Origin of the sequence: Pseudonocardia sp. Ae150A_Ps1, from assembly GCF_001932315.1 — a bacterium.
In the GTDB taxonomy this organism is placed as follows: domain Bacteria; phylum Actinomycetota; class Actinomycetes; order Mycobacteriales; family Pseudonocardiaceae; genus Pseudonocardia.
In genome coordinates, this window is sequence record NZ_MCIJ01000002.1 from 1 (window position 1) to 57,671 (window position 57,671).

Annotated in this window: 47 protein-coding genes; 29 read left to right on the forward strand and 18 right to left on the reverse strand. The window is 68.7% G+C overall.

Annotated elements, in window-relative coordinates; all coding sequences use genetic code 11:
* Positions 1 to 52 precede the first annotated feature (52 nt).
* Entirely contained in the window at positions 53 to 394 is a 342-nt protein-coding gene (locus Ae150APs1_RS28890; protein WP_139317227.1) for a hypothetical protein, read from the reverse strand.
* A 969-nt stretch (positions 395 to 1,363) separates the two neighbouring features.
* Between Ae150APs1_RS28890 and Ae150APs1_RS31595 the strand changes: the two genes are divergently transcribed.
* The 4 genes from Ae150APs1_RS31595 (at position 1,364) to Ae150APs1_RS28905 (ending at position 5,822) form a co-directional block, all read left to right on the forward strand.
* Positions 1,364 to 1,810, forward strand: coding sequence for an ImmA/IrrE family metallo-endopeptidase (locus Ae150APs1_RS31595; RefSeq protein WP_139317229.1), 447 nt, complete (start codon positions 1,364 to 1,366; stop codon positions 1,808 to 1,810).
* Positions 1,811 to 1,957: 147 nt separating this feature from the next.
* On the forward strand, positions 1,958 to 2,977 hold the full coding sequence (locus Ae150APs1_RS31600) for a DUF6545 domain-containing protein (protein WP_139317230.1): 1,020 nt from the start codon (positions 1,958 to 1,960) through the stop codon (positions 2,975 to 2,977).
* Positions 2,978 to 3,022: 45 nt separating this feature from the next.
* The gene (locus Ae150APs1_RS28900) at positions 3,023 to 4,210 is read left to right on the forward strand and encodes an amidohydrolase family protein (RefSeq protein WP_139317231.1); all 1,188 of its coding nucleotides are present in this window, start codon (positions 3,023 to 3,025) and stop codon (positions 4,208 to 4,210) included.
* Between the two features lie 394 nt (positions 4,211 to 4,604).
* Positions 4,605 to 5,822 (forward strand): amidohydrolase family protein, encoded by a 1,218-nt coding sequence (locus Ae150APs1_RS28905; protein ID WP_075302791.1) that lies wholly within the window; start codon positions 4,605 to 4,607, stop codon positions 5,820 to 5,822.
* A gap of 697 nt (positions 5,823 to 6,519) precedes the next feature.
* Here Ae150APs1_RS28905 and Ae150APs1_RS31605 read toward each other — a convergent pair.
* Both Ae150APs1_RS31605 and Ae150APs1_RS31610 read right to left on the reverse strand, forming a co-directional pair.
* Positions 6,520 to 7,161, reverse strand: a complete 642-nt coding sequence (locus Ae150APs1_RS31605; RefSeq protein WP_075302793.1) for a hotdog domain-containing protein — start codon at positions 7,159 to 7,161, stop codon at positions 6,520 to 6,522.
* A complete protein-coding gene (locus tag Ae150APs1_RS31610; RefSeq protein WP_139317641.1) occupies positions 7,158 to 7,817 on the reverse strand; it encodes a hypothetical protein in 660 nt (219 codons plus the stop codon). Before Ae150APs1_RS31610 ends, Ae150APs1_RS31605 begins: the two co-directional genes overlap by 4 nt.
* A gap of 686 nt (positions 7,818 to 8,503) precedes the next feature.
* On the opposite strand from Ae150APs1_RS31610, the gene Ae150APs1_RS32345 reads away from it, so the two are divergent.
* The 3 genes from Ae150APs1_RS32345 (at position 8,504) to Ae150APs1_RS28935 (ending at position 12,164) form a co-directional block, all read left to right on the forward strand.
* The gene (locus Ae150APs1_RS32345) at positions 8,504 to 9,229 is read left to right on the forward strand and encodes a glycoside hydrolase family 16 protein (RefSeq protein WP_075302797.1); all 726 of its coding nucleotides are present in this window, start codon (positions 8,504 to 8,506) and stop codon (positions 9,227 to 9,229) included.
* An 861-nt stretch (positions 9,230 to 10,090) separates the two neighbouring features.
* Positions 10,091 to 10,786, forward strand: a complete 696-nt coding sequence (locus Ae150APs1_RS34750; protein ID WP_349289921.1) for a transglycosylase family protein — start codon at positions 10,091 to 10,093, stop codon at positions 10,784 to 10,786.
* A gap of 373 nt (positions 10,787 to 11,159) precedes the next feature.
* Positions 11,160 to 12,164, forward strand: coding sequence for a C40 family peptidase (locus Ae150APs1_RS28935; RefSeq protein WP_170918206.1), 1,005 nt, complete (start codon positions 11,160 to 11,162; stop codon positions 12,162 to 12,164).
* Positions 12,165 to 12,209: 45 nt separating this feature from the next.
* Here the strand turns inward: Ae150APs1_RS28935 and Ae150APs1_RS28940 are convergent, their stop codons facing one another.
* On the reverse strand, positions 12,210 to 12,539 hold the full coding sequence (locus tag Ae150APs1_RS28940) for an antibiotic biosynthesis monooxygenase (RefSeq protein WP_075302801.1): 330 nt from the start codon (positions 12,537 to 12,539) through the stop codon (positions 12,210 to 12,212).
* Here Ae150APs1_RS28940 and Ae150APs1_RS28945 point away from each other — a divergent pair.
* On the forward strand, positions 12,520 to 13,404 hold the full coding sequence (locus Ae150APs1_RS28945) for a ParA family protein (protein WP_170918207.1): 885 nt from the start codon (positions 12,520 to 12,522) through the stop codon (positions 13,402 to 13,404). The two genes, Ae150APs1_RS28940 and Ae150APs1_RS28945, sit on opposite strands and share 20 nt — an antisense overlap.
* A 656-nt stretch (positions 13,405 to 14,060) precedes the next feature.
* A complete protein-coding gene (locus Ae150APs1_RS32355; RefSeq protein ID WP_170918208.1) occupies positions 14,061 to 14,411 on the forward strand; it encodes a hypothetical protein in 351 nt (116 codons plus the stop codon).
* A gap of 8 nt (positions 14,412 to 14,419) precedes the next feature.
* Here the strand turns inward: Ae150APs1_RS32355 and Ae150APs1_RS28960 are convergent, their stop codons facing one another.
* Positions 14,420 to 15,046, reverse strand: coding sequence for a hypothetical protein (locus Ae150APs1_RS28960; protein ID WP_075302805.1), 627 nt, complete (start codon positions 15,044 to 15,046; stop codon positions 14,420 to 14,422).
* A 554-nt stretch (positions 15,047 to 15,600) separates the two neighbouring features.
* Here Ae150APs1_RS28960 and Ae150APs1_RS28965 point away from each other — a divergent pair.
* A complete protein-coding gene (locus Ae150APs1_RS28965) occupies positions 15,601 to 15,873 on the forward strand; it encodes a hypothetical protein (protein ID WP_139317232.1) in 273 nt (90 codons plus the stop codon).
* A gap of 69 nt (positions 15,874 to 15,942) precedes the next feature.
* Positions 15,943 to 16,275 (forward strand): hypothetical protein, encoded by a 333-nt coding sequence (locus tag Ae150APs1_RS28970; RefSeq protein ID WP_083680579.1) that lies wholly within the window; start codon positions 15,943 to 15,945, stop codon positions 16,273 to 16,275.
* Here the strand turns inward: Ae150APs1_RS28970 and Ae150APs1_RS32365 are convergent.
* A complete protein-coding gene (locus tag Ae150APs1_RS32365; RefSeq protein WP_075302809.1) occupies positions 16,272 to 16,739 on the reverse strand; it encodes a hypothetical protein in 468 nt (155 codons plus the stop codon). The two genes, Ae150APs1_RS28970 and Ae150APs1_RS32365, sit on opposite strands and share 4 nt — an antisense overlap.
* A gap of 124 nt (positions 16,740 to 16,863) precedes the next feature.
* Between Ae150APs1_RS32365 and Ae150APs1_RS28980 the strand changes: the two genes are divergently transcribed.
* The 8 genes from Ae150APs1_RS28980 to Ae150APs1_RS29015 all read left to right on the forward strand — a co-directional run bounded on the left by Ae150APs1_RS28980 (position 16,864) and on the right by Ae150APs1_RS29015 (position 28,114).
* Positions 16,864 to 18,198, forward strand: a complete 1,335-nt coding sequence (locus Ae150APs1_RS28980) for a hypothetical protein (protein WP_075302811.1) — start codon at positions 16,864 to 16,866, stop codon at positions 18,196 to 18,198.
* Between the two features lie 6 nt (positions 18,199 to 18,204).
* Positions 18,205 to 19,722 (forward strand): SCO6880 family protein, encoded by a 1,518-nt coding sequence (locus tag Ae150APs1_RS28985; protein WP_075302813.1) that lies wholly within the window; start codon positions 18,205 to 18,207, stop codon positions 19,720 to 19,722.
* Between the two features lie 30 nt (positions 19,723 to 19,752).
* Positions 19,753 to 21,294, forward strand: a complete 1,542-nt coding sequence (locus tag Ae150APs1_RS28990) for a hypothetical protein (protein ID WP_139317235.1) — start codon at positions 19,753 to 19,755, stop codon at positions 21,292 to 21,294.
* A 732-nt stretch (positions 21,295 to 22,026) separates the two neighbouring features.
* A complete protein-coding gene (locus Ae150APs1_RS34460) occupies positions 22,027 to 23,595 on the forward strand; it encodes a type IV secretory system conjugative DNA transfer family protein (protein ID WP_170918210.1) in 1,569 nt (522 codons plus the stop codon).
* Positions 23,596 to 23,669: 74 nt separating this feature from the next.
* Positions 23,670 to 24,317: a DUF4913 domain-containing protein gene (locus Ae150APs1_RS29000; protein ID WP_139317642.1), complete on the forward strand. Its 648-nt coding sequence runs from the start codon at positions 23,670 to 23,672 to the stop codon at positions 24,315 to 24,317.
* Complete coding sequence (locus tag Ae150APs1_RS29005) at positions 24,314 to 26,041, forward strand: hypothetical protein (protein WP_075302821.1); 1,728 nt, start codon at positions 24,314 to 24,316, stop codon at positions 26,039 to 26,041. Before Ae150APs1_RS29000 ends, Ae150APs1_RS29005 begins: the two co-directional genes overlap by 4 nt.
* 427 nt (positions 26,042 to 26,468) lie before the next feature.
* Positions 26,469 to 27,395, forward strand: a complete 927-nt coding sequence (locus tag Ae150APs1_RS29010; RefSeq protein WP_139317238.1) for a hypothetical protein — start codon at positions 26,469 to 26,471, stop codon at positions 27,393 to 27,395.
* A 77-nt stretch (positions 27,396 to 27,472) separates the two neighbouring features.
* Positions 27,473 to 28,114, forward strand: coding sequence for a plasmid pRiA4b ORF-3 family protein (locus Ae150APs1_RS29015; RefSeq protein ID WP_075302825.1), 642 nt, complete (start codon positions 27,473 to 27,475; stop codon positions 28,112 to 28,114).
* Positions 28,115 to 28,151: 37 nt separating this feature from the next.
* Here Ae150APs1_RS29015 and Ae150APs1_RS29020 read toward each other — a convergent pair whose 3' ends face one another.
* Together Ae150APs1_RS29020 and Ae150APs1_RS29025 are read right to left on the reverse strand one after the other, a co-directional pair.
* On the reverse strand, positions 28,152 to 29,762 hold the full coding sequence (locus Ae150APs1_RS29020; RefSeq protein WP_075302827.1) for a hypothetical protein: 1,611 nt from the start codon (positions 29,760 to 29,762) through the stop codon (positions 28,152 to 28,154).
* Positions 29,759 to 30,046 carry a hypothetical protein gene (locus Ae150APs1_RS29025; protein WP_139317239.1) on the reverse strand — a complete coding sequence of 96 codons (288 nt, stop codon included), beginning with the start codon at positions 30,044 to 30,046 and terminating at the stop codon, positions 29,759 to 29,761. The genes Ae150APs1_RS29020 and Ae150APs1_RS29025 overlap by 4 nt, the downstream gene beginning before the upstream one ends.
* A 445-nt stretch (positions 30,047 to 30,491) precedes the next feature.
* On the opposite strand from Ae150APs1_RS29025, the gene Ae150APs1_RS29030 reads away from it, so the two are divergent.
* From Ae150APs1_RS29030 to Ae150APs1_RS29050, 4 genes are all read left to right on the forward strand, one after another.
* Complete coding sequence (locus Ae150APs1_RS29030; protein WP_075302831.1) at positions 30,492 to 31,157, forward strand: META domain-containing protein; 666 nt, start codon at positions 30,492 to 30,494, stop codon at positions 31,155 to 31,157.
* Between the two features lie 501 nt (positions 31,158 to 31,658).
* On the forward strand, positions 31,659 to 32,030 hold the full coding sequence (locus tag Ae150APs1_RS29035; protein WP_075302833.1) for a hypothetical protein: 372 nt from the start codon (positions 31,659 to 31,661) through the stop codon (positions 32,028 to 32,030).
* A 3,226-nt stretch (positions 32,031 to 35,256) separates the two neighbouring features.
* Positions 35,257 to 35,529: a helix-turn-helix domain-containing protein gene (locus tag Ae150APs1_RS34080; protein WP_212611811.1), complete on the forward strand. Its 273-nt coding sequence runs from the start codon at positions 35,257 to 35,259 to the stop codon at positions 35,527 to 35,529.
* Positions 35,493 to 36,383 carry an IS630 family transposase gene (locus Ae150APs1_RS29050; protein ID WP_249266612.1) on the forward strand — a complete coding sequence of 297 codons (891 nt, stop codon included), beginning with the start codon at positions 35,493 to 35,495 and terminating at the stop codon, positions 36,381 to 36,383. Before Ae150APs1_RS34080 ends, Ae150APs1_RS29050 begins: the two co-directional genes overlap by 37 nt.
* Before the next feature lie 398 nt (positions 36,384 to 36,781).
* On the opposite strand, the gene Ae150APs1_RS31630 is transcribed toward Ae150APs1_RS29050, so the two are convergent.
* Complete coding sequence (locus Ae150APs1_RS31630; RefSeq protein ID WP_139317241.1) at positions 36,782 to 37,117, reverse strand: hypothetical protein; 336 nt, start codon at positions 37,115 to 37,117, stop codon at positions 36,782 to 36,784.
* Positions 37,118 to 37,516: 399 nt separating this feature from the next.
* Between Ae150APs1_RS31630 and Ae150APs1_RS29055 the strand changes: the two genes are divergently transcribed.
* On the forward strand, positions 37,517 to 38,323 hold the full coding sequence (locus tag Ae150APs1_RS29055; RefSeq protein WP_075302839.1) for a class I SAM-dependent methyltransferase: 807 nt from the start codon (positions 37,517 to 37,519) through the stop codon (positions 38,321 to 38,323).
* Between the two features lie 191 nt (positions 38,324 to 38,514).
* Here Ae150APs1_RS29055 and Ae150APs1_RS34465 read toward each other — a convergent pair whose 3' ends face one another.
* Complete coding sequence (locus Ae150APs1_RS34465; protein WP_075302841.1) at positions 38,515 to 39,462, reverse strand: hypothetical protein; 948 nt, start codon at positions 39,460 to 39,462, stop codon at positions 38,515 to 38,517.
* A gap of 353 nt (positions 39,463 to 39,815) precedes the next feature.
* On the opposite strand from Ae150APs1_RS34465, the gene Ae150APs1_RS29065 reads away from it, so the two are divergent.
* From Ae150APs1_RS29065 to Ae150APs1_RS29075, 3 genes are all read left to right on the forward strand, one after another.
* Entirely contained in the window at positions 39,816 to 40,289 is a 474-nt protein-coding gene (locus Ae150APs1_RS29065) for a hypothetical protein (protein ID WP_139317242.1), read from the forward strand.
* 395 nt (positions 40,290 to 40,684) lie between these two features.
* Positions 40,685 to 40,864 carry an IS3 family transposase gene (locus Ae150APs1_RS34090; RefSeq protein ID WP_256385617.1) on the forward strand — a complete coding sequence of 60 codons (180 nt, stop codon included), beginning with the start codon at positions 40,685 to 40,687 and terminating at the stop codon, positions 40,862 to 40,864.
* Positions 40,865 to 40,998: 134 nt separating this feature from the next.
* On the forward strand, positions 40,999 to 42,018 hold the full coding sequence (locus Ae150APs1_RS29075; protein ID WP_083680583.1) for a tripartite tricarboxylate transporter substrate-binding protein: 1,020 nt from the start codon (positions 40,999 to 41,001) through the stop codon (positions 42,016 to 42,018).
* Positions 42,019 to 42,559: 541 nt separating this feature from the next.
* Here Ae150APs1_RS29075 and Ae150APs1_RS29085 read toward each other — a convergent pair.
* From Ae150APs1_RS29085 to Ae150APs1_RS29120, 7 genes are all read right to left on the reverse strand, one after another.
* Positions 42,560 to 43,972, reverse strand: a complete 1,413-nt coding sequence (locus Ae150APs1_RS29085; RefSeq protein WP_249266613.1) for an SLC13 family permease — start codon at positions 43,970 to 43,972, stop codon at positions 42,560 to 42,562.
* Positions 43,973 to 44,146: 174 nt separating this feature from the next.
* Positions 44,147 to 46,471: a helix-turn-helix domain-containing protein gene (locus tag Ae150APs1_RS34470; protein ID WP_075302845.1), complete on the reverse strand. Its 2,325-nt coding sequence runs from the start codon at positions 46,469 to 46,471 to the stop codon at positions 44,147 to 44,149.
* 184 nt (positions 46,472 to 46,655) lie between these two features.
* Positions 46,656 to 47,777, reverse strand: a complete 1,122-nt coding sequence (locus Ae150APs1_RS31635) for a hypothetical protein (protein WP_139317244.1) — start codon at positions 47,775 to 47,777, stop codon at positions 46,656 to 46,658.
* A 6-nt stretch (positions 47,778 to 47,783) separates the two neighbouring features.
* Entirely contained in the window at positions 47,784 to 48,230 is a 447-nt protein-coding gene (locus tag Ae150APs1_RS29100) for a hypothetical protein (protein WP_075302849.1), read from the reverse strand.
* Positions 48,227 to 48,550, reverse strand: a complete 324-nt coding sequence (locus tag Ae150APs1_RS29105) for a hypothetical protein (RefSeq protein WP_075302851.1) — start codon at positions 48,548 to 48,550, stop codon at positions 48,227 to 48,229. Before Ae150APs1_RS29105 ends, Ae150APs1_RS29100 begins: the two co-directional genes overlap by 4 nt.
* A gap of 532 nt (positions 48,551 to 49,082) precedes the next feature.
* Positions 49,083 to 49,523 carry a hypothetical protein gene (locus Ae150APs1_RS31640; protein WP_139317245.1) on the reverse strand — a complete coding sequence of 147 codons (441 nt, stop codon included), beginning with the start codon at positions 49,521 to 49,523 and terminating at the stop codon, positions 49,083 to 49,085.
* A gap of 181 nt (positions 49,524 to 49,704) precedes the next feature.
* The gene (locus Ae150APs1_RS29120; protein WP_139317246.1) at positions 49,705 to 50,916 is read right to left on the reverse strand and encodes a hypothetical protein; all 1,212 of its coding nucleotides are present in this window, start codon (positions 50,914 to 50,916) and stop codon (positions 49,705 to 49,707) included.
* Positions 50,917 to 53,084: 2,168 nt separating this feature from the next.
* Here Ae150APs1_RS29120 and Ae150APs1_RS29125 point away from each other — a divergent pair.
* Both Ae150APs1_RS29125 and Ae150APs1_RS29130 read left to right on the forward strand, forming a co-directional pair.
* Positions 53,085 to 53,528 (forward strand): hypothetical protein, encoded by a 444-nt coding sequence (locus Ae150APs1_RS29125; protein WP_075302859.1) that lies wholly within the window; start codon positions 53,085 to 53,087, stop codon positions 53,526 to 53,528.
* 959 nt (positions 53,529 to 54,487) lie between these two features.
* Complete coding sequence (locus Ae150APs1_RS29130) at positions 54,488 to 54,919, forward strand: hypothetical protein (RefSeq protein ID WP_139317247.1); 432 nt, start codon at positions 54,488 to 54,490, stop codon at positions 54,917 to 54,919.
* 340 nt (positions 54,920 to 55,259) lie between these two features.
* Here the strand turns inward: Ae150APs1_RS29130 and Ae150APs1_RS29135 are convergent, their stop codons facing one another.
* A complete protein-coding gene (locus Ae150APs1_RS29135) occupies positions 55,260 to 56,729 on the reverse strand; it encodes a hypothetical protein (protein ID WP_139317645.1) in 1,470 nt (489 codons plus the stop codon).
* Positions 56,730 to 57,671: the final 942 nt, after the last annotated feature.

A 57,671-nucleotide genomic window follows, 5' to 3' on the forward strand; every position in this document is an offset into this window, starting at 1 on the left:
CTCACTGTCTGATCTTGCCAGACCCGGCTACTGGCCCGGTCGGTGGCCGCTCTTACGGGCGTGTCGACCGCTGGGGTGGCCCGCCGGGCCCGTGGCGTCCATCGCGGTCGTCTAGGTCGTCGAGGTGCTCGACGCAGTCATCGAGGATCGCTTGGGTGGTCCGGACATGCCACGCCGCCGGCGCCTGATCCTCCAGCGTCGCCCCGTACGGGTTACGGACCTTCTCCGCCGCACACACCAACTCCCGGGTCGCCGCGAGGATCTTGTCCCGCAACCAGTTCTCCTCCACATCCACCCCACCACGACCCGCCCGCCGGACAGGACGGGTCGGGACGAGCCCCGGCGGCATCCACTGCCGTGCGGGATCCGGATCGGCGGGGGACGGATCGAGCATCGTGACCTCCGGGGAGACGAAGTACCTGCACGCGACGCGCAGCCAACCTCACAGCGCCGGCCAGTCAGCTCCGGCAGTGGTGAGTGATCGCGCCGTCACGGCGCGCGACCGAAAGAGTGGCACCCTCTGACGACGGCGTCAACTCCCTAGTTCAGCAGAGGTGCGTCGGACGACGACGCTGACTGATCCGTCCGTGTGGCGATGCGGGACGCTGCTACGGTTGGCCCTGGCCCTGGCCCTGGCCCTGGCCCTGGCCCTGGCCCTGGCCCTGGCCCTGGCCCTGGAGAGGACGATGCGTTGATGTCAGCTATCGAGGAGGATTGTTCGCTTACGTTTGCGGACAAGATAAATCAAGCCTTCGCGACGATGCATCGCCCGGGGGAGGATCCGCCTACGAATCGGGAGGTGGCTAATTGGTTGGCGGAAAATTCTAAGAACGGTGAGCCAACCCTCAGCGAGAACTATATAGGCCTTCTCAGGCGAGGTTTTCGAACGAATCCGACCTTGCATACTTTGCAGGCCTTGGCCCGATTTTTTGAAGTGCCCGTAGGTTATTTCGCAGAGAGCGGCTCGGCTGCGAAAGTGATTCACGAGGAACTTCAGTTGGTCGCGAGTTTACGTGACGCTAAGGTGCGCGGTATCGCGGCGCGCGCAGCGAGTCTGGACTCTGAGATGCGGTCGTGGCTCCACGATTTTGTGAACACGCTCCCTGGTGGGCGACCGCTGGGTAAGCAGCGGGATCAAGCGCGTCTACGATCTTTTGAGGTACCGGCCGATGAAGACCTTGACGCCTGGTGATTCTGGAGTGGAGCTGGGCTCACCTAACTTGGGTGACAACCTTATCTAGGATGTTGAGTAGGGAGTGAGCAGGCTGTGCTGGGAAAGTTTGGGCCGCGAAGGTTGCCGCTTTTGTGCTGGCCGGGACAGGGAGTGGAAGCACGGGCGAGCGGGCTGGTCCGTGATCTCGGCATGACGTTCCCGCTGGATCTGGATGAGTTCTGTCGGAAGGTCGGGGAGAACCGCAGACGACCCCTACAGGTCGTGGCATTCAATTTTCCCGACCCACGTATATTTGGGCTGTGGGTAGAATGTGATGCCGAAGATTTTATCTTCCACGATGCGAATCTGGCGCCTCGGCAGCGCACCAGGACAATTTTACACGAGATCGGCCACATGACGCTGGGGCATCAGCTGGGAGCCGGTGGCGATGATGATGTGGTGAGGATGGTGGCTCCGCATCTTCCTCCTGGCGTGATGCGGCGCCGCTGTCTTCGCCGAGACTGTTTTGAGTCTCCTCAAGAAAACGATGCCGAGCACTTTGCTGCCATGCTCCAGTACTGGAACTACCGCGCCGTCATGGTCAGCAAGTGCAGTATCTCAGGCGAACCGATAATGGATGCAATCGATATCTTCTGACCTTCCCGATTCGGCGGCCTCACCGTGGGTATCACCGCTATAGCTGTATGGTGCGTGCTTGCAATAGCGTTTTTGTCGCGACTTTTGGTGAATCAGCCCGCGCGGCGTCGCCCCACCGGGAACCTGCTGGTGGCAGCATTGTTTTTGATGGCGTTCACGGAACTCCGTCCCATTGCGTCCATCATCGACTCTCTTGCCTCGGGGCTAGATCGACTTCTGGCCAATATTTTTCTGCTTTTGGTATTCCTTTCGACTACCCTATTTTTCACTGCTTGTCAGGCTTCTCAGCTACTGCTAGCTCGCCCGGCAGCGCAAGCCTCAGTAGCCGTCCTGGCCAGCATCGGCCTCATTGTTTGCTGGGCTGCAAGCCCAGTAGGGATGCCTCGGTACCCGGATTTCCTAGATGGATATGAGGCCAGATTTGCCCCTGTATACCTCTTCTATCTGACAGGGAACTTCCACTTTGCATACTGCTGTGCACTGCTGGCCTGGAGTAGCTACAGAGCTGTAATCCGCCCGGCCACCCCGTTACGCTGGGCCTCCTGCCTAGCCCTGGTCAGCTCGACCGCGATGCTCATCGGCGGCCCCGTCATCCGAATTATAGTGGTGGCGACAGCGTGGGGAACTACTAGTGAAATACTAATTCCCGCGGACCTACTCCGAGCGGAACAGCTACTGCTAAAAGCAGGAATCCTTGGATTTATCGGGAGTCTGTGCGCGTTCGCAATTCAAATTTTTCGAGCGTACCGCCGAGAGCAGCTGCTCGCGCACAGGAAGAGTGGTCGGCTCAAGGCTCTTTGGGAGGAGCTGGCCGCAACAGTTCCGGGGGTTCATTTTAAGAGAAGGGGGGCTACTGGAAGAGTGAGCGATCTCCTGCTCCGCGATACTCAATTCCTGTATGGCAAAATTTTCGCGGAGTGCGAGTACGGTCTGTGGCTGGTCAGCGAATACGTAGTCACACCCTCTGAGCGAATGACTTTGAAGCAGCAAGCGCTGGCAGTGTACGAGGCGCTGGTTAGATTTCATAGAGGAAAAGCGATCGCGGCTGACCCGGTCCCGATCGCGCAAGCCGCCGAAGATGACGATCGACCGCTACTGGTGTTCGCCGCTGAGTTCGCAAAGCTTGTCGAGCGTTACGGCTCGCCCCGGAACAGTACGATCGCCTGAATGCGCTTCCACCGCTGAGCGTGCCGAGAGTATGAAGGAGTGAGAGTGGAGGATCTGTACACAGCCGCGACGGTCCTTCTCGGCCCGGAGGGGGAGTCCGTATCTGACGGCGCGGTCCTTGTTGCCGACGGGGTAATTTCCGCAGTCGGTCGCCGCGACGAGGTGGAAGTAGGTGTCGGTAGAGATGTTGCTGTGCATCAGTTCGGCGACGCGACAATCATTCCGGGGCTAGTCGATGCGCATGTGCATCTCGTATTTCATGGCGGCCCGAACATCCTGGACACCCTGTACGCCGAAGATGACGACACGCGGCTCGCACAAAAGATGACCGAGCGAGCCCAGGAACTCCTTAGGTCCGGTGTGACGACGGCGCAAGACCTCGGCGACAGAAACGGTCTGGCTCGGCAGGTTCGAGACTCAATCTCCGGTGGAGAAGTCCTCGGGCCACGATTGTTGACAGCAGGAGCACCGCTGACGGTGAAGGAAGGGCACTGCTGGTTCCTCGGGGGTGTAGTCGAGGGCGAGCGAGAGATCCGCGACCGGATCCGACTGCTCGCCGCCCAGGGCGTCGACGCGGTAAAAATTATGGCTTCGGGCGGTCAACTGACCCCTGGCCCGTACGCGATGTGGGATCCACAGTTCACCCTCACTGAGCTGCGGGCTGCGGTCGACGAAGCGCACGGCCACGGTCTACGGATCGCCGCCCATGCGCATAGCGCGGCCGCGATCGCACTGGCAGTCGATGCGGGCGTCGACACTGTCGAACACGCCACCTGGCTCGTGGAAGGACCCGACTGGGACCCCCGACCCGAGGTCGCCCAACAGATGGCCGAGCAAGGGACAGTGCTCTGCCATGCCAGTAGCAACGACTGGCGCGGCCTCGCCACAAAGGTCGGCGAGGTCTGGGCGCGGCAGCTGATGGGGCGTGTCGTTTGGTTCGATGAACACGGAGTCACTCAGATTGCTGGCACCGATGCCGGGGTCACCAGCTTCGCCGGAACAGCCGCGGCACTCGCACGGTTCACCGAGTATGGATTCCCTCCTGGAAAAGCGGTAGAGATCGGCACGGTTGCTGGTGCTAAAGCGTTGGGCCTCGACGCCGTCACCGGCTCGCTAGCCCCAGGAATGGCTGCCGACTTGCTTGTTGTCGAGGGGAACGTACTCGCTGATCTGTCAGCAGTAACGAGGCCCCGCCTCGTCATTATCAATGGTCAACATGTCGCTCCGAAATGACCAGATGAAGGACGGAGTAGGGTCATGTCCGGGGTCGGCAGAGTCGAAACAATCAACCGATTGAGTCAGAGGTGGTGGGGTTTAACTTCCGCCGACGTCGAGCTGAGTGTTTCGACGCGATCACCCGCCTGCGACCATACGTAGAAAGCGAGCAGCTACCTGAGGGTCCTGCGTATGTACTTGATTTTATCAAGGTGCTGCGAGAAGTAGCTGATCGCCAGATTCTGTTCGGAGATTTAACTGATCCCGAAATTTTGGGAATATGCGACAATCGATTCGATCGAGAGACCGAAGAGCTTCTGAAGATCTCGCGCGAATTGCGGCTCTGTCGGATATGTCCGCCGATGGGCGATGCTGGGTCGTCTTGAAAGTTGAGGAAAGTGGTGATGAAGCGATGAGCTCTACGGTGCTGGTCGGAAAAACTGTTCTGGTCGGTCCGGTTGGGTGCAGCGTTCAGGACGGAGCGGTTCGTATCCGTGATGGAAGGATCGACGCTGTCGGCCCGGGTCCCGAAGTTCTGGCCAGCTCACCAGAATCGGAGGTGAAACATTTCCCCGGTGCAACGCTCCTGCCGGGATTGATTGATGCGCACACGCACTTGGTGCTCGACGGCGGCCCGGGCGCCTCGCAGCGTTTCGCCGCGCCCGCCCGCGGCGGAAGCGGAGGCGATGATGAGGCGCTCCTCGGGCAGATGCGAATCCGGGCCGCCCACGCCCTGCAGACCGGGGTCACCACGATGAGGGACGTCGGAGATGCGCGTGGACTGGCCCGCCGCCTGCGGGATGAGCCGTCCCTGGACATCCCACTCCCCCGGATCCTTACAGCTGGTTCTGCGCTCACGATCAGAGACGGAGAAGCGGCGTTCCTTGGTGGTGCCGTGGAGCCTCAGGGCGGGCTTCGCGCCGCAGTACGGTCCCGTGTTGCTGAGGGTGCTGACTTCATCTCGATCATGGGATCAGGTGGTCTGCTCGGCCTGGCGGGGCCTGCTGTGTACGAGCCGCAGTTCTCGCTGTCGGAGATTTGTGAAGCTGTCGATGAAGCTCACGCGGCAGGTGTTCGGGTTGTTGTGCACGCGCATGCCGCGGAGGCGATCGCACGCGCTGTGCAAGCCGGTGCCGATGAAGTCGACCACATGACCGGAGTGACCAGAGAGCGCGATATCATTCGTGACGAGGTATCCGCCAGGCAGATGGCTGATCAAGGAATCGCGGCGTGTGTGATTCACAGCGCGAACTGGCGCCGTGTGGTGGCTGGCAGCAGTCACAAGATGTGGGACAAAATGTACGGAAAGTTGCCCTGGCTGGCGAAAGTCGGCGTGCCCCTCATAGCAGGGAGTCGAGCGGGGACTGCGAATGCCCTGTTCAGTAATTTTGTCGATGGGCTCGAAGCCTACACGTGGGCGGGTCTCAGCGCGGAGAGCGTTATCGAATCTGTAACTTCACGCTCGGCGAAGCATCTCGGTCTCGCCGAAGTGACAGGGCGGCTGAAAGTCGGGTTGGCTGGGGATGTGCTGGTCGTCGATGGTGATCCCCGTGAGGATATCGGGGCGCTCCGTAAGGTCCAGTATGTCCTCAGTGCGGGCAGGCCGGTCGGAACTGCCGCGACTTGCTGATGGTGCAGGACGATGGGGTTACGAATTGTGGGAGTTGTGGATTCGCTGACTTCAGCAGAGGCCGCTGTCGCGGTGGCTGTGAAGATTAACACCGTGCGCGTTGTGGATGCGCAGGAATCTGGTCTGGAGGGCAGGTTCGCTGCGTGTCGCGCTGGCATGGGCGGTGTTCCAGGGTTTCGGGGAGTTCAGCTCTTGCGGCCGGTCGATGGTGGTGGCCGGTATTTCGTGCTGTCGTGGTGGGATTCTGACGCCTCGTTTTGTGATTGGCTAGCGCATGGTCGGGAGATGGCGCATGGGGTGTCGTCGGCCGGGTTAGGTGTGGAGTCGGAGTTGTTGGAGTTCGAGGTCGTCGACCTACCCAGCATCGCCGACGTCCTGGGGTAGGTCGGCGGCGGGTTTACGTGGCCGCGCGCTGCGCTGTGGTGGGTATGTGGGCCCTCGGGTCCGGGATGGTCGAGGCATCCGCGGCTGCGGCACTCGCGGTCGGCGGCGTCTGGGTCCCAGAAGCCGGGGGGATCGGGGACGCTGTGGTGGGTGGGCCAGTAGGCGGCGCAGTCGCTGCAGAGGAAGATCTGGATCGGGCCGAGTCGCAGGTTCTGTGGTGGCTGGTCGCAGGTCGGGCACCGGTAGACGCTGTGGGCGTGGTCCCGGCGCAGCGCCGGCGGGCGGGTCTCGTTGGTGGCGGCGATGGCGATGGTCAAGGCGTTGTTCCTGTGTCGGTGGTGGCGTGCTGGGGGCGTACGGCGTGGTGGTGGGTGAAGCCGTGTTCGCTGAGGCGGTGGGCGAGTTCCCCGGTCGTGTACGCCGTGTGGACCGCCGATTCGTTGTCGTCACTCTCGTCGTCAGCGCTGTTTCTGCTGGTGGATGACTTGTTGAGGCGGTTTATGGGGCTGCCCTTTCCCGGTGCGCGTTTGTGGAGCGTCGCGCGGAATGTGGTGGTGTCGACGAGGTGTTGGATGACGCGTCCGTCGGCGACGAGGGCCCCGTGTTGGTCGTGGGCGGTGACGGTGAAGACGAACCGGGTGGTGGTCTCGCTGGCGCAGCGGGCGGTGACTTGGAGTCGGTCACCGGGGACCGAGGGCGCCCGGTGGGTGATCTCGACTTTCGCGCCGATCGGTGTCTGGCCTGGTCTGGCGCGGTGGTGTCGGAGGAAGTCCATGCAGGGCGCTTCGAGGAGACCGACGAGGTACCCGGTCGCGAACACCCGTTCCCCTGCCCGAAATGCCCCGAGGGTGGGGTGCAGGTCGGGGACGAGCTGATCGTCGGGGACGACGTAGAAGATCGACATCTCGTCGCTGGTGCCGCGACCGGTCCTGGTGGGGCGGAGCGCGGTGGTCATGGCCGGCGGGTCTTCGGCGTCGAGGTCGTCGAGCGGTCGTCCTCGACGGTGCCGTTGTCGGTGCCGTTGTCGGTGCCTGTCCCGGCGGCGCCGGCGTCGTTGTGGTGGTCGGCGGTGGTGCTGAGGGCGTGTCGGTGGTGTGGGGGGACCATGCTGGTGATCAGGGCGGAGATGATGTCGCGCTGTCGTTCGGGTAGGAGCGCCCAGTTGTGGAGCAGGTCGGTGCCGGCGGGTTCGCGGAGCAGGATGTGCAGGGTGTGCGCGGGTCCGTCGACGGCTTCGGGGTGGTCGGTGTGGAAGAAGTCGTCGTTGACGTTGTAGTAGCGGGCGAGCCAGCGCAGGTAGGTGGGTGAGGGTTCTTTCCCGCGGGTGCCGTTGAGGATTTTGGTGATGTAGACGTCGCTGACGCTGCCGCCTTGGCTGCGGATCCATCGGACGATGTCGGTGGCGGGGAAGATGGTCCCGTTGGGGCGGCGGATGCTGCTGGCGAGGTAGTTCAGTCGTTCGCTGATGGTGCCGAACCGGTTCGGGTCGGGAGCGCCGGGCTTGATCCGCGGCGGTGTCACCGTTTCTGCCCGACCGCGGGCCGGGTCGGTTTCTCCGCCGGTAGTTGTGGTGCTGTTGGCGCTGTCGAGCTGTGCTCGTCGTCGGCTCATGGTGCTCCTTCTCGTCTGGGGACTGCTCCCGGGCGTTCCTGATGGTCCTGGTTCCGGGTGTGTGGGGTCGGTGCTGTCAGGTACGACACCCTATCCCCGGGTTGGGTTCTCAGGTGTGCTTCACACGCACAAGTGGACGAATATACAACAATGGATAGTGTACAATCGTGGTGATGTTCGGGTCGGGGTCGATGGACGGGGGCAGTGGTGCGGGTGATGAAGCTCCGAGTCTCGCGCGGCGCCGGGCCTGCCGGTGGTCGTAGCGGCCGAGGTGTGCGTTGATGGGGCCGGTCGGCGGTGTTTCCGCGCTCGCGGCTGCTGTGACTCTGGTGCTTGGCTTCGCCGCTGGGGGCAGGGGGCCCGCGGAGGCGGGTGATGCGGTGTGTGGGTGGCGGATCACTGCGACCCACGTCCTGGCTGAACTCGCTGAGCTCGACCCTGGCAGCAAGAGCAGTAGCGGTGCGGGGGTGTTGCGGTCGGCGTTACTCGCTCTTGGCGCCGATGAGCCCGGTTTCGTCCCCGTCGCCTGCTATGACGCCGCGTCCGGTGCTGGGGATCATGAAAACGGATCCGGTACTCAACAGTCGCCGATCGGACAGGTCCCGCCGCCGGGGGCGAGGTCGTCGTCGACCGGTTCGTCCCCGACGCCTGCGCAGGACACGGGCCGTGGCGACACCGCTGGTGAGGTGTTCGGCTGGGGCGCCCCCGATGTTGTCGACGACTTCACCGGCACCGCGCTGGGGCCCGGGTGGAATGCCTATGACGGCCCGGGTCATGCCGGGAACGGCGCCCGCTCCCCGGATGCGGCGACCGTCGCCGACGGTGTGCTGACCATCGACGGCTCGGGGGACGGCACGACCGCCGGGCTGGCGTGGACCGCGCACTCCCAGAAGTACGGGCGCTGGGAAGTCCGCATGCGCGCCCCCACCGGCTCCCCGTCCTACAACGCCCTGGCGTTGCTGTGGCCGACGCAGGAGAACTTCCCCGTCGGTGGGGAGATCGACTTCGCCGAGATCATGAACCCGGACCGCAACACCGTCGAACTCTTTCTGCACTACGGGGCGGACAACTCCCAGGTCCACGGCGAACTGACCATCGACGCCACCGCGTGGCACAACTACGCCCTCGAGTGGACACCGCACGGTGTGACCGCGTTCGTCGACGGCCGCGAATGGTGGAAGACGACGGATACCTCGATCCTGCCGCCGGGCCCGATGCACCTGTGCCTGCAACTGGACTGGTTCCCCCGCGGCGACGGCGAGACCGGGCAGATGCAGGTCGACTGGGTCAAACAGTGGAGCCTCGCCGTCGGCGAGGGCCCGTCCACGGACTCACGCGGCAGCGAAGGGTCGACCGGCGCGGACTCCTCCACCTCGATCACCGACGAGGTCAACAACGTTGGTAGTCGCTGATGACCACAGCCCCGTTATGCCCTGCCCGCTTTGTTTGTTGATCATGAAGGAAGTGCATTGATGTCTGCTCGTTCTGGTTCTTCGCCCTTGTCCTCGCTGGCGGGGGTGGTGGTGCGTCGTTCGGCAGTCGCGGCGTTGACAGCGGGGGCGATGCTCGGCGGGACCGCGCTGACGCCGGGTTTGCTCGTCCCTGCTGCGGCGTCGGAGCTGGAGTCCGCGACCGAGGCTCCGCCGGGGGAGGGCGCGGTGGGTGTCCTGGGCGAGCTGACCGATGCGGGTCATAAAGCCGTGGACGCGGTCGGCGCGGCCGGGGGCGCGGTCACCGACGTCGTGAACGGCCCCGCCCCGGCACCCGCCCCGGCCCCTGTGTCTGAACCGCCGCCTCGCCCGGCCCCGGGGCCCGCGCCTGCTGCTCCGTCCGCGCCCGTGCCTGCGCCGCCGCGGGCCGCTCCACCCCGGCCGGCTCCTACTCCGTCGCCCCCGCCGCAGAACGTCCCCCCGCCGCCGGACGCGGCTCCGGCGCCCGTTCCCACCCCGGTCCCGGCGGTGTCGCCGTCGACTGCTCCGCCGCCGGACAAGGCGGTGCCGGACAAGGCGGTGCCGGTGCAGCCCGCCGCTACCACGACGACCGCCCCGGCCGCCTCCCACAGTCCTGCCGGGCCGGCGACCAGCGCAACTACGAGCGGGCCTGAGGACCACGGGAAGAAGCACGGCCCGGGCCGGCCTGGGAGCGAGGCCGGCCGGGGCGGCTCTGCCGGTGCCGGTCGCGGCAGCGAGGAACAGGTGAGTCGTTCGGGCTCTGGTCGTGGTGGCTCTGGCACGAACACCGCGACCGTCGCATCCGATGATGGTGGGGCGAGTGTGGAGGATGCGCGGGCTGCGGTCGCGCTGCTGGGAGAGTTCCTCGACACCCTGGATCCTGAGCCGACCCGCACGAGTAGCCCGGCCACGCGAACCACGGATGAGCACCCCAGTGCTGGTCAGAGCACCGACCCGCGGGGTGAAGGCCCGGGTGGCCAGCAGAGCGAGAGCCTGGCCGCCGGGGTGAAGAAGTTGACCGAGCAGGCCGCGCAGGCGGCAGCAGCGGATCCGGACGCGGCCGCATTGTTGGAGACCATCACCGACCCGGGTTTGAACCTCGACGACCTCGACACCACCAGCAGCAGGAGCGGTAGTGCTGGTGAGGTGATCTCTCGAACCAGCGGCAGCGCCGCCCCCGCCCCGGAGGTGTCGTCCGGCCCCGCCGTTCAGGAGCCCGCCGCGGCCGGGTCACCGTCGTCGGCCCAGGTCGCGGAGAAGAGCGCGGCCGCGGTCCCGGAGCGGGTGTGGGATGAGTTGGCCGGGTGTGAGTCGGGTGGGGACTGGGCGACCCCTACCGGGAACGGGTTCGCCGGTGGGCTGCAGTTCACGCCCTCGACCTGGAGAGCTTTCGGGGGTCAGGGCTCGGCCCACGAGGCGTCCCGGGCTGAGCAGATCGCGGTGGCGCAGCGGGTGCAGGACACCCAAGGGTGGGGCGCGTGGCCGGCATGTAGTGAGCGGCTCGGCCTCACCGACTAGACCGGAATCCGGTGGTGTCGGCTCGGGTGCTGGGACGTTGGCTCCGGACCTGTGGTGTGGGAGGGATTGACGCAGGGAGACCGTTGCGTCACCTACACCATGCCGCCGTTCCCACACGAGACGAGGAGGGTCGGTGGTGGCCAGGCCCGGAGACAACCCACCCGGGCCGACCGGCCGAGGGGCTCTTCAAACCTCGGCGGGTCAGCCCGAGCACCACGAACCGTAGCCGGTCGGCGCGGCCTGTGTCACTACCTCGCCAGCGTGGGCAACCACGACCAGCCCTGCGTTCGAGACCGGGGAGTCCACGTTGAAGACCATGACAACGGAGCTTGCGGCCGCGGCCGCGGTGGTGAGTGTGGTCATCGTGCTGTTCGTGATCGCCCTCGGCGGCGCAATCACCGCCGGCGGCCGCCCGTCCTCGCTGGGCGTTCCCGGGGTGGTGTGTGCCCCCGCCGGGGTGGATCCGGCCGATCTGGTCGACGGTTTCGGCACCGCTCAGGTGTCCAACGCCGTCCACATCGTCGCCACCGGCGCCGAACTGGGTGTCCCCGTCCGTGGCCAGGTGATCGCGGTCGCGACCGCGATGCAGGAATCGACCCTGCTCAACTACGCCAACCACACTGTCAACGAATCCTTGACGCACCCGCACGAGGCCGTCGGGGACGATCATGACTCGGTCGGGTTGTTCCAGCAGCGGGCCGCCGGCTGGGGCTCAGTCGCCACCCGCATGGACCCCAGGGGGTCGGCGCGGTTGTTCTACGAACGCCTGTTGCAGATTCCCGGGTGGGAGACGATGCCGTTGACCCGGGCCGCGCAGGCAGTGCAGATCAGCGCGTTCCCCGACGCCTACGCCAAGTGGGAACAACCCGCTGCGCTGCTGGTCGGCGCCCTGGACAACATCACCTGCACCCGCCCCGACGGTCCCCCCGGGTCGGTCCCGGTGGTGCCCGGCGGGGTGGACCCGCACATCCAGAAGGTCCTCGACCGTGCCCTCGCTCAGCAGGGCGTGCCGTATGTGTGGGCCGGCGGTGACGCCCACGGCCCCACCATGGGCGGGTTCGATTGCTCAGGGCTCATGACCTACGCCTTCGCCGGAATCGGGATCGGAGTGCCGCACCAGACCCAGGCGATCTGGGCGGCCTTCCAGCCACCCATCACCGACCCCGCCCAGGTCCAACCCGGGGACATGCTCCTGTTCTCCGGCAGCGGGCGCCCCGGCGGGATCCACCACGTCGGCCTCTACCTCGGCGCCGGCCGCATGCTCCATGCGCCGCAGACCGGAGACGTCGTCAAAACCGAGACCGACATCTGGAACCACACCTACTACGCCCGCGAGTTCATCGGCGCCGTACGCGCCACCCACCGACCAGCCGCATAGACGTCTGCGACACCAGATCGCAGGCGAGTGCTTGGGCCGGGCCGGTTATCCCTCAGCCGCAGCGGCTGGAGAGGCGGCGAGGTCGATGGCCTCGAATTCCAGCAGGTCAGCACCGGTCCCGACCTGAGGGCTAGACGAGTCGCAGTGCGCGGCCTCCCTGCCGTCAGTGCGCCACGCCTGAAAGGCGGCATCGGACTCCCAGCGCGTGTAAACGAAGTAACGGGTGTCGCCCGCGACCGGCCGCAGCAACTCGTATCCCAGGAAGCCGTCGACGTCACCCATGCAGCCTTGGGCGAAGCGGGCAGCGAACCGTGCCTCCAACTCCGGGCCCTGCCCAGCAGGCACAGTGATCGCGTTGATCTTCACGACGGTCATGCGCAAGATCTTACACGCGGGCCCGTGCACGTGCTCGCGCGATGCTGCGATGATGTCTGCTGTGATCTCGCCACCGCCAGCTGCCAGCCTTGACCTGCTCGCATCCGTAGAAGAACTCCGCGCTTGGTCGCGGACGACGCTCGCCGGCCACGTCATCGCGGTAGCGGCCGGGAAAGGCGGAGTCGGGAAAAGTACTCTAGCCGCAGAGCTGGCCTACTGCCTTGATGCGGTACTCGTCGATGCTGACTGGGACGACGGCTGCGTATCCAGGGCCCTCGGCTGGCGTCGCGAAACCCGTGCCAGATCTCCACTGCTCGACGCGCTTGACAGCGGTCGCGCCCCCCGTCTTATTCGCGGTGGTACCACCAAGCCAGACCTGGTCCCGGCCGGTCCAGACTTGGAAGCTCATCAACCACGACCGGAGAAATTTGCTGACCATCTCACGCGATGGGCCAGGGAATGGAAACGGCCAGTCGTGATCGACACCCACCCCGGCTCAGGGGCCGCAACTTACGGCGCGATGGCCGCAGCTCACGTGGTGCCCTGCCCCACGGAACTGGGAGAAAAGGATCTCAATGCGCTCGCTGGATGGTGCGAGAAACTGCAAGGATATCCCCTGTACATCGTCCCATCGCAGGTGCCGAAGAGTCCGGCCGATTCCCACCTGGACTGGCTCGATAAAATCGCGATCACCTACGACCTCAAGGTGAGTTCCGAGATTCCCCGCGCCGACTGGCTACCTCAACGAAAAGCTCGCACCGCCTTGTGCGCGGCAAAATCTCTATCGAAACGAAACACCCCGATGATCAGTGCCTACATCACGACAGCAAGAGAGGTGGCCGAACGTGCTCGCAATGCCTCCTAGTGACAACCTAGATTCCCATGTCGCCAACGAAAAACATACTAGTAATTCGTCGTCACCGACGGCGAAGCTCCGCGAGAGGAAAGCCAGCCGCCAGCCGCGGCGCCCCCCCGCGCCCCGTCATCCGAAGAAATTCGCGCACGAGCCCGCGTCCGCGCACGAGCCCGCGTCCGCGCACGAGCCCGCGTCCGCGCACGAGCCCGCGTCCGCGCACGAGCCCGCGTCCGCGCACGAGCCCGCGTCCGCGCACGAGCCCGCGTCCGCGCACGAGCCCGCGTCCGCGCACGAGCCCGCGTCCGCGCACGAGCCCGCGTCCGCGCACGAGCCCGCGTCCGCTAGATCTTCAAGAGCACGAGCTATCCGGGAATGCCCCGGGAACCGGCCCCAGGCAGCTTCTGACGACACGGCAGAGGGGCCCCAGGGGGATGAGCCTGTCCTATCGGTAGCTGTCCACGAGGGGCGCGCTGAGCGTAAAAATGTTGCCGATGCCGCCCTGTCCTGGGCTGCAGCGGCGCGCAAGCTGGATGCGCGGAGTTCGACCCTCATCCGAGCGGTGGAGGCGGCCCGGATGGCTGGCGTCCCCTTCGAGGAGTTATCTGCCGTACTTTCTGATGCTGAGCGTCGCGCGCTCGGGCGACCTCTCCCCATTGAGGTGCGGCATGTCGCAGACGGCCATCTTGGCCCCCGCTGAGCAGCAAGATCAAGATCTACCGTCGACTGAGCCCACCCTCTGGCTGGATCCAGATGCCGTTTTTGGTGGTGGTCAGGCCGAGCGTGGCGGGGTCGAGGCAGACGGTGGCGTCGTCGCGTTCGGCGCGGTGGATGTCCCACAGGGTGGCGTCGTCGAAGACGTGCCCGCAGCCGCCGGTGCGTTGGCAGCAGTGTGCGCGGTCGGGTCCGACCCAGGTGTGTCCGCAGCAGGTCATCCGGACAAGCGCAGCACTCACAGGGTGCTCAACGTTCCTTTCGTGACCACGTGTGCCGAAGATCGTCTGACTGTGGTGCTGTAGGTGCCAGCTCAGTGGAGGTGTTCATGGACGCGCCAGAGCCGGTCGGCGCCGTTGTCGTGGCCGTTGCGGGTCAGGGTGAGTGTTGCCGCGACGGGTTCGGGTGGTGTCCTCGGACTGCGGGGCGCGGCGCAGCGGGTGTGGACGGTACCCGATACCTGAACCGAGACCCGGTCACTACTACGCGGCGCCTCGGGCGGGATCACCGCGGCCAGGCCGGTGACGGTGACGCTGCAGCGGTCGGCGACTAGTTGCGGCCAGCCGCCCCCGGTCCGGGCCCCGTGCTCGACGAGCCGGGCGTTGGCTCGGGCTGCCGGCCCGGTCAGCAGCGGCGCGACCCGCTCAGTCCAGGCCAACGGGCCCGGGTCAGCGTGGGAGACGCTGCGGGTGGCGATCAGCCAACGTTGCGCAGTGACCAGTGGATCTGCCGAGGCCACCCCCACACCGTCCGGGGTCACGACGTCCGCGACGACCGCAGACGCAGCCTTAGGTGCAGGTCCGACCTCCGACCACAGCGACACCGACAGCAGCACCGCCCCACCCAGAGTGACGACCCCGGCGATGACCACACCGAGGATCACTCCGATCCTACCGCGGTGGTCGCGGCGCAGATCCGGTTCAAGGAACGACCGCCCCACCTGCCCCGGTCCTCCCGATCTAGCCTCTGTGTCTGTATTGCCCGGTCTTGCGTTCAAGAATATCGCCGTCGGCGGTGTCGGCGTTACCGAGTCCGGCAACAACCACCAGGTCGTGGCCGAGACAGCGGTTCCGGCATCGGATCGCCGCGTCGCTGTAGTCGCGGCGACCCTCCCATCCGATCATGTATGGTTCCACCGATTGATATTTCGTTCAGTACAGCGGTATCTACCGATGGCGTGTTGTTGGATGAAGCTGGGGTGGGGTGGTGGGTGTGCGGGAGCGTCCGTGTGTGGCTGGGGTCGCCGGCGGGGTCGGCACCTCGTTGCTTGCCTCGGCGTTGGGCGGTGTGGATCGCGGTGTTTACCGGGCGCAAACCGAGGTGGCGGTGCTGGTGTGCCGGTCGACGGTGTCCTCGGCAGGGTGTGCAGCACACGCGTTGCAGCACACCCCGGCCCCACCAGTCCTGGCCGTGGTCTCCGATGCTCCTGGGATGACATGGGGGCCGAATACGCGGAATCGGCTACGCAGTATCGAGCCATACACCGCCGGGATCGTGCCCATTCCTCTCGTGGCCGCCTGGCGGGACACGCTGCGGCCGGGCCTGCGCGCCACCCAGCTCCTGGCCCTCGATCCCGCCGAGTTGTCGAAACCTGAACGCGCGCTGGTCCGCGCGCTGGGACAGGTGATCGACGCTGTCCTCGACCTCCCCACCCGGGATCTCTCCGCCCGGGACACAGCTGCTGGCGAGGGCGCCACCGTCGACGGCTGTCCGGTCCCCGCTGCGGCGGATGTGAGTGCGGGTGCGGCCCGGGTGGGTCTGGCGTGACCGCGCTGCTCTGCGACCCGGCGGGGCCGGGTCTGTTCCCGCTCTGCTGTTCGTGTTCGAGGAGTCTGCATGTCTCTGGTGATGTCCGCTGCGGTGTCGGCGTCCGACACGACTGCTGCACTGGACCCAGCGCTGTTGCCGGGACAGGTGGTGCCGCCGGATCCCCCGGCGCAGCGCCCGCCGGGCAAGCTCGGGGATTTCGTCGACCAGATCATCGGCTGGATCAAGTGGGGCCTGATCGCCGCCGGCGTGGTCGGGCTGTTGGTGTGCGCGGGGATGATCGTCGTCGGGCGCAAACGCAATCATGCGATGGCCATCGACGGCCTGACCGGCACCCTGTGGGTCGTCGGGGGCCTCGCTTTGGCCGCGGGGGCGTCGGGGATCGTCGCGGTGTTCCTCTAGGGCTGAGGTTCGATGAGGAGTTGGGCGCGGATGAACCCGGAGATGTCTTTCTCGTCCGGGTCGGGTGGGTCGAGGTAGCAGACCTGCAGGTCCCGCCCGACGAACAGGATCATCCGCCGGATGATCTCTTCATCGAGTTCGGTCAACCCGTTCGCGGACAAGCCGGCGTTGAGCCACAACCAGGCCGATTGCATCGCCGACACCGCTTGCTGGACCCCGTCAGCGACCGCGGTCCCGCCGGGCAGCTTCCCTGTGGCGATCAGGGTCACGGTGAGTACGACCCCGTCGGTGGGGTCGGGCAGCGGCGCGACCGTCGCATCGACGATGCGGTCTTCCCGGATCTGCTCGACCAGGAACTCCGAGAGGACGTAGTTGACCTCGACCGGGTTCTTCCATCCCAGCGAGGGAAACAGCTGCCCGACCGTAACGAGAAGAGCGCCACTACCGCCATCACCCTCGCTCACGACAGGCCATCCTTCCCGACCTCCCCGACCTCCCCGACCGGGCCCAGTCCGGTATCCCGCACGTCCACGTCCACGTCCACGTCCACGTCCACGTCCACGACGGCGCCGGCGGAGGTGGTGTGAGGTGGAGTTCTGGACCGACCCCGGTGGGGCGTTGGCCGAGTCGGCGGCGGAGATCCTCGCCGCGCTGTTGACGTGGTGGCTCGCCGAGGAGACGGTGTTCGACGGCTTGCACGCGCATGCGGAGCGGTTCGCGGTGCTGACCGGCCCGGTCGTGGCCGCGATCGTCACGATCTGTCTGTTGTGTCAGGTCGGGAAGATGATCCTGACCCGCCGCGGGGAACCACTCGTCGACGCCGCAGCCGGCCTCATCCGGTTCGTAGCCGCCACCACGGTCGGGGTCCTGCTCGCCGTCACCACGCTCGCCGCCGCCGACGCGGCGACCATGCACTTCCTCGGCGCGGCGCTACCGGGGTTCGTCGACCGCCTCACCGAGGTCCTCCAGCTCAGCCAGATGGGGGTGGGCTCGCAGATCCTGCTCGGAGCCGTCGTCTTGGTCCTGGGCGCGTTGCAGTGGCTGGCGATGTTCGTCCGCCAGGCGGGGATCTTCGTGCTGATCGCAGTCCTCCCGATCGCCGCCGCCGGATCGCTGTCCGGGGCCACCCGCCGCTGGCTGCCCACCGTGATCGCCTGGCTGGCGGCGTTGATCTTCTACAAACCTGTCGCCGGGCTGATCTACGCCATCGGCATGACCCTCATCGCCACCCCCATACCCCCGGCTACCTCGGCCGAGGCCGGCCCGGAGTGGGTGGCGATCCTGGTCGGGATCGTCATCCTCGGGCTCGCCGTGATCGCGCTCCCGGCGATGATGCGGTTCTTCTCGTTCACCGGAACCACGATCACCAGCAGCTCCGCCGGTGGCATGATGGCCGGGGCGGCGACCGGGGCGGTCTCCCTGGCCGGGATGCGCAGCGGCCGATCCATGGAACTCACCGGCCCCGACAGCCTCCCCGCCTGGACCACCCCCACCCCCTCCTCTTCGTCGCCGACAGGTTCTCCCAGCGCCACCAGCACCGGCGCGGGCAACGGCATCGGGAACAGTCCGGGAGCAGGGAGTCCCGCAGCGGCGGAGTCCTCGGGCGCGGCTCCCGGTACTGCGCCCGGGCTGCAGAACACCCCGGCCCCCGCAGCAGCATCCGGACCTGCGCCGGGGGCAGCGACCGGGACCACCACCAGCATGGCGGGTGCCGGGGCTGGTGCTGCGGTGTCGGGGGTCGGCGCCGCCGCGGCCGGCGGAGCGGCGGCGGCGCAGGCCGCGCAGTCGGCTGCCGAGGCCACCGCCGAGCAGATGACCAGCACCACCAGCGAGACGCCCGCTTCCCGAGCAAGCGGAAGCGGGCCGCCGGCGGGTGCGGCCCAGACGCCACCCGGCGCAGGAGACACAGGAGCAGACCGGTGATCACCAGTGAGTAGCAACCCCGCCGGAGCCACCCGTCGGACCTATGGGAACTGGCGCCGGGCCCGCGGGTTCGGCATCGGCACCCTGTCACCGACCGAGACGAAAGTCGTGTTCACCGCCCTGGTCGCCCCCGCTCTGGTCGCGATCGGCTCCGGCCGCGCCGCCCTGGCCTTGGCTGCAGTGGGCGCGGCGGCGGTCGCGGTGACGGTGGTCAAGGTCGACGGACAGTCGATCACCGGCCTCGTACTGCGGCGACTGCGGTTCCACCGCGCCCAGAAGGCGGGCTGGACCGAGCTCTCCGGTGGGCTGCTCACCGACCACCCCCGCCGCCACGACCTCCCCGGTCCCCTCGCCCCAGTGGTGCCGCTGTCCACCGACGACGGCCGCGGCGCCCGCCAAGGCCTGCTGTGGGACCGCCGCACCGGGTGTGTGACGGCGGTGCTGCGGGTATCCCCCGTCGGGCTGGATTTGATCGACCGCACCCAGGCTGACACCTGGGTCGCGCAGTGGGGTGCTTTCCTCGCCGACCTCGGCTACCAGCCGATGATCCGGCATGTCACCGTCACCGTGGACACCTCACCCACCGGCGGGACCACCCTGCGCGACGACGTCACCACCCGCCTGCACCCGGCCGCACCGGCGGCGGCGCGGTCGGTCATGGCCGCCCTCGCCGCCGCCGCACCGTCCTCCGCCGCGGAGGTCAACACCTACGTCGCGCTCTGCTTCGACCCTGCCCGGGCGACTCCACGGCCCCCGGACCTTCCCGCGGCCGTCGCCGAGGTCACCCGCTGGTTGCCCGGCATGGAACGAGCGCTGTCCGCGACCGGGGTCGCGGTTCTGGGACGCGCCACCACACCCTGGCTGACCGATCACCTACGCGCCGCCTACGACCCCGCCGCCCGAGCTGATCTCGCCGCCGCTGCTGCTGACGCTGATGGCGGTAGCGGTGAGCGGCCGGACCCACCACCGCAGCACTGGGCGGCAGAGTGGGCTGAGGCGGCCCCAATCCGTGCCCGGGAGTCGTGGGATCACTGGCGGCACGACTCGGGGATGTCAGTGTCCTGGGCGATGATCGACGCACCGCGACAAGCTGTCATGGACCGCATCCTGGGCCCGCTACTGGCCCCCGGCCCCTTCGCCCGACGCATCACCCTGCTCTACACCCCGTTCAACGCCGCCGCCGCGGCCACCGAAGTCGAACGGGAGATCACCCACACCCACATCCGCCGCTCCTGGGCCCGAAAGACGAAACGCGACGAGACCCAACGCGACCGCGACGACCTCGCCCGCGCGATCCAGACCGCCCGCGAAGAAGCCGAAGGCGCCGGCCTGGGCCGCTTCACCCTGTATGTGACCACCACCGTCACCGACCCCGACCTGCTCCCCGCCGCAGTCGCCGACTGCGAACAACGCGCCGGACACAGCAAACTCCGGCTGCGCCGGCTCAACGGCGCCCACGCCGCCGGCTTCGCCGCCGCCCTCGGCCTCGGCGTCAACCCCGACGAACTCCACCACCGCCACTAGCCGCCGCGCACTCTCGGAGAGCAGACGTTCATGGCCACGACCGATCTCGATCCCGGCCACCCGGGTGAGCCGGTGCACCCGGCCGCGCCCGACCTGGTCTCCGCGCAGCAGACCCGAGGACAGAACCTGCCGCCGGCGTGGGGATGGCCGGCTCGCGGCGGCGGGCGCGCGACGAACGTCGAACCCGGGATCATGTGGCAAGCAACGACCTCTCAGATCTGCGGTCTGTTTCCTTTCGCGGTGGCCGGCGGTGCCGCACCCCGCGGCGTCCCGGTCGGGCGCCACCTGCACACCGGTGAACCCGTGGGCCTCGACCCCGCCCACTGGCTGCGCACCGGCCTGGTGTCCAACACCGGCATGTGGATCCAAGGACAACCCGGCATCGGGAAGTCGACGATCGTGAAACGCCTCCTCACCGGCCTGGTCGCCTTCGGCGCGACCGCCGTTGTCCCCGGCGATGTCAAAGGCGAATACACCAACCTCGTCACCCATCTCGGCGGCACCGTCTGGCGCCTCGGCCGCGGACTGCACTCGTTGAATCCCCTGGATGCGGGCCCGTTACGCGCCGCCCTACAGGCTGCGGTCGGGACCGAACGCACCCATCTGATCGAGACGATCCGCGCCCGCCGCCTCTCGCTGCTGGAAGCTCTGGTGGTGATCGTGCGCCGCGCCCCGGTCACCGTCACCGAACGCCGGATGCTCGCCACCGCCCTCGACCACACCACCCCAGACAGCCCCGGAAACAGCCCCGGAAACAGCGCTGGGGACGGTGCCGAGCCGGTGATCGGTGACATCCTCGGAGTCCTGAGCGCCCCGCCGGCGGCGATGCTGGCCGTCACCGCCTCCGACACCGAGCCCCACTACCGCCGCGAGGCCCGCGAGCTGATCAACACCCTCACCCTGATCTGCTCCGGATCGCTGCGCGGATTGTTCGACCGGCCGTCCACCGTCACCGCCGATCTCGACACCCCCGCGCTGTCCCTGGATATTTCGGCGTTGGATCACGACGACGATGACGTCGTCGCCGCCGCGATGCTCTCAGCGTGGGCATGGGCGGCGGGGGTCATCGACGCCAACACCGGGCTCGGCCGGACCCGGACGGTGTTCCGGGTCCAGGACGAACTCTGGCGAGCGTTGCGCGTCGCTCCCGGGCTGGTCGAGCTCTCCGACCGCGTCACCAGGTTGGGTCGGCATCGCGGGGAGATCTCCGCCCAGGTCACCCACTCCCTCGACGACCTCGACGCCCTGCCCACCCTCGAAGACCGCGCCAAGGCCCGCGGGATGGCCGGCCGCAACGCCATCACCGTCCTCGGCGGCATGACCGCCGCCGACCTCGACCGCCTCCACACCATCACCCCACTCAGCGACGCCGAACACGCGATGGTGCGCGGCTGGGCCGCCCCACCGACCTGGGTCCCCGGACAACTCCACCCCGGCCGCGGCAAATACCTGATCAAGTCCGGCGGCCGCACCGGCCTGCCCATCCACCTCACCCTCACACCCGACGAACTCGACCTCTACAACACCGACCACGCCTGGAACCGGCCACCGGCCAGGGAGACAACACGATGACGATCACCAGCACCCAGAGCGGGAAGACCCGCCCGTGGCACCCACAAGCACATCCGGACGAAAGTGATGAACCCCATCACAACCCCCCAGAGAGGGCAGTGAGCTGGCAGCATCACCACCGCGATACCGGACCCACGTCCGATGGCGCTGGTGGTGCCGCCCCGGGCCAGAGACCCCCGACCGACCCGGGGCAGCACCACCAGCCACGCCCCACCCCCGATGACACCACCCGGGCCCGGCGGTGACCGCCCCGTGACCACGCCGCCGCAGCACCAGCCAGGGATCCCATGGGCCCAACTCGCCGCCCCGCTCGCGCTGATCGGAGTCCTCGCCACCGGGACCGGGGCCATCACCCTCGTCTGGTCGGCCGCAGCCCTCGCCGGACCGGACACGGCACCGGGATGGGGATCGGCCACGACGAAAGCCCTGATCACCGCCACCGGGACCGGAAACCTCGACCCACTCATCGGCCATGCCGGGTCACGACCGCTGTTCTGGACCGTCCTCGTCATCGCTGCGTTCGTCCTCGCCGCGGCAATCGTGGCCATCACCGTGGCATGGAGCGTGCGCGACACGACCCGCCCAGGACGACCCCCGAGGGCGCTCACCCGCAACGCTCTGCCCGGGATGCGCGGCCGCGCCGCCCACCAGCGTGCCACCGAGCTGCGACCGTCTCTGCTTCACCCACAGGCCACCGACCCGCACGACGCACAGCAACACCGGCCCCGGCAGATGGATGAGCGGGACCTCGGCATGCTCCTCGGCCGTATCCCGAACAGCATCCTGGACGGTGTCGTGGGTGGCGAGCGAGCACGGCGGGTCTACGCCTCCGAGGAAGACGTCATCCTGGTCATCGCCGGACCCCGCTCCAACAAGACATCCGCACTGGTCGTTCCCGCGATCCTGTCCGCGCCCGGGCCGGTGATCGCGACCAGCAACAAAAACGACGTCTACACCCTCACCGCACGCCTGCGCGCCGCCATCGACGGGGCCCGGGTGTGGGTGGCCGATCCACAGCACCTCACCGGCATCGACCAGACCTGGTGGCTCGACCCGTTGGCCCCGGTCCACGACCTCGCGGACGCTTCCACCCTGCTCGCCCACTTCACCGGTCCCACCACCAGCAGCACCGGGAGCGGGGAGTTCTTCGCCCAATCCTCCCGGCGTCTGCTCGCCGCCCTGGTCCTCGCCGCCGCCTACTCGGCGAGAGCTGGGGACCGCATCCCCACCGACCGCGCACCGGCAGGGGCGCCGGTATCGATCCGCGACGTCCGCCGCTGGGCCGCCACCGAAGACCCCACCCCGGTCGCCATCCTGCGCACCCACGGGTTCAGCGAGGTCGCCGACGGACTGCAAGCCCAGTACGAGGCACCCGCCGAGACCCGCGGCGGGATCTTCGCCGGCGCCCTGACCACCCTCGGCGCCCTGGAGAACGAACACGTCACCCGCATCATCACCCCACCCCAGACCTGGCGCACCCCACCCGAGAATCCCGCCGCCGTGGCCGAGCTGGATCCGTGGACCTTCATCGTCGGCCACACCGACCCCGACACCGGCCAGGTCACACCGCCGCGGGACACCCTGTATCTACTCACCCAGGACGGCCCCGGCTCCGGAGCCCCGGTCATCGCCGCCGTCGTCGACCACCTCCTGCGCATCGCCGCCCACACCGCAGCCGCCCAAGGCGGACGCTGCGACCCGCCGCTGCGTGTCATCCTCGACGAGGCCGCGAACGTATGCCCGATCGCGAACCTGCCCGACCTCTACTCCTACTTCGGCTCCATGAGCATCCAGGTCGCCACGTTCCTGCAGTCCTTCCCCCAAGGCACCGACGTCTGGGGCGCGGCGGGGATGAACAAGCTCTGGGGCGCCGCCACCATCACCCTGGTCGGGGCCGGGGTCACCGACCTCGACCTCACCCGCCACCTCTCCGCGTTGCTCGGCGACCTCGAACTCCCGACGGTCTCCCGTACCCATTCCAGCGGCGGTACCTCCACCTCGTACTCCACCAGGGACAAAGCGGCGATGTCGGTCGCCGACATCGCCGCCCTCGACAAGCGCTACGCCATCTGCCTGGCCACCGGGGCACGCCCCACCGTCGTCGAACTCATGCCCTGGTACCGCGAACCAGATGGCACCGGACACACCCACACCGACATCACCACCGCCGCCACCCAGGCAGCTGCCGAGATCCGCCACACCGCGATCACCCACCTCGGCCCCGACAACCCCCTCGCCCACCGCCTCCGACCCCACACCCAACAACACCACGACCAAGACGCGGACGCGAAGTCACCGTGACCAGCAGCAACAGCACCAGCCACACCGGCACCGGAACCGGCGACACCGAAGACCGTCGCGCTGATCATGTGGTGTTGATCGAGACGCTCCGCGACGACCACACCCTGCTCGACCGCCGCGTCGCCGCCCTCACCGACGAACTCGACACCCTCGCCGGAACCTTCGACCGGCTGGAGGCAACCCTGCGCACCGCACGGGACAGCACCCAGGACACCGCCGCGGGCACAGACGGCGACAGCGACGGCGACAGGGACGGCGACGAGGACGGCTGTGACGACAGGGACCGCCGCGCCGCACCGGACATACTGGTCCTGCTCCCGTGGGTCCGGCGCACCATCGCCGAGCGGTGCGAGCGGAAACTGCCCCAGGGGCAGGGGCGGATCCGGTGGTGTCGCTCCTGGTGGCGCCACCGTGAAGCCGTCGCCCGCTTCGGTGCCCTGTACCGAGCCTGGGGCGAGGCCACCGACCCCGAGACCGGCACCGGCACCGCCCTGGTCGCCTACTTCGAGCACCTCGACCATGCCCTCGAGGTCCTGATGAGCGACCACGGGCCCTTCGCCGCCTGCCCAGGCGGACAGCACCGCCCACCCGGCCGGGGCGACCCCACCGTCGGCTACCTCCGCCAAGACCCCCACCCCGACGAACCCGAACCCGAACCCGAACCCGAACCCGGCGAGGCTATGGCCACCGACGACGCAGATGACAAGGGGCAGCAGCGATGACGGCAGCGCCGGACGCCCCGATCAGCGAAGTCCCAGCCCTCGGGCTCGGCCGCGAGCAGTCCCAAACCTGGGTACGGCTCGCGCTGACCATCGCAACCACCCTGCGCCACCACCGCCTCACCCACGGCCGAGCCGCGTTCAGCCACCAACACGCCGCGCTGCGCCGCGGCGCCCAGTACGCGAGCGATCTCGACCCGCGCGTCGCGGCGATGGCCGCCGCCGACGAGACCGCCTTCCGCCACGCCGCAGCAGCCGGCTCCGCCGCCACGGCCGGATTCGAGTTCCTGACCAGCCCGGACCCGCAGTTCGGATGGACCGTCCACACCACCATCGGCCCCATCCCCGCAACCGCGCCCTCCGGCGGCCCGGGCCGCTGGGGCCTGTGGGCCCACGGCCAGAGCGGGGATAACGGGGGGAAAGAGCTGTCGGTGTTCGTCGTCGTCCCCGACCGCGACCTCGCCGCCGCGTTGCGCGACGAGGTCGCCCACGGCCAGCAACGCACCCTGCTCCAACTACGTGACCTCGGCGTCTACGGCTGCCTGCGCGCCGACCACGCCCGCACCCAGCTCCGCACCACCAACACCCAGTTCACCGAGCACGTCCGCCACGCCCTGCACACCGCCTGGCCCGACCACCCCGACCTCACCACCGCAGTCCTCCACAACGCAGACCCGGTCGGCCCGGACCCGGACAGCGCCGCCCCGAACCTCGACGCCCCGGACGGCGGCTCCCTCGAAGGCCTGCACCGCCGCCTCCGGGACTTCGACGAACGCGGCTACCGCCCTACCGACGTCCTGGCCGCGATCGACCCCGACACCCTCGACCGCGAGCGGCCCCGCGCCGCCCTGGCCGCCGCACTCGACACCCTGGCCGCCGACGGCATCACCGCACCTCAGCAGCAGCCACGCCCCCCGACCAGCGGCCACGACCGGGCCGCGCCGCCACAACACGGGACCGACCTTCACGCCGCAGCCCAGCTCCTACGCCGCCACCTCGACCCCGACACCACCACCGCGGTCACCGCGTGCCGGCACTGGCCCAGCCTCGCCCGCCGACTCCACACCTGGCACCACGACGACACCGCCACCAACTACCTGGCCGCTGAACTCGCCCGGGTACCCACCCAACGGGTCCGCGACGCCCGCGCCCCGGCGATCTACCTGCGCTCGGTCCTCGACCGCAGCATCACCTTCTGCAAACGACACGACACCGCGGCCGGAGACGCCGCTGACGCCAGGCAGAACACCGACGCACCGACCAGCACGACCCCGACGGCGACTACCGAGAGCACAGCCACCGAGAGCAGGATGGACGAAAGCACGGTGGACGAGCAGGTGCCGCCGACACCCTTCGACATCGGCCAGCTCGACTCGACCAACGCCCTCGACCGCGAAGCACTCCGCGCGTCCCGTGGCGCCGGCACCACAGCCGACGACGACTACATCGACACCATCCTCTCCTCCGACCACCCCACCGCGATCCAGCCTCCCGACCTCGCCGCCGCTGAGCCCACTCAGGAACAGCACAGGGAACCCGATCCTGACCAGCAAGAACCGGAGAACGACTCTGCCCCGGCCGCGCACCCCGACGACAGGGCCCCAGCCTCCATCACCACACCCCTCGACCGCCCAGCAGAAACAGACACGCCACCGCCCACACCGCCATTCCCGGTCCGCGGCGGCCGAAAACGACAGAACGCCCGCACGCCACGACTCCACCCCTGACTCGGCGAAAACGCGCATACATCACATTTCGAACTAACCTCGCACCGAACCACAGGTTCCGTCATTACGCGTGCGGGACGAGCAGCTGACCTTGCCCGGCTCGACGACTCCGTGCTGCACTACCGATCGTGCACCCGACGACGTACACACAACGAGGGACCACTCACCGCCCGCCGCCCGCGAGATGAGGCCCCCGAAAATCACCGCAGACCGTATTCGGTCGCTAACGACAGCCGCAGCGAACCTCCGACGCTGAACGGTGCCATAATTCTGGACTGATTCCCCTCCCCCCGGGCGGCACCGATACAACGAATACGCCCTCCCCCAACGAAAGAGTGGAAAGAAATCGATGGGTAGAGATGATTCACCCGGGTCTCACGATCCGGCAGGACCGGGCCTACCGGCGCCGAAGCCGGGGATCGTGTCGTTGCAGGCGTTGCGGTGGCACGAGATCGTGGCGGCGGCGGGCCGGTTCATCCGCGCCAACCCGGCAGCCGTGCTGGTCCCGACCCTGCTCTCAGCACTTGCCCTGTTCGGGATCGGCGGGCTGGCCGGCTGGTGGATCCTCGACCTCGACACCATCGCCACAGCAGCGGACCCGGCCGCCGCTGAAGCAGCCGCAGCAGCACCGGTGGCGACCTCACCACGGGACCTGCTGTTCACCCTCGTGCTGACCGCGCTGTTGTTCGTGGTCGCCCCACCCGCGCACGCAGTCGTGCTGTCCACGCTGCGTCCCGCCGTCCTCGGCCGGGACCGGCTCACCCTGTCCCAGGCCTTCACCGCGGCCCGCCCCCACCTGCGGGCCCTCTACGGAGTGTGGGCAGTCGTGGCCGCCCTCAGCCTGATCCCGACCCTCATCGAGACCACCGCCGCGATCCCATCCTGGATATCCCCGGACATCCCCGACACTGTCGGGACCGACACCATCACCGCAGTGGTCGCGATCCTGACCGTGGCCTCCGCCCTCCTGCTGATCTACGTCTCCATCCTGATCGCCCTCGCCCCCGCCGCCGCAGTCATCGAAGGACTCACCGCCGGGGCAGCCCTACGACGGTCCTTGGAGCTGGTCCATCGGTCCTGGTGGCGTTGCTTCGCCGTCCTCGCCGCGATCAGCGTGATCATCCTGATCCCCACCACCCTGATCACCGTCCCCGCCATCATCATCGGGATCGGGATCGGGATGATCGCCCCACCCTGGATCGCGATCCTGACCGCCGCGACCCCGCTGGCCGGGGTGTTCGCCATCAGCTGCAGCTACAGCATCGGCGCCACCGCCCTGCTCTACCACGACCAACGCATCCGACGCGAGAACTACGCCACCGACCTCATCCACGACGCCCGACAGAAACCGTGAACCCGTAACACCTACACCGACATCTGCGCGGACCTCGACCCGAGACCGGGCGATACCCGATGAGAACATCACAGCCCATGACTCCTACCGCCAGCACAACACCAGCAGCGGCACCCCCACCAGCGACAGCGCCGACACCCGAGCCGGCGGCGGGGCGGTCGGCGATCTTCCGGATCGGGATCGCGCTACTCGAGGTCGACCCCGAGGTCCACCGGACCGTCGAGGTCCCCGCCGAGGTCACCCTCGCCGTCCTGCACCAGGTCATCCAGGAAGCAATGGGGTGGGAGAGCTCCCACCTGCACAGGTTCACCATCAACGACACCTGCTACGGCATCCCCGACCCGGACTGGGACCCCGCCTGGGACCTCGGCGACCGCACCCACGACGAGCAGGCCGTCACCCTCGCCCAGCTCTTCCAGGTCGGGCAGGAAGCCGACTACGTCTACGACTTCGGCGACAACTGGCACCACACCCTGAGCGTCACCGCGCTCACCACCGCCGAGCCCGCAGTGCGCTACCCACGCTGTATCGACGGCCGCGGCGCCTGCCCACCCGAAGACGTCGGCGGCACACCCGGCTACGCCGCATTCCTCGACGCACTCGCCGACCCCGACCACCCCGAACACGCCGACCGAGTCCAATGGTGGGGATCAGACCAGTACGACCCCCACCACTTCGACCTCGACGCCACCAACACCGTACTGCACCTGATGCTGTGACACCCGCAGGCCGAACCCGGAGACGGTACCGGCTCCCCTACCCCCTGAGCCCGGGGCTGCGACCGGGAGGCTCGCCCCCACGCCCCCAAGACGCGGACCGCAACGGCGACACCGGCCCCACTGGACGAGACAGATCCTGACGATCCTGCACCAACACCGAGGACCGAGCCACCGACACCGCCGCAGCATCCGCCGAAGCCGGGACAGCAGCCAACACCACGCAACCCCGCCGCGCCGCCGCCGCCTGCGCCGGCCGCTGCTGGGCCTCCCGCAACGCCGCGACCTCCGCGACCACCGCCGCCACAGCCACGATCAACCGGCCCGCATCCGCCTCACCGGAGGCGCCCAGCCCCCGGACCGACGCCAACTCCCACGCCGCCGACCGCAACCCCGCAGCGACCGGAGACCACCGCAACGGCAACACCCGCCCCGGGACCCGAGTCGCCCGATCGAACACATCCCCCGCCGCACCCACCACCCGACCCTCAGGATCCTGGACCGCGGTCACGACACCAACCGCAGCCAGCATGTCCCCCACCGCGTGCGCAACACCATCCCCGGCGCCGTCAGGGAGTTCCCCCGACGACGACCGCGCAGCCGACAACGCCGCGGTCGCCTGCCCCATCGCCGACACCGCACCGGCCACCGCCGCAGCGCGGCGCTCCGACGACACCCGCCCCTCCGACACCCGCACCGGCGACCCCACCGCCGTACGGCCTTCCACCGCTGCCGCCGACTGCCCGTAACCCGACCCCGCTACAGCCGACGCCCACCGCGCTCTCAGATTCGGCAACGACAGATCCGCCGCCAACCGCCGACCCGAGAACCACACCGACCGCCCCTCCACGTTCTTGTCCCCCGGCACCGACACCGCATACCCCACCATCCCACTCGCCCGATCCCCCGCCGCCGCGTAACGAGGCCGCACCGACACCCCCAGCCCCGACAACACCGACACGAACCCCTCCGCATCCCGCGCCTGCACCGCCGCCGCCCGCACCTGACGCCGCAACCACACCCGCGACGGACCTTCCCACCCCAGACGGGTGGCCTTCTCCAACTCCGCCCGCGACGGCCCCGACACCGACGACCGATCCGCCGCCGCCGTCCGCGTCAACTCCAGACGCTCCTCCCACACCTGACATGTCTCACGCGCCCGACGCCGGTCAAACGACGGCGACACCCGCCGCCCCGACACCTGCCCCACCAACACCGCCGCCACATGCACATGATCACCAGCGTGGCGGATCGCGACCCACCGGCATCCGTCCAGATCACCCCGCCGTGCGATCCCCGTCCGATCCATCAAATCCTCGACGACCTCAGACCACTGCTCATCACTGAGCTCCGAGTCCTCCGGAGCGCACCGCAACGAGCAATGCCACACCGGGCCCTGCTTCGGTCGCCTCTCTCCCCCCGCCTGCGGTCTCAACGACACCCCCGCCGCGACCGCAGGATCGCTCAACTCCGCCACCACACCGGAGACATCAAAGCTCCCATCCGCACGCAGTGACGGCTGATGCACCTCCACACAGCCATCCCACGCCGCAACCACCCGCTGATCGACGTGCTCGTTCGCCCGCCCGGGGCCCATCAGGTAGTAGACGAGCCCACTCAGCCGCCACCCCCGACTGATCTTCGCGATCACCGCGCCCCTCCGGACCCCTCCGCGACCGAACCCGGAACCCACTGAGCACGAGACCGCGACCGCACCACCGCACGCTCCACCCCCACCTGCTCATCCACCACCGCGACCGACGCATCAATCCGCTCCACCGCCCTACCGACAAGGTCCAACACCCGCCCCGCCGACACCTCCACCACGCCATCGACGTTCGCCACACGAGCGATGTCATTGAGATTCCCCCCCACATTGCGCAGCACCCGACGGTCTTCCATCAACTCCGCCCGCAACCCCATCAACGCCTGCATCCGCGCACCCGACAACCCCGCCGACCGCACCGACACACCTGACCCAGCCCCGTCAACACCCGCCGCATCAGCCTCCGCCGACCGCACACCCGCCACCCCCAACCACGCCCCCACAGCCATCCCCGACCGCACCGCCGCCGCCTCCACTACAACCCGCTCCTCCGACGACAACCACACCGTCAACGAATGCGGACGCCCCCCCACCGCACGCCCACGACGCATTCCCGCCATCCGCTCACGACCTCCTACCCACTCAAACCCAGCACACCCCCGGGCGAGAGCCCGAGGTGAGTGTCGCACGACCGACGACCCGACGCGTGTTTTCTACTAGAAAACACACAACTTGCTCCGCCGCAGGCGACACCCACCCCGCTCCGCCGCAGGCGTCGCGGTCACCTACCGTCGACCAGACCTACCCGTCAGTAACCGTGTTTAGGTGAAACCCATGCACACGACTTCCCGCACACGACGCGCCGGTGCCGCAGCACTCCTCGCCGCCGCCGCACTCACCACCGCCGGCGCACTCGCCACCAGCACCACCGCCGCCGCGGCCCCCCAGCCCGCCGCCGCCCAGCAGCCCTACTACGAGGTCTGGGAACCCGGACAGCACCAGCCCCCGCACCCCACCGCAGGAGTCCACGTGCCCCGACCCGACACCACCACCACCGACACCGACGGCCCCCACGCCGTCGGCCCCCTCCCCGCCACACCCGCCGCACTCACCACACCGACCGACCCGACTGCCCCGACCACGCCGACCACGCTGCCGATGCCGACCGGCGCCACCACCGCACACCCCCTGCAGCAGGCCCTGATCGGCCACTGGACCCCCACCCACGACACCACCGCAGGACGAGCGTTCGTCGAGTTCACCCCCGACGGACACTGGACCGGCTCCGACGGCTGCAACCACCTGACCGGCACCTGGGGCGTCCACACCGACGGCACATTCACCGCCACCGCCAACCCGACCACCCTCATGACCTGCGAGAACATCCCCATCGCCGACTGGCTCACCCAGACCAGCCACGCCGACATCACCAACAACACCCTCGTCCTGCGCGGCCCCGCCGGCGACGACACCACCACCGCCCTGACCCGCCACCCCTGACACCCCGGCACCGCACCCACGACAACACCCTTCCCCCACGCAGTGCGATACGTCACACTGAAGGTGTTCGGGTCTTCAGGGTCTTCAGCGGTCGCACCCACCCGGCGCGCTGGGGAGCGCACGCCACCCGCGACCGCCCACCAGGGCCGGGCCGCCCACCCCTCCGGCGACGGCCCGGCCCACCCCCTCACCCAGCACCCCCCCGCCGGACGCCCCCGGAGGTCCCCGGAGGTCCTCGGAGGTCCTCGGACTGCGCCGAACCAGGACAGATCAGGACACACCAGACATAACTACAGTGCGTGACACGACCGTGTCCCGTGTCCGATCAAATGCCCCATACGGGTGGTCGAGACTTCGACCGCGGAAACAGTCCGCGCGCGCCGCGCGCGGGCCGGGTGACAGTGTTTGACCTGCAGTTACCCCACCTGAACCCTCTCGTTGCAGCTGGCACGGGCTCCCCTCGTATCCGACGTGCCAGCAACAACCAGGAGGACATACCCCATGTGGAAGAAGACCGGGATCGTCGTCGCCGCCTCGGCCGCATCACTGATGGCGCTCTCGCCGGTGGCCATGGCCCACGGCACCCACAGCGGTGACCACGGTGACGGGATCGACAAGAGCGCCGAGGGCCTGATCGCCGGCCTCAACGGCAACAACGTCAACGTCCCGATCCAGGCCTGCAACAACAACATCCCGCTCAACCTCATCGGGCTGCAGGTCCCCATCGAGGACGCCGCCGCCGCGAACGGCCTCACCGGCGCTCTCGGGATCCTCGGATCCGGCACCGCGAAGTCCGGACACTCGGTCACCGACCAGTCCGACAACTGCGCCCAGACCGGCGCCGCCGGAGACACCGTCAAGGGCCACAAGTAACAACCCCGACCCCACGGCACGCTGGGTAGAGCCTTTACCAACCCGGCGACCACGCGGTCTGCTCGCCTGACCACCAACAGCACACAGACCGCACACAGACAGAGCCCCGCCCCGAGGGACCACGGCACTGACGCACAGGGTGCCCACCCCCCGGAGCGGGGCTCTCCCACATCCCCTGAGGTTCCCCCGCTTTGCCGGAGTGTCTGAACACTGGCTCGATCTTGAGAACCAGGAAGGAAGACACTGAGTGTTTTCCAACCTGCCGTTCGTGCGGGTCACAGCGACGCTCCCGCGGTGTCCCCCCACCGGATGATCGCCCGCATGACCTGCGGTAAGAGCATCCACACGCGCACCTCCGCTGTTAGCGAGCGCCTGTCTCTTGGTGTCGTCAACCAGGACGAAAAACGCTCACTGGTGCCGGCTCCGACCCGAACCGGCGGCTCTACACCCGCCCCATAAAACTGGAAACGATCCAGAAAACCCCCAGGCCCCCGGGGGGCCGGGCACAGCGGATCAGCCCGGACCGAGCCCACCACGACCGGGATCGGTCAACTCCGGATGCGCCCGCAGATACGCATCCCGCACCTGCCCCGACAACCGCCCCCGAGCACCCACCGCATACCCCTGAGCCTGCGCCCACGCCCGCACCACCCCCACCGACGGGACAGACACCGCCGAGGCAGACACCGCCGGGACAGACGGGACGGCCACCGCGACCTCACCACCGGAGTCAGCAGGGCCGGCAGGGCCGGCAGGGTCGGCGAGCGGCCACAACGCCAGAGGGACATCCCCGTCATGGGCGACGCCACGCCGGGCCGGCCCCCGACGACTCCGAGAACCAGCAGCGCCCGACCCAACAGCACCGGCCGGCGCCGCGCCACCCGCGCCTGCCGGGCCACCCGCGCCGGCCGGGCCGGTCGGGCGGTCCGCGGGATCCCCGACGTCACCACGAGCAGCGCGGTCACCACAACCGGAGAGGTCACCACAACCGGCGCGGAAGCCGAGGGAACTGAGGGAAGCGAGCAGCGTGTCGGTGACCACCCGAGCGACATCAGTGTGAGCGTGATGATCCAGAAACGCCGCCACCACCCCCAGAGCCGACAGCGCATCCGCTTCCCGCTGCCCCCACACCGGATGCGGCTCCACCCCCCGCGCCGCCCGCCGAGCCGACCGCACCGCATCCCCGACCCGACGAACCCGCACGATCTCACCCACCGCAGCCCCAGCCGACGCAGCCCCAGCCGCCGCGGCAGCAGCAGCGTCGGCGTCGTCGGCGTCGGCGTCGGTGTCGTCGTCGTCGTCGTCGGGGATAGTCATCCGCCCCTACTCACCGGCCGGGCACCGACCCGGCCGACGCAGCGAGATAAGCCGCCCGGACCTGCGCTGGGAGCCGGCCACGCTCCCCGACCACATAACCGTTCACGCGAGCCCACTCCCGCACCACCCGCGCATCCACCCCACCACCAGCCGGACCAGTGGCAGCCGGACCAGTGGCAGCCGGACCACCAGCAGGCTGAGGTGAGGCATGATCCGGGCCGGCACCACCCGCAACGCCGCCGTGCCGCCCTGACTCAGGGACGAGAGCAGAGGCAGGGGGAGCAGAGGCAGCGGCACCCGCCGATACCGCAGGCGGGGCCGCTGCAGGCGGGGCCGCCGTAGCGGCGACAGCGGCGGCGTCCATGATCGGGCGCAAGATCTTCGCCACCGCATACGCAGCAACATCACACGCCTTCATCTTCGCCCCCTCCGTCGCCGTACACGTGACCACCTCACCCGCAGCATCCCCGACCAACAGCCGCGCCGACACCGTCGCCGCGAACCCCTGCGGATGCCCCGACTTCCCCACCCCCGCCGGGACCGCACCGATCTCCAGATCCGTGATCCGCTCCACCTGCCGCCAATGATGCAACAACGCCCGCGGAGACGTGTACTTCCCCAACACCGGATCCTGCCCCGGCTTCACCCCACCCGGCACCACCCCAGCCTTCCCACCAGCACCCTTTCCCCCGGCGCCCTTTCCCCCGCTGCCCTTCGGGCCGGTCGGCTTCCTCTGCCCCGGACCTGTCGAACCACCGCCCACACCGCTACCCTCACCCCGAGCAGACCCCGCCCCAGACACCACACCAGCCGTAACACCGGCAGTGACGTCGGCAGAGTGTCCCGCGCCCTGGCCCACCTGCGACGCCGCCGCGGCCTGCACCGCGCTGGCGCCAGCACGTCCCGCCCCAGCCGCCGGAGGCGGGACGCTGCCCGGAGCCGCGAACACCGGCGTCACCGCCGCCCGCGACGCCGCAGACCCCACAGACTCCGCAGTAGATTCTGCGGAGTCAGGTACCACCGCGACCCCCGCGGCCTTCAACCACGTCCGCAACGCCGCCGACGGCACCTGCAGAACATCCGCCGCCGCCTTCGCCGACATCCCCCGCCGGATCATCGTCTCCGCCCGCTCCAAAATCCGAGCACGATCCCGCTCCGCATCCGCCGGCGTCCCCAACCGCCCAGCATGCTCCTTCTCCCCGAGCTTCAGATCCTCCGCCGCGGACAACACACACGCCAACGAGCAGTACATCCCCAACCGCAGATGCCGCCCCCCACCACCCGGGGAACGCTCCAACAAATACCAACCGGTCGGGACGCTGATCCCCGCCGCCGTCAACTTGCACGAACGACAAAAATACGACCGCTCCACACCACCAGCCGGCGACGGACCCCACGGCCCCCGCCCCGACCCAGACCCCGCCCACCGATCCGGCACACGCCGCGCCGACGACTGCCGCGACGGCTGCCGATCCGACGAACCCGACCCCGACGCCCTGGAACGCTCATACCCCACCGCAACCCCACCCATCAGAAATATCCACAGACCGAATTTCGCCCACGGTAACCGGACACGGCACAACACCGCCGGGACCCGGCCCCGACCATCCGCACCCCGGGCCACATCCCCGGCCGGTCCCAAGCCGGTCCCGTTGCTGGCAGGGCCCCGGCAAAGTCGCGATCGGCAGCAGCGGACGGCGCAGACTGACCGCCGCGCCACACCTACCTGGGGCCAGCTATATCACCACTCTGCGCCGACGCGCCGCGGCTCGCTACAGGATCATCTAGTGCGTTGACCACGAACGTTCACCGGTTTGGCGACACGCCGGGTGATGTCCCGGTCGAGCAGGTCGGGAACTCCCACTCTCGGCGCTGAGGTTGCGTCGGCGGCGGGAGTGGGGGCTTCGGAATGGCTGGACCGGTCAGGGCACGACGGCTGACCGAGGAGGAGGGGCGGCGGCTGACCCTGATCGTGCGCCGCGGGCGGGGGAACCCGATCCGAGTCCGTCGGGCGTCGATCATCATGGCGTCGTCGTCGGGAACCCCGGTGCCGGCGATCGCCCGCCTGGTCGCCGCCGACGAGGACACCGTGCGCGATGTGATCCACGCGTTCAACGAGCGGGGGCTGGCCGCGCTGGACCCTCAGTGGGCGGGAGGTCGTCCCCGCCTGATCAGTGCCTGATCAGTGACGCCGACATCGCGTTCATCGTCACGACGGCCACCACCCGCCCGGACAAGCTGGACCTGCCGTTCACCCGGTGGAGCATCCGCAAACTCGCCGCTCACCTGGGCCGCTGCCACGAGCACAGGATTGTGATCAGCCGTGAGCGGCTGCGGGTCATCCTGCGCGAGGCCGGGGTCTCGTTTCAACGGACGCGAACCTGGAAGGAGTCCACCGACCCGGACAAGGACGCCAAGCTCGACCGGATCGAGGAGGTGATCAGTCGATTCCCGGGCCGCTGCTTCGCCTTCGACCAGTTCGGGCCGCTGTCGATCCGCCCCTGCCACGGGGTTACCTGGGCACCGGAGACCAAACCGACCCGCCTGCCCGCGACCTACACCCGCACACACGGGATCCGCTACTTCCACGGCTGCTACAGCCTGGGCGACGACCAGCTCTGGGGCGTGACCCGACGCCGCAAAGGCGGCGACCACACCCTCGCCGCACTCCAGTCGATCCGCGCGGCCCGTCCCGACGGCGCACCGGTCTACGTCATCCTGGACAACCTCTCGGCGAACAAGACACCGAAGATCCGGGCGTGGGCGGCCTGGCACAAGGTCGAGTTGTGCTTCACCCCGACCTCCGCCTCATGGGCGAACCCGATCGAGGCCCAGTTCGGGCCGCTGCGCACCTTCACGATGAGCGCGTCGAACCACCCGAACCACACCGTCCTGGCCCGGCGGCTGCAGGACTACCTGCGCTGGCGCAACGCCAACGCCCGCCACCCCGACGTCCTCGCCGCCCAACGACGAGAACGCGCCCGCGTCCGCAGCGAACGCCAGCAGCGCTGGGGCCGCCCCAGCACCGCTGCATGACCAAACCGGTGAACGTTCGTGGTCAACGCACTAGCGACTCTGTCGGGGACCTGCGTTTCCTTCGCCCGGTGCGGGTCAAGACCGCCGGTCTCGGCCGGCCCCCGCGGCGGGCGCCGGCAGCACTCTCGGGCGTCCAGCACGTGTCGTGCGACCCCGCGCCGTCCAGGCGGCAGCGATGCTGCCCGCCCCGGCCGCGGTAGGTAGAGAAGTGGGTATAGAAAAGGAGCTGGTCCCGGCACCTGCAGAGCGATCATGAAGGGGGCTGCAGGTGCCGGGACCGCCATCACCACGGGGAAGGAAGCCCCGTGGGAGTTCCAGGCGCGGCGGAGCCCGCCGCGCCGACCAGCCCTAGACCCAGGCTGTGAGGTCCATAAAGCCTGTGAGGCCTGTGAGGGTGGTCAGTCGTTCCAGACCGGGGGGCAGCTGATCCCCGCATAAGAGCTCGGCTGCCCGGGGAGCTTGGACTCCTTGGTGTGGTTGACACACCAGTCCTTGACCCAGTTCCAGTCCTTGTTGACCCGCCAGGGCTCATCAGCCATGTCATCGCCGGACTTGCCCTGACCACCGGCCGCGCTCCAACCCCGGTTGTCCACCGGCGCCGTCGGCACCACTCCCTGACCGGGAGCCTGACCGGTGGTGTCAGCAGCCAGCGCTGTCCCGGCGAGACCGAGCATCGGCGCCGCAGCCAGCGCAGCAACCGCGAGACCACCACCGAAACGACGAGAGACCGTCATCACACACGTCATCCTTCCTCGAACACCGCGCACCACACAAGTTACTGCGCGTAAATCACGGTCACTCTAACGTGGCCATACTTGGAGGTCGGGACGCCCACTCAGCGACACGCTCCACCGACCGACACCACAGCCCGTCCCCCGACCACTCGCTGCTTGATCTCCTCCCGGGATCTGCTTCGGCACGACCAGCCCCCCTTCCAGACTCACAAGGAAACGGCCTCACACCGTGGACGCAACCTGGACGCTCCTGTTGACCCGTCCCCCAGGAAGTGGTAATCAGCTCATCACGGGACGCCCGGTGGGCACTCGATGGTGGCGCTCGGTGGGCGCGCAGGCCTGCTGAACTCCCCCGGGCGTGTCTCCTGACGGGTTGTTCATCTCCTTCAAGGGGCGTCGATGTCGCCGCACAGCCAGTACGACTCCATCGGAGCCGCCTACGACGCGGTGAAAGAGCTCCCCGCCGCCCGCTACGGGGAAATACCCGCTGTCCGGGCACTCCTCGGAGACCTCACCGGGCAGAAAGTCCTGGACCTCGGCTGCGGGACCGGCCATTACGCACGCCTATGCCGCGACCACGGAGCCCGACACATCGACGGTGTCGACAACTCCACCACGATGATCACCGAGGCCCGACGCCGGGAACAGCCCTCGGGGCTCTCGGGTCCCTCCCAGGCCTCTCCCGCCTCGATCACCTACCACGTCCACGACGCCGCCGAACTCCCCCACCTCGACACCTACGACGTGGTCCTGGCCGTCTACCTGTTCAACTACGCCCCCGACCGGGCAACGCTGGAGGCCATGCTCACCTCCATCCGAGCGAACTGCCGACCCGGCACCCGCCTCGTCGCGCTGCTCACCGACCCCAGCTCCCCACTGTCACGACCAGGCCTACGCCACTACGGCATCGAATTCGACATCACATCCGATGCCGACCCCGATGCCGACTCCGATGACGCGCAGGACTCGACCGCCACGACAGAAATTGTCTTCACAGCGCACTGCGACCCCCCGGTGTCGTTCCGGCTCCACGCACCGCACCCACACCTCATCGACGAATGCCTCCGCACGGCAGGGTTCAGTGAGATCGGGTGGGGCCGATGCCCGGTCTCCCCGCAAGGCCGGGACCTGTTCGGCGACGCCTACTGGGCCGAGTACCAGCACTCACCACCCTGGATCACCGTCACCGCGCTCGCCGGTGCCTGACCAGCCACGATCGACGCACCGGCCGGCGAGGACAGCGACACCCTCACCCAACCCCAACGCCTCGATCAACATCGAGGCATCAGCCCCGTCCACCGCCCGCGCCAGCACGACCCGCGCCGCCGCGGCAGCGACCTGCGGGTCATGACCTGCCTCGGTGCGATACCCCAACGGCACCATCCGGTCGGCCATACTCACCGCCCACCACCCCGAACTCCACCAGCAGCACCAGACGCGGACCCAGACGCGGTCCGGGCGGTGGCGCCACCGCGGGTGACCACATGCCGGATCCGCAACCCCACCAGCAACTTCGGATTCCACGCCCCCCGCACCAGCAACTGATGCTGCGACAACCACGCCACCGCCACCGGGAGCCGACCCTTCAGCCGTTCCCGATCCGCCTTCCCCAACCCGTTCGGGCCCGCTTTCCCCTTCTCCAGCAACGCCCCCACCACCGGGCCCAACGCCCGACGCACCTCCAACGACGGTGCTCGCCGCGCCATCACCGCCCCGATCCGCTGCTGCAACACCGCCTTATCCAGCGGATGCACCATCGTCAACGGTGTCACCTTCACCGGCCCCGACGACCCCACCAGCAGCCAGCCACCCTTCACCGCCTTCGACGCGTTCGGATCCGGCTTGGGCTTCGGAGGCGGCGGCGGCTGACGCTTCCGCTTCGGTGTCGGGCGACCCTTCGGCGGAACCTCCCCCACCAACCCCCCCACCGGGGCCAGGCCCAGCACACACACCGGGCCCGGGAACTCCTGCTGCGCCACCCCCTGCAGATACCCATCCCAGGACCGGCACTTCGTGAACGACGACAACTCCAGCCCCGCCGCCGCAGCGACCTGCGGCACCATCGACACCTCCGGCACCCGATGACACTGCCGCACCCGCAACAACAACCGCGCCGCCCCACCAGGCACCATCGCCATCACCACATCACCCACAGCCAGCTCATGATCAGCACCAGCCACGGTCGCGGTCTTCCGCCCATCGACCAGACGTGTCATCGACCCCCGACCGAAAATCAACACCGGCGCCGAGTCATCGCCACCCGCGCCAACAACACCAGAGTCAGCGGCAGAGTCAGCGGTCATCAGGATGTCCCCCCAGCCCGTCATCTCACCCGTGAACGACACCGATAATCGCATCCTGACGCTGCCAACACCCACACCAGAGCACCCACGACCCTCACCGACCCCGCCCCGGTCGGCGACACACCGACCCGGAGCTCGTCGTGATCGCAGCCCGCCCCCCGGGCGGGCGAGGACCGGAAGTGGCGCGGCGGCACCCGGACCCCTGACACGTCCTCACCGACCCACCGCCACCCGCGGCTCCCGCGACTCCCGCGACTCCCGCAGCCGCGACAAGAAGCGAGCACACCGTCGAGCACACCGTGGACGCTTCAACGAGAACCGAGCACGACCCCATCGTCACCCGACCAGGTGGCTGCTGTCACGACACACGACCACCTTCCGGTCACGCACAGTCCGTGATCTACTTCCATTCCGTGACGATCACACTCCCTGAACACGACCAGAGCTCCCCCCGACGCCCCCTGGTTCGACGCATCGTGACCGGGCTGGCCACCGCCGGCGCGCTGGCCGCAGCACTGCTCCTCACCCCCGTCGCACCCGCTGCCCACGCCGACACCCCACCGCCAGGACAGCCCTACGGCAACAGCGGATCCAGCCAGTCCACCGTGCGCCCCGGCGGGAACCCCGAATGCCGCCAAGGCGACCCACTGTGGTGCGAGATCGACGGCGGATTCATCACCATCCGCTTCTACGAACCCGGCACCTACGAGTTCGAGTTCACCATGAGCGACGCCGACGGCCGCGGCACCTACACCACCCGCCACACCGTCAGCAACAACGGCCACAGCGGCCCCGTCACCATCCAGGTCGTCAGCCCCTACTTCCGCGAAATGGGCTTCAAGATCGACAAATTCAGCTACCGCTGGTGACGGCCCTCCCACGACGACAGCTCGACCTGACCTGAGCTTGATCTTTAACCTGTGCACTGATCCTTTTCCAACCTGACGTTGGCCCTGGTCGGAAGCTTGAGACGCGACGTCGGAGGCTGGCGGAGTCACCGGCGTGACCTGCATCGACAGGGAACGGGCGGGCCATCGGGCGGCCTTGGAGGACGTCCACCCACCCCGTCCCAGCCAGGTTGAAAAAGGCTCACTGAGGCTTTTCCAACCTGGCCGCGGAGCGTCTGCAGAGCAGCACCGAAGCCGCTCCGGCAGCACGACGGATAACCGCTGATGCAGGTCAGCCCTCTACCGGCCGTCCCGGTGCGACGGCCCCGGAACGGCCTGACCTGGTCAAACGGCAGGTTGGAAAAGCCTCGCTCAAGATCGAGCTGCTCTACTGGCCCGGCACCACGTTCGCGACCCGCCGCGCCGCCGAGCACGCCCTGATCCGCTACCTCGACGGCTGGTACAACCCGCGCCGCATCCAGGCCCGCCTCGGCGGGCTCTCACCCGACGAGTACGAAGACAACTATCGTCGCGCCCAGCGCGACGCCGACAGATAACCCGCACTCCGGCGAACCGGGGGAAGCTCAGCTTCACTCGGGCGACCTGCGGAAGTTCCGCCAGCCTTCGTGTTCCGACCACGCGGGAGCTACTTCGGCGAGGACTTTCCCAACACGCACTAAAGGATATATGAATGTCAAACGTTTCCTTCTCGAAGGGCAAATTGACCCGTCGGCAGCTGGGGGCGTATTTTGGTGCAGGGGCCATGGCGCTCAGCGCGGGCGCGCTCCACGAAAAGCAGCCGTTGATGGAATTCATGGACGGGCATGTACGGGGCCTGCGATTGATTGTCCCAAACTCACCGGGCAGTGGATACCACATCAATGCCCAGGCCATGGCCGAAGCGCTCGAGAATGCCGATCTGGCTCACGATGTTGAAATTTTCAATGTTATCGGCTCCAGCGGCGTCGAAGGCCTCTATCGCCTCCTCGGTGATACCGGTAATTCTCGACTGCTGATGTCCATGGGGCTAGGCCTCATAGGAGGAGTGATTGCGAATAACGCTGACTCGTCACTGAGTGAGGCCGTTCCTATTGCTCGCCTCACGACAGAGCCTGAGTTGATCCTGGTGTCCGCCAATTCTCCGTACTACAACTTCAGCGATCTATTAAAAGATTGGAAGGACAATCCTTCTGCTGTTGCAGTGGGGGGCGGCTCCTCTCCGGGGGGGCCTGATCACCTGACGCCGATGCTGACCGCTGAATACATCAACCTGAAGCCAAAGCTAGTTCGCTACGTCGCCCACGACGGTAGAGGGCCCCTCCTGAGCGCGCTCCTCGATGGCAAGGTCTCGTTCGCGGCCGCAGGAGCTGGCGAGTTCGCCTACCAGCTCCGCACGGGGGAGCTCCGGGCCCTGGCGGTCATGGCCGACAGCCGCGTGAAGGGATTGGATGTACCCACTGGGCGAGAGTTCGGAGTTAATGTTGAAGTATTAAATTGGCGTGGCGTGCTCGGATCTCCTGGCGTAAGCCTGACAGAGCGATCTGGGCTGGAGCAACTCATATGGCGACTTGCAACCTCTGCTGAATGGAAGACTTATCTCGCCAGTAACAATTGGCAAGATGGGTACCTGTCTCCCTCCCAGTTCCACTCATTTTTGAATGTCGAGCGCTTGCGTGTTCGTCAAGCACTCGGCGAGATTGGAATATTATAACTATAAATTTTACAAACAAGGATGGAGTCTTTTCTGTCGTGTTTGTGCTGCATCTCGTGACGGCGAGTTGCACAACGACCCGAACACCTGCTGCGTGAGCTTCATCGACAGATTCACGGATCTCCGACAACGAGAACTGCGGCTCGTACACAGCCTTTTCCATCGTGAGTTCGCTGACCAGCGAACTCACGATGGAAAAGGCTCAGCGTGGACCACAGGTTCTCGGCGAGGGGTCAGCTCGACGCGTGAATGGACCGGGCCGGCCGCGCACAGGACGGCGTCACAGAGCTCGAACAGCGCATCCGCCCGCGCGGTCAACGAGTCGTAGAACTCCTGCCGGAACCCGGCGAGATCGCCCCGCCGAGCCGGAGTGTCGCCGAGCACCACCGGCCCGGCCACGGCACCGCCCCAAGGTTAAAGATCAAGCTGAGGAGCCTCGACCTCGGCCGCGCCAGAAAACCCGCCGTCGCCCTACACGCCGGTGGGGCGGCCCCCGGGGAGTCGGGGCCGCCCCACCCGGGGGAAGGCGATCCAGCGCTGGTCAGCCCAGGGGGATGACTCCCAGCGCAATCGCCGTTGCCATCATCACCAGCGAGCACACCGCAGCCCGCCAGATGACCTTCTTGTGGTGATCAGCCAGATCGACCTTGGCCAGCGACACCAGCAGCAACATCGCCGGGACCAACGGGCTGGTCATGTGCACCGGCTGCCCGATGATCGACGCACGAGCCATCTCCACCGGCGAGATACCGTAATGTCCGGCCGCTTCGGACAGGATCGGCAGGATCCCGAAGTAGAACGCGTCGTTAGTCAGGAAGAACGTCAACGGCATGCTCAGCACACTGACGATCACCGCGAACCACGACCCGATCTCCGGCGGCACCATCGCGATGATCCCGTTCGCCATCGCCGCGACCATCCCGGTCCCCGACAACACCCCGACCAGCACCGACGCAGCGAACACCATCGCGACCACCGCCACGATCGACGACGCGTGCGCGGTCACCGCCGTGACCTGATCAGCCGGGCGGGGGAAGTTCACGACCAACGCGATCGCCGACGCCGCAACGAACACCAGCGACAACGGCAACACATCCAACCCCAGCACCACCAGCAGTGCCACGGTCAACACCAGGTTGAACCAGATCAGCTTCGGCCGCAGCGTCGGGCGGGTCGGATCCAGAACCCCACCCGCATCGATGAACCCCACCCCCGGCGCAGACTCCGCCCCACCGACACCGATACCCCCGGCACCGGCGACCTCGGCGGCGGCGACACCGGCGGCGGCGTGCTCGGGAACCCGGTCGAACTCCGAGGCCACGACCGGCAGCGGCCGCCCCGCGGCGGCGAGCCTCTTCCGTTCCGAACGGCCAAGGAGCCAGGCCAGGACCAGCACCGTGACCATCCCCAGCACCATCCCCGGGATCATCGGGTTGAACAACTCCGAAGGCGACACGTTCAACGCCGTCGCCGCCCGCGCGGTCGGCCCACCCCACGGCAAAATGTTGAGGACCCCGTTGGCCAGGTTCGCCACCACCGTCAACGTCACCGGGCTCATCCCCAGCCGCAGGTAGATCGGCAACAACGCCGACACCGTGATGATGAACGTCGTCGACCCATCACCGTCGAGGGACACCGCGCCGGCCAGCACCGCGGTCAGCACCACCAGCCGGACCGGGTCGTTGTTCACCGCCCGCAACACAAACCGGATCAACGGGTCGAACAACCCGACATCGATCATCGTCCCGAAGAAGATGATCGCGAAGAACAGCAACACCGCCGTCGGCGCGAAGTCCTTCATCGCCGACGTGATCGCCTTGACGACCCCGTCCTCCCCCGACTCCGCGACCCCCGTACCGACCGCGACCAGAGCAAACGTCAACGGCACCAACACCAGCGCCAACGTCGGAGCAAGCCGCTTCGACAAGATCAAAAACATGAAGACCGCGATCATCGCGGACCCCAGAGCGATAAGCACGTGGACCCTCACCATTGTCGGTCGATGTGCGAACACTGGCCAGCCAGCCCCCCACCCGCAACATATGATCACAAAGAAACTAACGATCATGTTGCAGACCGAAACTCCCCGGCGTCCTCACCACCCTCACCGGACCGACGAAAACCCCCGTCACGGCACCAGCGCCGCAGACACCGCCCACGACGACTGCGACTGCGACTGCGACGACAGAGCCCAGTAGCGGCCGGTCTTGGTCACCAGCCCCGCAGCGGCGAGAGCGGTCAACGCTTTCGACACCGCCGGCGCCTTCCGCCCCGACGCCGCAGCGATCTCCCCGGTCCGAGAACACCCCGCAACCAGAGCGGCGTACACCTCGGACTGCGCAGGCGACAACCCACTCACCTCAGCACCGACCTCAGCACCGAGGTCAGCGCTGAGGTCAGCGCTGAGGTCAGCGCTGCTCCCGAGGTCATCGAGGCCGGGCCCATCGCCGGCCACGGGCCCCCCACCCCGAACGGGCACAGACACGACATCGGCGGCCGTCAACGCCGCCGGCACCGACACACCCGACCACCCCGGCAACACCACCGAAGCCGCAGACTCCACGACCGGGGCGACACCACCGCCGACGCCGACGCCACTGGCCCTGGTGGCGGTGCTGCGGCGCCAGGCGGCCAGTTTCGCCGTCTGAGCCTCCCACCGCGCCCTCGGCGACAGCCCCTGAGCCGGCTGGAACCGCAGAACCGCCGCCGCGGTGTCCGGATCCAGAGCGGCACCGGGCACCGACCGCACCCACTCCCCCAGATCAGGCGCCCACGCCACCCGGCCCATCGCCATCCGCCCACCCGAACTCGCGAAGCAATACCCACCACCGGCCGGCAACGACGTCGGCGCCACGGCAAGCCCGTCGACCACGACGTTCTCACTACGGTTCATGTTGCGGAACGCGAACAGGTTCCGGGCGGACAGGAAGCTCCGCAGCACCGTCGACCCACCGAAGTCCGGCGCCAGCAGAGACTGCGTCCCGACCACGACAGCGACCCCGTACTTACGGCCGATCCGCACCACCCGCTCCAACCGTCCGATGAAATCCGCCGCCACCAACACCGGATGCGTCGACAGCCGATGCAACTCATCGATGACCCACACCAGCCCCGGCAACCCCGGGGCGGGCAACAGCTTCCGCGCCGACGGCTGAACCGCCGGGTCCGTGATCGCCACCAGCACCCCGGGAACGCCGTCCGGGGCGGACGGGCCCTCAGTGAGCGTGGACTTCAGCAACGACCGCACCTCCAACGCGGCCTCCACCGCCCCCAGCTGGGCCAGGACACCCTCCGGGCCCGACTCCGCCCAATCGGCGACATCATTGAGCACCGGGCTGGAGCCGCCATCAGGGTCACCGTCACCGAAGAACACATGCCAGCACCCCGACGACGCCAGACCCAGCCCGATCGCCTCCAGACACGCCGACTTCCCCGACCCCGGCTCCCCGGTCACCAAACCGTTGCGCACACCGACAGCCTCCACCGCGTGGAAGACCATCTCGCCCTCCCCGTCGGCATACGGGCCCAACGGGATCGCACCGTGCTCATAACGGGGCCCGGTGAACGCGATCCCGCTCGAGAGCACGTCAGCGATGATCACCGTCAGCTGCGCCCAGCCCTCGTCATCGGGATACGGCTCCACCACCAGCTGTTTCCCCGACACACCCAACGCCGAGGCGATCCGGCCCCGACGAGACAGGATGTCGTCGAAACACAGCTCACCGGGCGGAGTCCGCACCGTCCACCGCACCGCCCGCGCCGAATCCGCACGGTCGGTCAACAGTGACCCGGGGAGAGCTTTCCCGCGGCCGGCGACGTTCTCAGCCCACCGCCACGCCAACCCGTCCCCCACATCACCGGCGTCCTCGTCGTGGCCCAGCACCAGGCCAGACGCGGGCACCGTGACCGGGTGAGCGGCCATCCAACCCGACCAGCACGCCGCCGATCCCGCCGCGAGCGCGGCGAGCAGCGCCGGATCCGCCGGGCCGACCACCGCCGACGCCCCCACCCACACCCCCGCACCCACCACACCCGCCCACGACGCCGTCGTCCACGACGACGGGATCCGGCGCCGCCACCACCCCCGCGCCCCGGCCACCCCGGCGGACACAGTGAGCCCGGCACCAACGGCGGTCACCGACGCCGCAACCGGCCCGCCCGAGACCGCGACCAGATCACACACCGCCCAGCCCAGCGCCCCAGCCGCCGCGGCCGCGGCCGTGGCCAGATACGGCACCCGCCGCGCCCACACCCGAGCCCGCACCCGCTCCGCCCGCTCACTCACCACAACCTGACCAGGGGATTCCCGCCGCAACACCGACCCCCGTGCCCGCACCACCACCTCCCCACCCGCGACAGGCTCGGCGGCGGTCAGGCGCTGCAACGCCGCAGCCAGAACCTCCGGACTCACCCCAGCCGCACCGGCCACCCCTGACTCGATCGCCGCACTCATCGATCCTCCAGACACTCAGCCATTCAGTGCTGTTCGGTGCTGTTCGGTGCTGTTCGGTGGTGCCCCGCACCGCCACGACACGGACGCTCGACGACCGGTACCCACGTACCGGTTTCCGAGGACGGGGCTGACCCCGATGGGCTCCGACCTGCGCATTCACAAGCCAGAGCCCATCGAAGACGCGTCAGGTGCGGGTGCCGATGTAGGTGCCCGACACCGTCGCTGCCAGGGAGTCATCGGCCAGGACCTGGTCCTGGGTCGACAGATGCCGCGCGAAATGGGACTGCGCGCTCGAGGCGCTGTCGCGGAACAGCGCCGCGTGCTCCTGCATCTGCCCGAGCAACGCGATCGGGGCGCCCGACACCCCCGCCGAGGACAACGAGGCCACAGACTGCTCGATCTCGGTGAACATCCGCTCAGCCAACCCGCGCATCTGCTCACAGAAATGATGCGCACTCCCCGGATCCAGGGTCTCCCCACTCCCCATCGACGCCCCCGAAACGCCGACACTGCTGCTGCTGGCGCTAGCGCTGGTGCTGATCGCGGTCATCAGACCGTCCTTCCCATCGTCACTACTGGTCACGTCACTGCCGGTCACAGAGCTGTTGGTCGTGCTGGTCGGGTCCGGGCGGTGGAGCGGATGCACCGTCGCCCACCCGACACCCACACCGCTCTCGGTCTCGGTCTCGGTCTCGGTCTCGGTCTCGGTCTCGGGAACGCTGCCGTCGGTGGGCAGGTCCTCGGCTTCCTTCCCCGCGGGCTTCTTCCCCGGGGCCGTCCCGGTCACGGGCGGGTCGACGGTGATCACCATCAGCTCCTCCTCCGGAGTCCGGCCGGTGTCACGTTCCGCGGGTCGTGGCGGTCCCGGGCGAGCCGTCCACTCGCCGCGGCCACCCGCACCACGCCGCCGCGTCGTCTGCCCGGCGCGGTCGCGCACCGCGCGGGCCCAGCGTTGCCGCCGCAGCACCCCGGCCGCGGCCCGCTCATGACGGCGGCGCCGGCGCTCGGTGGCGTAATCCCAGCCATCAGCCCACCACGCACCCAACGCTTGCCGGGCCGGGCCGGGCTCGCGCCGACCCCGCGGGTGCGCGATCCGCTCCGCCACCCGCCCGGCCAGGGCTTCAGCGATCGTCGGCCCCAACCGGCGAGCGTCTTTCGCCATACGCCGTTCATGCGCACGTTCAGCACGACGACGCCGATCCCGCAGGCGGGGTGGCTCGGTGCCCCGCGCGGTCGCGATCACCTCCGCACCCGCGTATCTCACCAGGCCCCAGACGACCAGGGCGACCAGCAGGATCGTCTCCACCCGCGATCACCCGGTGATCCACGTCGACGCCACCGCACCCGCACCGCCGACCCCGCGAGCCAGGACGCTGTAGAAACCCGCCAGCAACGGCGCACCGGAGGCGACCGCGAGGGTCGGTGCGGTCAACGCCAGCCACGGATGCCACGACTTCGGGCGCGCGGTCTTCGGCAGGATGCCCTTCACCACGACCTCCAGCGTCGCGACCACACACACCGCCGCCAGCACCGTCCCCCCAGCCACGCCCAACAGCTGGGTGACCGTGGAACTCGCCCCCGACACCGTCGTGAACACCCGACCCAGCAGCGTGCCCAGTACCCCGCCGATCCCGGTCCCCGCGACCAGGAACAACGCGTTCGTCGTCTTCGCGCAGTTCTGGTTGTACTTCAGCCACCCACCCAGGACCAGCGCCAACGCCGCGACCACCCCGGTCGACGCCCACCCCGCCGCGTTCACGACGTGCCCCCGGCAGACGAGGCCCCCGACAGCCAGGTCCCCAGCGACGCCGGCGTCCAGTAGGACCAGGTCACGAACTCCGGCACCAGCAAACCCACGACCGGGACCTGATCCAGTACCGACGCGACCGTCACCGCCAGCGGCCCGACCGTCCAAAGCCGGCCCGGGGTCCGTGACGCCCACCCCACCACCCCCGACACCACCAGAGCGGGGGCCTGCACCACCCAGAAATGGACGACGGCGACCTGACGCACCATCGGATGCTCCGATGACGTCCAGTCACCACGACGGGCCAGCTCCAGACCCTCGGCAACGGTCACCGGACGCTCCACCACGGCCCGGCAGCCCGCCACCGCATCGACAACTGCTCTCGACACACTGCGGGCGAGTCGCGCCCACCACGGCGGCCCCGCCGCCGGGACCGGACCCCACCCCGCCTTCCCCGCCACAGCCGACACCTCTGGAGTCACCCTCGGCGCCGACTCACTCACCGACGCCGCGCTCGCCGCTGTACTCGCCGCTGTACTCGCCGCTGTACTCGCTGCCGCGCTCATCGCTGGGCCCTTCCCGTCCTCAGCGGCTCCCGCGCCTGCAGCTCCAGGAGCCGATCCCCCGCCGTGACCAGCGCCGAGGTCGCCGACTCGACCAGCCGCGACGCTTCAGCCGGGTCCGGATGCCGCCTACTCGCCGCACCCCGGGCGTAATCGAACGCCGCACACAGCCGCTCCACATCGCTCCCCGCCGCAGCGAAACGCACCACGAACCGCGACCTGCGCCGATCACGGCGACCACGACGCAACACCGTCTCCGCCTCCCCACCGGACAACACAGCGGCGCGACGGCGATACCCGCTCACCGCCGACCACCCCGACCCACACCACGCCCCACAGCACGCCGGTACTCACAAGCCCGGACCACCAGCCCGGCGACGCCGCACCACACCACCACCGCCGCCACCCCCATCACGACCCGCGGCACCGACCAGTCCCCGGCCGCCGGGAACATCGCCCCCACCAGCACAAACACACTGAACCCGACACCACCGGCACCGAGCAGCACCGGCACCGACGACACCACAGCCACCAGCCGCGGCACCCACCGCGACACCGCAGCCCGCACCGGATGCGGCGCGAACCGCGGACGACGCACCCGCACCCGCTCCGGCGGAAGCAACGACAACTGACCCGGATCGCTCGGGAGACCCGACCGGCCCGACGGGTGATCCAGCGAATGGACCGGCGAACGACGAGAAACCTGACGAGACAGCCCCGATGACGACACGACAACAGACACGCAAACCTCACCCCAAAAAGGAAGAAGCAGGAGATAACGGACACCTTCGCTCGCACAGCCACCCCTACAGCAGCTACAGCCAGACGAAGACAGCCCGAGAAAGAACGAGACAGAACCAGACAGACACTCACACCGAAACGGTCAGGACTGACCGCCCGGAGGGGGCGGGGACGCAGCCCGGCTAGGCCAGAGCAGCGACCCGGACACCGTTCACACGCCCCGCCGCCGCACGACCAGACGCCGTCGGCGAACCGAACGCCGTAGCGGCGGGCGACGCGGCGGTGCGGTGCAGGAACGCGGTGACGTGGTCATAGGCGTCACCGGCCAGCTGAGCCCGGGACTTACCCACGCCGAAGGTCTTACGGATCGCCTCCCGCGACACCGACCCCGCACGCTCCCCCGACACCCCCGGAGCAGGAATCAGACCATCGGCCACAGCGCGGCGGGTCCGCTCATAGAGCACCACCGTGTCCGCCGACGCCTCATCCAGACGGGTCGGGGTGAGTTCGTCATACAGGTCGGCGAAGATCGGCCGGAACACCGAATGCAACACATGCTGGACAACGACCGCGGCGGCAACCAGCAGCGGCGGCAACACATGAGCCAGGGTCGACCCCGGGTCGAAGCCATACCGCACACCCCACGGCACCACCGTCAGAGCAAGCGACGCCCCAGCCAGACCGGCGTCCAGGGCATACAGGCCGCGGGGGATCCGGCGGCCGTGCTGCACCGCAGTGAACCCGACGAACAACGACACGACCAGCAGCACCGACGCCAGAGGCTCGATCAGGTAGCCGTACCACGGGCCGTCGACACCGACCACACCGTCATGCACGGTCACCGCCATGAACAGCACACCCGCGGCGATCAACGCCGGCGGCACCATCGACAACCCGACATAGCGCCGATACGTCGACGTCAGCCGGCGATCGGGGTTCAGCAACCGGTCCCGGTTCGCGACCGCACGCCCGGCCCAGCCGGCCTCCCGACGCTCCCCACGAGCAGCGGCGATCTCACCCATCCGCACCCGCCGGGCCTCCGCCCGCTCCGCGCCACGCAGCTTCTCGGCGACCCGGCGGTCCGCGCGGCGCTCACGCGCCGACCGCGCCTGCACCAGAGCCGGATCGTCCTGCAACGCCACGACCGCGCGGGCCTGAGCCACCTCACGAGCCAGCAACCGGGCCTCACCGATCAGACGCGGCGCCGCCACATCAGAGCCATCGGGACCGGCGCCCGGATCAGCGCCAGGGGCCGCAGTGGGGATCAGGCCCTCTGCCCACCCCTGCGGCCGGGAACCGTTCGAGCGAGAGCCGTTCGGGCGAGAGCCGTTCATCGGGCCCACCCCGGCGACCAGACCGACGCAGAACCACGCGGCAGCGGGATCGACGCCCACAGGCGATCGATCAGCGTCTCGGTCCACCCATCCGGGAACCAGCCGAGCCACTCACAGCCCAGACCCTCATCCGGAAGACTCGCCCCACCCGGGGGTGGAACATTGAACATCGTGCAGGCAGGATGCCTCACAGCCGATCACCTGTTTCGTTTCAGCAGGTTGGTTGGTGAGACCGGCGCCCCGGATCTATGTCCGGGGTGTCGGTCGCCCACCCAGCAGCAGCCGGGCGGTCTTTTCCATGTCTAGCACCCCGCCCGGCCCGGTGACAAGACCGGACCTCGACCCGCCGTCACCGCCCGGACACCCACCGCATCCGATACCGCACCCAGCCGACGGCCCATGCGGGACCCGGCGATCACAGCCGCAGCGGATGCCGCCGAGGGGAAATTTTCCGGGGCGCCTCGCGCGCGAGCGCGACGCGCGCCCACGCGCACATCGCGTTGAGACCCGCACCAGTCACCGACCACCGAGGAAATTTCCGCCAGGAAAAACCCCAGGCTCGCCCCGGCGGGCCCCGGCGTCGAGGGCCACCAGCAGCACCGGCCACGCACCCGCCGCGACCAGCCCGACAGGCTGGCACAACCGGCACCCCCGGCAGAGACCCACAGCCAGCGATCCGGCCGGACGCGAGCCGGCCGGCGGCGAGCCGGCGACCGGCGCCGCACCACGATCCGACCGAGGACCGCGACCGATCGCAGCAGCAACAACCACACCGGCGGCGGCGGCGGTGTCGGCGGCGGTGTCGGCGGCGGCGGTGTCACGTGTCGGACGCTCGAGAGATCCGGCGGCGCCGACCGAGATGCCGGCGAGGAAATTTCCTCGCCAGACACACCGACGGGCCAGGCTCAACGCGATGCGCGCGTAAGCGCGCGTCACGCACGCGCGCGAGGAGCCCGGGATTTCCACCGGAGACACCCACCGAGACACACAAGGAGACACCGCCGCGCAAACCTTGAGCGGGTACGGCCGAACACTCATGCACCAGGCGCTCGATAACACCCGGGACTGCGGCGCGGGACCGTGACGCGAACCTGGAGGGCGACACCCGCGCGGTCGCGGCGGCCACGCCGGTTAGGCGGCAGCCGGCGCCGTGAGCGACGGTGACGGGAACGGGGTGGCCCACGATCCGGCGCGGCAACCTCCCGGCCGGCCACAGCCGCTGGGTTCGGCCCGAGGTGCGGGCGGCAGCGACCCGAGGCGGCCCGGGATCGGCGGCGGATAGCAGGGCACGGGCGCGGCCGAACACGCCAACACCGAACGTTCCGACCCCGAACGTTCCGACACTGAGTGCTCCGCCGCGGACGACCCGGGCAGCTCTGCTCGCCTGGCCGCGCAGAAGGCGTCCCATGATCGCTCCACAGGTAGCGGGACCAGCACTTTCACCTCACGCATCAGACGTCGGGAGGTGCGTCGGACACGGCCGGATGACACCGGCACCGAACCCGGCACCAAGAGGAATCCCCAGGTCAAGGCGTCGCGGCCCTACGGGTCGCGCCGAGCGTCAGGGCCTGACGGTATCCATGATCGTTTCTGTGTGGCGTTTCCGCTGGTCCCGACACTTACCGACACCTGATCGCCCGGAGCGTCGCGGGCGGCGGGCGCGAGTGGTGACTCCCCCCGGGGCGGGCCACGTACGGATACATCCGCAGGTCAGAGGAGCGATCCAGGGAGCGAACACCTCACCCGGAGGGCCTCCGGCGCCCGGTGGGGCGATCATGAAACGGATCGTTTCCGCTGGTCCCGGTATTTGTCGACGCCCTGTCGCATGTCGGCATGAGGGTGGCGCGAGCGGCCGGCGGCGGTGAGCGGCCGACCTGAGCCTGAGAGAATCCCCAGGTCAGAGACCCAACCTCGCCGGGTCATCGACTCCGAGGGTCGGACGCGCGGAGCCGCTGGTTGATCATGCATCGGCTTGTTTCCGCTGGTCCGGGCAGTTGTCGATGGCGTATCGCCCCGGCCGGAGGTGAAGTCGGGGCCGGAGGTGTTGCTGCAGGGCGGCGGTGGGTTCGGGAGGATTCCCAGGTCGGTGCCGGTGCAGTGGTGGCGGGTGCCTGCCTGGACACCACTGGCGCGGACCCTTGCCTCGATCATGGTGTGGGGTGTTTGCGCTGGTCCGGGCGGGTGTGATGGCGCCTGGGTGATGGTGCCTGGGTGATGGCGTTGTGGGTGTGGACGAGGAGCGGAGCGAGGAGCCGATGAGGAATCGGGGGTGGGCGGCGGGGCAGGTTTTCGAGGTCACCGACGAGACCGCGCGGGCGGTGGTGGTGCCGCTGCAGGCAGCGTTGGAGGCCGAGGCGCGCGGCCCGGATGCCCACCTGCTGCAGGACTTCTACGTCGAGGGCGGTGCTGAGCTGCGGGAGCTGACCGGGAGTGCATTGGTGATGCAGGTAGTGGTCGGGGCCGGGGACCGGCGGCGGGGGCGGGCGGCGGCGCAGCGGGTGTTGCGGCGGGCGTTCCTTGCCGCGGTGGTCGATCCGGGCGGGCCGTTGGGTCATCTGCCCGTCGAGGAACGCGGCGACGCCGCGGAGGCCCTCTACGAGTCCACAGGGGCCCGACCGGTCGTCGATGAGGAGCCGATCGGTGAGCAAGTGGCCCTGAGACCTGACTCGTAACAGCCGCCGCGCAGCAGGCCAGCTTCGACAACTGCATCAAGATCGCCCCACAGGTATCGGGACCAGCACTTTCACCGCCCGCAACACGCGGCGCGCGGCACGCTGCACAGCGCTGGGTGGCACCGCCGGCGAAGTCCTTTCCGGGAGGGATCCCCAGGTCAGAGCGTCACGGGCGGTGCAGGTGTCCGGCAGCATGCCACCCTCCAACGTTCATGATCGCTCCTCTGGGCCGTTTCCGCTGGTCCGGGCACTTCCCGATACCCGCTCGGCGGGATCGGCGCGGGAGTGGCGCTCGGGCGGCGGCGGCAGCCGTGAAGGCCCCGGGTCGAGTGAATGCCCAGGTCAGCGACATGAAGATCCCGGCGAGCATCGCCGGGCAGGACCGGCAACGAGGGGGTCGGTTGATCACCGATCCAGGGGGTTTCTGCTGGTCCGGGCACTTGTCGATAGCATGTCGCCCTTTCCTGGCGGGACATGCGCGGCGCACGGCGACACCCAGGCCAGGGGCCTTCTATCGCAAATATCTGCAGGTCAGAGCCCTCGGAGCCGGGTCCGCAGGGCGCCGGGCGACACCGGAGACCGGAGGCGCGACCCCACATGATGATCATGGATTGGGGTCGTTTCTGCTGGTCTCACTACTTCTCGATGTCTGGTCGCGGTAATGGGTGCAGGGTGTGCGGGCGGCCGGTGCTGGGGCCCGGTCAGCCCGGCGGGTTCGCGAATCCCCAGGTCAGAGGGCTGTTCAGAGCTATCGGGCAAGGATGGATAGCAGCACCCTCCGCGGCGTGTGTCGATCATGGGGCGGGTCGTTTCCGCTGGTCGGGGTAGGTCAGCCTGGAGAGGGGATGCCTGGGCCGGGTGCTGGTGCTGGTGGAGAGTCCGGGTGGATGCGGTCAGGATGCGGTGGGGATGCGGGCCTCAGCAGGGCGACGAGGGAAGAGGGCGATATGCGGTCGTGGGTGGTGGTTCAGACCTTCGATGTTTCTGATGCGGCGGCGGAGGCGTTGGCGGTGCCGTTACGGCAGGCGTTGCGGGCCGAGCAGGCCGGTGCGGCGGGTCGGGTGGTGGAGGATCATGACGTCGTGGTGGGCGCGTCGGTACGCGCGGAGATCGGGCGGGCCCTGGCGGTGATGGTGGCCGTGACCGCTGGGGATCGGCGGCGCGGGCGGGTGCACGGCCGGCGGGTGCTGCGGGCGGCGTTCCAGGCTGCCGCGCAAGCCCCGTGGGGGCCGTTGGCTCAGGTGGCCGCCGTGGAACGCGCCGAAGCCGCGGAACAGCTCTACACCCGCACGGTGGACCGGCTGGTCGTCGCCGAGACGGCACCCGGGCCGCTGCGGCAGATGCTGAAGCAGCAGCTGGGCGTGGACCTGATCCGCGGCGGCTTCCTCTGACAGCGCCGGCCGTTCCGACCCGGCTCCCGGGTGACTGGCTGGGCGGCTGGGGCCCGCGACATGATCGCGTCGCAGGTATCGGGACCAGCGCTTTTACCGTACGCACCACGCGGCGGGCACCATCGCCGCTCGGCGGCGGTTAACACTGGCGGTGTGTCGAGCGTTCGGATCCTGGGCGGAGCTGCTGGTGTTCTCCGTGCCGCTCGTGTTGTCCTGGCCGGTTGTTGGTCGGGGACCGTTGATGACCGCAGCAGAGGTGCTCGTAGCGGGTGTGGCGGGCGTGTGACCGCTGTGGGTGACCGCTGGGTCGTGGGCAAGTCGACCCGGACCGCAGTCCGCGCTAGCGGGCGAGGACCGGAAGCGGCGCGGCAGCACCGTTCGTGCGACGCGGCAGCGCGCGGCCGGGTGCGGGTGTCGGTGGTGAGCATGACGCTCCGGTCGAGCTGAGGCGTCGGGACCGCCGGTCGGCGAGTAGAGCGGTGATCTGTGCGTAGGCGGTCTCGCGGGCGCCAACGGAAATGACATCGTGGTCGGGGACGAGCCCGGTGAGGAGTGCGTGGCGGTCGCGGGCCTGGTTACGGACCAGGAGGGCGCGGGCCTGAGTGCGCTGCTGGTCGTCAGCGTGTAGCGCGGCAACGGTGAGCTGGGTGTGGCCGTAGGGCAGCCGCTGCGCGGCGGCGTGGCCGTGCCGGGCCGCGAGGCCGGCGCGGTGGGTGGCGTCGACGTGGGGGGCGGTGAGGGGCCCGGACGGGCTGGTCCAGGGGGCGAGGCGGTGGCGGAGCCACGCCGTAGGCCAGCGGACCTGGGAGGCGGGGCAGCGCTCGACCCGGCGGGCAGGTCCGTCGGTGCTGGGCTGGTGTGCCAAGGCGTGGCGTAGGTCGTTGTTGGTCCATCCGGCCCGCCAGAACGGCTTGATCCGGGCCCGGATTGCCCGCGGCGAGAGCCGCGCGAGGTGTGGGTCGTCGTGGAGCTGTCGGGCTGCGGCGAGCATCTCCCCCCCGGTGAGCGGCACCCGGTCATCGAACCAGTCCCCGTAACGCCGGGCGTGGCAGGCCGGCTCCGGCCGCACCGGCCGCACCGGCCGGGCCTGCAGCCACGGCCGCGCAGCGGGCCGGGCCCCGGCCCGGGCTCTGGCCGGGGTGTGGATGATCGTTTTCGCGCGCGTGTGAACAGAACTCTTACCTTCGGTAAGAGTAAACCTCGTTGGGGTCCAACTTTCGCCGCGCAACGACCCCGGCGGGGCCTCGGACGGGCCCGCCGAGAAGCTTTCGGAGGGGATGTCGGAGGGGATGTCGCCGATCTCGGTGAGGGGTGCGTGGCGGGCGTCGTCGGGCGCCGCGGCGGTGTTCGACGCGGTGACCGCGTGGTCGGGCAGGCGGAGTTGGTAGACCGCTGCCCGGTTCCCGCACCGGCCGTGGATCGCGGTCTGGAGCGGCCCGCGGTACTGCGGGGTCGAACCGGACTCGACCAGCAGCAACCAGCCCGCCTCACGCAGCTTCGCGAGCCAGGACGCGACCGAGGACCGCGCCCACCCCGAAACCTCCTGCAAACGCGCCCAGGTCGGCCACGTGTAATGATCTTCCCAGTCCGCACGGCGGGCCAGCTCGTCGAGCAGAAGATCCGCACGGGGACGGACATCACCACGCAGCTCCCGATACCAGGCCGAAGCACGGATCGCGCCCACCCAGTCCCGGGCAGTCCGCGGCAGGACCCCGGCGGCCTCGTCGTCACCGGCCCCGGGAGCATCGTCATCGGTGGCAGCCTCGTTGGTGACCGACGCCCAACACCGATCACAGACCACCGAGTCCAACACCGTGTCCCGCGACCGCCCGGACCGACGCACACAACCCGTACACATCACCGGCGCCGCAGACACCGCCGCCAGCTCACAGACAGAACGCCACTCGACCCCGGCCACCGCGGCCGCTGTAGCGGCCAACTCCCCCGGAGCAAGCTCGACCAGAGGCCAGAGCCCGACGTCGAGACCGGCCCGAACCGCACACCCACAGACGCTCTGAGCGTCCTCGACCGGGGGGGTTGATGAGCCTTGACCGGTCGAGCTATGGTTGTCCTGCGCATGCAACGCGTATCCGCCCCTCTTGGTGGGGGCTGAAGGGATCGGAGCTACTACTCCGTTGCACTTCCTACATCGGGCCCGACCTCTTTAAGGGGTCGGGCCCGACGTAGTTCTAGCGTGCCTCTGATCCTCAGCCCGGGATGTTCAGTAGTTGGATGGGTCTAGGTCTGCATCGCGCTGATCCTCTCATCGTGCGTGTCGTGCGCCGAGAAGCCGAGAAGCCGAGAAGCCGAGAAGCCGAGAAGCCGAGAAGCCGAGAAGCCGAGAAGCCGAGAAGCCGAGAAGCCGAGAAGCCGAGAAGCCGCCCGACGGTGGATCCTAGCGGTTCTGGCGTGGGGTCGAGTGTCCGCCGCGCTGGTCCCGACCGAGCTCTTGTGTGTCGTTGATCATGCGATCATGTCCATGAGTGGATCGAGGATGTTCTGGGCGGCGCGTAGGTGTCCGACTGCGGTTGCTTGCGCTGGCGACTCGGCTAGCGGGTCAGCGACAGTCTGCGCGGCGTGGAGGACTTCATGAGCGGCGCGGAAGAGCTCGCCTCGGAGCCAATTATCGCTGGCGCCGCTTGCGAGGGCAGGATCGAGGGCGGGGTACATGTCGGGACCTCATCATCGTCTACTCGGGGCCGGCGGTCACCTGTTCGGCGTGGCGGTGCTTACTTGGGGAACGACGGCCACG

Excerpts from the sequence above, each read along its gene's own strand:
- Ae150APs1_RS28890 (WP_139317227.1), bottom strand. The coding sequence starts at position 394 with ATGCTCGATCCGTCCCCCGCCGATCCGGATCCCGCACGGCAGTGGATG.
- Ae150APs1_RS31595 (WP_139317229.1), top strand. The coding sequence starts at position 1,364 with ATGACGTTCCCGCTGGATCTGGATGAGTTCTGTCGGAAGGTCGGGGAG.
- Ae150APs1_RS31600 (WP_139317230.1), top strand. The coding sequence starts at position 1,958 with ATGGCGTTCACGGAACTCCGTCCCATTGCGTCCATCATCGACTCTCTT.
- Ae150APs1_RS28905 (WP_075302791.1), top strand. The coding sequence starts at position 4,605 with ATGAGCTCTACGGTGCTGGTCGGAAAAACTGTTCTGGTCGGTCCGGTT.
- Ae150APs1_RS31605 (WP_075302793.1), bottom strand. The coding sequence starts at position 7,161 with ATGACCACCGCGCTCCGCCCCACCAGGACCGGTCGCGGCACCAGCGAC.
- Ae150APs1_RS31610 (WP_139317641.1), bottom strand. The coding sequence starts at position 7,817 with ATGAGCCGACGACGAGCACAGCTCGACAGCGCCAACAGCACCACAACT.
- Ae150APs1_RS28940 (WP_075302801.1), bottom strand. The coding sequence starts at position 12,539 with ATGACCGTCGTGAAGATCAACGCGATCACTGTGCCTGCTGGGCAGGGC.
- Ae150APs1_RS32355 (WP_170918208.1), top strand. The coding sequence starts at position 14,061 with ATGTCGCAGACGGCCATCTTGGCCCCCGCTGAGCAGCAAGATCAAGAT.
- Ae150APs1_RS28970 (WP_083680579.1), top strand. The coding sequence starts at position 15,943 with ATGTCTCTGGTGATGTCCGCTGCGGTGTCGGCGTCCGACACGACTGCT.
- Ae150APs1_RS28990 (WP_139317235.1), top strand. The coding sequence starts at position 19,753 with ATGGCCACGACCGATCTCGATCCCGGCCACCCGGGTGAGCCGGTGCAC.
- Ae150APs1_RS34460 (WP_170918210.1), top strand. The coding sequence starts at position 22,027 with ATGGATGAGCGGGACCTCGGCATGCTCCTCGGCCGTATCCCGAACAGC.
- Ae150APs1_RS29005 (WP_075302821.1), top strand. The coding sequence starts at position 24,314 with ATGACGGCAGCGCCGGACGCCCCGATCAGCGAAGTCCCAGCCCTCGGG.
- Ae150APs1_RS29015 (WP_075302825.1), top strand. The coding sequence starts at position 27,473 with ATGACTCCTACCGCCAGCACAACACCAGCAGCGGCACCCCCACCAGCG.
- Ae150APs1_RS29025 (WP_139317239.1), bottom strand. The coding sequence starts at position 30,046 with ATGCAGGCGTTGATGGGGTTGCGGGCGGAGTTGATGGAAGACCGTCGG.
- Ae150APs1_RS29030 (WP_075302831.1), top strand. The coding sequence starts at position 30,492 with ATGCACACGACTTCCCGCACACGACGCGCCGGTGCCGCAGCACTCCTC.
- Ae150APs1_RS29035 (WP_075302833.1), top strand. The coding sequence starts at position 31,659 with ATGTGGAAGAAGACCGGGATCGTCGTCGCCGCCTCGGCCGCATCACTG.
- Ae150APs1_RS34080 (WP_212611811.1), top strand. The coding sequence starts at position 35,257 with ATGGCTGGACCGGTCAGGGCACGACGGCTGACCGAGGAGGAGGGGCGG.
- Ae150APs1_RS31630 (WP_139317241.1), bottom strand. The coding sequence starts at position 37,117 with ATGACGGTCTCTCGTCGTTTCGGTGGTGGTCTCGCGGTTGCTGCGCTG.
- Ae150APs1_RS29055 (WP_075302839.1), top strand. The coding sequence starts at position 37,517 with ATGTCGCCGCACAGCCAGTACGACTCCATCGGAGCCGCCTACGACGCG.
- Ae150APs1_RS29075 (WP_083680583.1), top strand. The coding sequence starts at position 40,999 with ATGTCAAACGTTTCCTTCTCGAAGGGCAAATTGACCCGTCGGCAGCTG.
- Ae150APs1_RS29085 (WP_249266613.1), bottom strand. The coding sequence starts at position 43,972 with ATGATCGCGGTCTTCATGTTTTTGATCTTGTCGAAGCGGCTTGCTCCG.
- Ae150APs1_RS34470 (WP_075302845.1), bottom strand. The coding sequence starts at position 46,471 with ATGAGTGCGGCGATCGAGTCAGGGGTGGCCGGTGCGGCTGGGGTGAGT.